This is a genomic window from Streptomyces sp. NPDC049627 (assembly GCF_044465645.1).
Lineage (GTDB): Bacteria > Actinomycetota > Actinomycetes > Streptomycetales > Streptomycetaceae > Streptomyces.
Window position 1 is genome coordinate 500,737 of sequence record NZ_JBITLW010000002.1, and the last position, 57,075, is coordinate 557,811.

General features: G+C 70.9%; 49 protein-coding genes and 1 pseudogene (1 of these 50 only partly in view). 21 read left to right on the top strand and 29 right to left on the bottom strand.

The genetic code is table 11. The features are described from left to right. Positions 1–141: 141 nt before the first annotated feature. Positions 142–1,128: an ABC transporter permease gene (locus ACIBU0_RS07275; RefSeq protein ID WP_398812951.1), complete on the bottom strand. Its 987-nt coding sequence runs from the start codon at positions 1,126–1,128 to the stop codon at positions 142–144. After that, positions 1,125–2,165: a substrate-binding domain-containing protein gene (locus tag ACIBU0_RS07280; RefSeq protein ID WP_398812954.1), complete on the bottom strand. Its 1,041-nt coding sequence runs from the start codon at positions 2,163–2,165 to the stop codon at positions 1,125–1,127. Before ACIBU0_RS07280 ends, ACIBU0_RS07275 begins: the two co-directional genes overlap by 4 nt. Before the next feature lie 110 nt (positions 2,166–2,275). On the opposite strand from ACIBU0_RS07280, the gene ACIBU0_RS07285 reads away from it, so the two are divergent. Both ACIBU0_RS07285 and ACIBU0_RS07290 read left to right on the top strand, forming a co-directional pair. Next, positions 2,276–3,043 (top strand): ATP-binding cassette domain-containing protein, encoded by a 768-nt coding sequence (locus ACIBU0_RS07285; RefSeq protein ID WP_398812957.1) that lies wholly within the window; start codon positions 2,276–2,278, stop codon positions 3,041–3,043. Between the two features lie 53 nt (positions 3,044–3,096). Beyond that, the gene (locus tag ACIBU0_RS07290; protein ID WP_398812960.1) at positions 3,097–4,368 is read left to right on the top strand and encodes a PP2C family protein-serine/threonine phosphatase; all 1,272 of its coding nucleotides are present in this window, start codon (positions 3,097–3,099) and stop codon (positions 4,366–4,368) included. A gap of 210 nt (positions 4,369–4,578) precedes the next feature. Here the strand turns inward: ACIBU0_RS07290 and ACIBU0_RS07295 are convergent, their stop codons facing one another. The 11 genes from ACIBU0_RS07295 to ACIBU0_RS07345 all read right to left on the bottom strand — a co-directional run bounded on the left by ACIBU0_RS07295 (position 4,579) and on the right by ACIBU0_RS07345 (position 12,026). Then, the gene (locus ACIBU0_RS07295; protein ID WP_398812963.1) at positions 4,579–4,962 is read right to left on the bottom strand and encodes a hypothetical protein; all 384 of its coding nucleotides are present in this window, start codon (positions 4,960–4,962) and stop codon (positions 4,579–4,581) included. A 55-nt stretch (positions 4,963–5,017) separates the two neighbouring features. Next, the gene (locus ACIBU0_RS07300) at positions 5,018–5,305 is read right to left on the bottom strand and encodes an SCO5918 family protein (protein WP_398812966.1); all 288 of its coding nucleotides are present in this window, start codon (positions 5,303–5,305) and stop codon (positions 5,018–5,020) included. Positions 5,306–5,363: 58 nt separating this feature from the next. Then, positions 5,364–5,771, bottom strand: a complete 408-nt coding sequence (locus ACIBU0_RS07305; RefSeq protein WP_398812968.1) for a CBS domain-containing protein — start codon at positions 5,769–5,771, stop codon at positions 5,364–5,366. Positions 5,772–5,861: 90 nt separating this feature from the next. Next, a complete protein-coding gene (locus tag ACIBU0_RS07310) occupies positions 5,862–7,397 on the bottom strand; it encodes a DEAD/DEAH box helicase (RefSeq protein ID WP_398812971.1) in 1,536 nt (511 codons plus the stop codon). Between the two features lie 236 nt (positions 7,398–7,633). Beyond that, the gene (locus ACIBU0_RS07315) at positions 7,634–7,837 is read right to left on the bottom strand and encodes a cold-shock protein (RefSeq protein ID WP_007383480.1); all 204 of its coding nucleotides are present in this window, start codon (positions 7,835–7,837) and stop codon (positions 7,634–7,636) included. A gap of 231 nt (positions 7,838–8,068) precedes the next feature. Further along, entirely contained in the window at positions 8,069–8,407 is a 339-nt protein-coding gene (locus tag ACIBU0_RS07320) for a MerR family transcriptional regulator (RefSeq protein ID WP_398812975.1), read from the bottom strand. Positions 8,408–8,584: 177 nt separating this feature from the next. After that, positions 8,585–8,755 (bottom strand): hypothetical protein, encoded by a 171-nt coding sequence (locus tag ACIBU0_RS07325; protein WP_398814037.1) that lies wholly within the window; start codon positions 8,753–8,755, stop codon positions 8,585–8,587. Between the two features lie 21 nt (positions 8,756–8,776). After that, entirely contained in the window at positions 8,777–9,133 is a 357-nt protein-coding gene (locus ACIBU0_RS07330; RefSeq protein WP_398812977.1) for a PRC-barrel domain-containing protein, read from the bottom strand. Continuing rightward, a complete protein-coding gene (locus tag ACIBU0_RS07335; RefSeq protein WP_398812980.1) occupies positions 9,130–9,639 on the bottom strand; it encodes a DUF5994 family protein in 510 nt (169 codons plus the stop codon). Before ACIBU0_RS07335 ends, ACIBU0_RS07330 begins: the two co-directional genes overlap by 4 nt. A 155-nt stretch (positions 9,640–9,794) precedes the next feature. Beyond that, positions 9,795–10,568: a polysaccharide deacetylase family protein gene (locus ACIBU0_RS07340; protein WP_398812983.1), complete on the bottom strand. Its 774-nt coding sequence runs from the start codon at positions 10,566–10,568 to the stop codon at positions 9,795–9,797. A gap of 138 nt (positions 10,569–10,706) precedes the next feature. Further along, positions 10,707–12,026, bottom strand: coding sequence for a helix-turn-helix domain-containing protein (locus ACIBU0_RS07345; RefSeq protein ID WP_398812986.1), 1,320 nt, complete (start codon positions 12,024–12,026; stop codon positions 10,707–10,709). A 221-nt stretch (positions 12,027–12,247) separates the two neighbouring features. On the opposite strand from ACIBU0_RS07345, the gene ACIBU0_RS07350 reads away from it, so the two are divergent. Next, positions 12,248–12,994 carry a DUF4232 domain-containing protein gene (locus tag ACIBU0_RS07350; RefSeq protein WP_398812989.1) on the top strand — a complete coding sequence of 249 codons (747 nt, stop codon included), beginning with the start codon at positions 12,248–12,250 and terminating at the stop codon, positions 12,992–12,994. 28 nt (positions 12,995–13,022) lie between these two features. Here ACIBU0_RS07350 and ACIBU0_RS07355 read toward each other — a convergent pair whose 3' ends face one another. Beyond that, the gene (locus tag ACIBU0_RS07355; protein ID WP_398812992.1) at positions 13,023–14,222 is read right to left on the bottom strand and encodes an Ig-like domain-containing protein; all 1,200 of its coding nucleotides are present in this window, start codon (positions 14,220–14,222) and stop codon (positions 13,023–13,025) included. 206 nt (positions 14,223–14,428) lie between these two features. Between ACIBU0_RS07355 and ACIBU0_RS07360 the strand changes: the two genes are divergently transcribed. The 5 genes from ACIBU0_RS07360 to ACIBU0_RS07380 are packed head-to-tail and all read left to right on the top strand — an operon-like array spanning position 14,429 to position 20,038. After that, positions 14,429–15,616 carry a lipid II:glycine glycyltransferase FemX gene (locus ACIBU0_RS07360; RefSeq protein WP_398812994.1) on the top strand — a complete coding sequence of 396 codons (1,188 nt, stop codon included), beginning with the start codon at positions 14,429–14,431 and terminating at the stop codon, positions 15,614–15,616. Further along, complete coding sequence (gene murJ / locus ACIBU0_RS07365; RefSeq protein WP_398812997.1) at positions 15,613–17,235, top strand: murein biosynthesis integral membrane protein MurJ; 1,623 nt, start codon at positions 15,613–15,615, stop codon at positions 17,233–17,235. Before ACIBU0_RS07360 ends, murJ begins: the two co-directional genes overlap by 4 nt. A gap of 33 nt (positions 17,236–17,268) precedes the next feature. Beyond that, positions 17,269–17,952, top strand: coding sequence for a response regulator (locus tag ACIBU0_RS07370; RefSeq protein WP_398813000.1), 684 nt, complete (start codon positions 17,269–17,271; stop codon positions 17,950–17,952). Continuing rightward, positions 17,949–19,451: an ATP-binding protein gene (locus ACIBU0_RS07375; protein WP_398813003.1), complete on the top strand. Its 1,503-nt coding sequence runs from the start codon at positions 17,949–17,951 to the stop codon at positions 19,449–19,451. The genes ACIBU0_RS07370 and ACIBU0_RS07375 overlap by 4 nt, the downstream gene beginning before the upstream one ends. Then, a complete protein-coding gene (locus tag ACIBU0_RS07380) occupies positions 19,448–20,038 on the top strand; it encodes a hypothetical protein (protein WP_398813005.1) in 591 nt (196 codons plus the stop codon). The genes ACIBU0_RS07375 and ACIBU0_RS07380 overlap by 4 nt, the downstream gene beginning before the upstream one ends. 30 nt (positions 20,039–20,068) lie before the next feature. Here ACIBU0_RS07380 and ACIBU0_RS07385 read toward each other — a convergent pair whose 3' ends face one another. The 3 genes from ACIBU0_RS07385 to ACIBU0_RS07395 form a co-directional block, all read right to left on the bottom strand. Next, on the bottom strand, positions 20,069–23,227 hold the full coding sequence (locus ACIBU0_RS07385; protein ID WP_398813008.1) for an FG-GAP-like repeat-containing protein: 3,159 nt from the start codon (positions 23,225–23,227) through the stop codon (positions 20,069–20,071). 207 nt (positions 23,228–23,434) lie between these two features. Then, entirely contained in the window at positions 23,435–25,234 is a 1,800-nt protein-coding gene (locus ACIBU0_RS07390; RefSeq protein ID WP_398813011.1) for an endo alpha-1,4 polygalactosaminidase, read from the bottom strand. Between the two features lie 171 nt (positions 25,235–25,405). Beyond that, positions 25,406–28,057 (bottom strand): RICIN domain-containing protein, encoded by a 2,652-nt coding sequence (locus tag ACIBU0_RS07395; RefSeq protein WP_398813014.1) that lies wholly within the window; start codon positions 28,055–28,057, stop codon positions 25,406–25,408. Between the two features lie 237 nt (positions 28,058–28,294). Here ACIBU0_RS07395 and ACIBU0_RS07400 point away from each other — a divergent pair, with 237 nt between their 5' ends. Then, positions 28,295–29,449, top strand: coding sequence for a hypothetical protein (locus ACIBU0_RS07400; RefSeq protein ID WP_398813989.1), 1,155 nt, complete (start codon positions 28,295–28,297; stop codon positions 29,447–29,449). 153 nt (positions 29,450–29,602) lie between these two features. Further along, a complete protein-coding gene (locus ACIBU0_RS07405) occupies positions 29,603–31,024 on the top strand; it encodes a non-reducing end alpha-L-arabinofuranosidase family hydrolase (RefSeq protein WP_398813017.1) in 1,422 nt (473 codons plus the stop codon). 71 nt (positions 31,025–31,095) lie between these two features. Here the strand turns inward: ACIBU0_RS07405 and ACIBU0_RS07410 are convergent, their stop codons facing one another. The 3 genes and pseudogenes from ACIBU0_RS07410 to ACIBU0_RS07420 form a co-directional block, all read right to left on the bottom strand. Next, entirely contained in the window at positions 31,096–31,986 is an 891-nt protein-coding gene (locus ACIBU0_RS07410; protein ID WP_398813020.1) for an ester cyclase, read from the bottom strand. 502 nt (positions 31,987–32,488) lie between these two features. Then, positions 32,489–32,935 (bottom strand): annotated as a pseudogene (locus ACIBU0_RS07415) (sensor histidine kinase); the annotation flags it as partial. Between the two features lie 205 nt (positions 32,936–33,140). Then, positions 33,141–35,531, bottom strand: a complete 2,391-nt coding sequence (locus ACIBU0_RS07420) for a non-reducing end alpha-L-arabinofuranosidase family hydrolase (protein WP_398813991.1) — start codon at positions 35,529–35,531, stop codon at positions 33,141–33,143. A gap of 204 nt (positions 35,532–35,735) precedes the next feature. Here ACIBU0_RS07420 and ACIBU0_RS07425 point away from each other — a divergent pair, with 204 nt between their 5' ends. The 6 genes from ACIBU0_RS07425 (at position 35,736) to ACIBU0_RS07450 (ending at position 42,984) form a co-directional block, all read left to right on the top strand. Then, positions 35,736–37,130, top strand: a complete 1,395-nt coding sequence (locus ACIBU0_RS07425) for a M1 family metallopeptidase (protein WP_398813023.1) — start codon at positions 35,736–35,738, stop codon at positions 37,128–37,130. A 446-nt stretch (positions 37,131–37,576) separates the two neighbouring features. After that, complete coding sequence (locus ACIBU0_RS07430) at positions 37,577–38,707, top strand: GDSL-type esterase/lipase family protein (protein ID WP_398813994.1); 1,131 nt, start codon at positions 37,577–37,579, stop codon at positions 38,705–38,707. 255 nt (positions 38,708–38,962) lie between these two features. Further along, the gene (locus ACIBU0_RS07435) at positions 38,963–39,448 is read left to right on the top strand and encodes a hypothetical protein (RefSeq protein ID WP_398813026.1); all 486 of its coding nucleotides are present in this window, start codon (positions 38,963–38,965) and stop codon (positions 39,446–39,448) included. Positions 39,449–39,516: 68 nt separating this feature from the next. Continuing rightward, positions 39,517–39,846, top strand: a complete 330-nt coding sequence (locus ACIBU0_RS07440) for a hypothetical protein (protein WP_398813028.1) — start codon at positions 39,517–39,519, stop codon at positions 39,844–39,846. A 290-nt stretch (positions 39,847–40,136) separates the two neighbouring features. Further along, on the top strand, positions 40,137–41,648 hold the full coding sequence (locus tag ACIBU0_RS07445) for an SDR family oxidoreductase (protein ID WP_398813031.1): 1,512 nt from the start codon (positions 40,137–40,139) through the stop codon (positions 41,646–41,648). A 16-nt stretch (positions 41,649–41,664) separates the two neighbouring features. Further along, positions 41,665–42,984: a cryptochrome/photolyase family protein gene (locus ACIBU0_RS07450; protein WP_398813034.1), complete on the top strand. Its 1,320-nt coding sequence runs from the start codon at positions 41,665–41,667 to the stop codon at positions 42,982–42,984. Positions 42,985–43,051: 67 nt separating this feature from the next. On the opposite strand, the gene ACIBU0_RS07455 is transcribed toward ACIBU0_RS07450, so the two are convergent. Then, on the bottom strand, positions 43,052–44,533 hold the full coding sequence (locus tag ACIBU0_RS07455) for an alginate lyase family protein (RefSeq protein WP_398813037.1): 1,482 nt from the start codon (positions 44,531–44,533) through the stop codon (positions 43,052–43,054). Positions 44,534–44,807: 274 nt separating this feature from the next. Between ACIBU0_RS07455 and ACIBU0_RS07460 the strand changes: the two genes are divergently transcribed. Further along, entirely contained in the window at positions 44,808–46,103 is a 1,296-nt protein-coding gene (locus ACIBU0_RS07460; RefSeq protein ID WP_398813997.1) for a phosphatase PAP2 family protein, read from the top strand. A 39-nt stretch (positions 46,104–46,142) separates the two neighbouring features. Here the strand turns inward: ACIBU0_RS07460 and ACIBU0_RS07465 are convergent, their stop codons facing one another. Both ACIBU0_RS07465 and ACIBU0_RS07470 read right to left on the bottom strand, forming a co-directional pair. Next, positions 46,143–47,276 carry an LCP family protein gene (locus tag ACIBU0_RS07465; protein WP_398813040.1) on the bottom strand — a complete coding sequence of 378 codons (1,134 nt, stop codon included), beginning with the start codon at positions 47,274–47,276 and terminating at the stop codon, positions 46,143–46,145. Continuing rightward, positions 47,273–49,375 carry a bifunctional polysaccharide deacetylase/glycosyltransferase family 2 protein gene (locus tag ACIBU0_RS07470; protein ID WP_398813043.1) on the bottom strand — a complete coding sequence of 701 codons (2,103 nt, stop codon included), beginning with the start codon at positions 49,373–49,375 and terminating at the stop codon, positions 47,273–47,275. The genes ACIBU0_RS07465 and ACIBU0_RS07470 overlap by 4 nt, the downstream gene beginning before the upstream one ends. A gap of 569 nt (positions 49,376–49,944) precedes the next feature. Here ACIBU0_RS07470 and ACIBU0_RS07475 point away from each other — a divergent pair. Continuing rightward, entirely contained in the window at positions 49,945–51,276 is a 1,332-nt protein-coding gene (locus tag ACIBU0_RS07475; RefSeq protein ID WP_398813046.1) for a ferric reductase-like transmembrane domain-containing protein, read from the top strand. Between the two features lie 43 nt (positions 51,277–51,319). After that, positions 51,320–51,922, top strand: a complete 603-nt coding sequence (locus ACIBU0_RS07480; RefSeq protein WP_398813048.1) for an FMN-binding protein — start codon at positions 51,320–51,322, stop codon at positions 51,920–51,922. A gap of 48 nt (positions 51,923–51,970) precedes the next feature. On the opposite strand, the gene ACIBU0_RS07485 is transcribed toward ACIBU0_RS07480, so the two are convergent. Further along, positions 51,971–52,249 carry an SHOCT domain-containing protein gene (locus tag ACIBU0_RS07485; protein WP_398813051.1) on the bottom strand — a complete coding sequence of 93 codons (279 nt, stop codon included), beginning with the start codon at positions 52,247–52,249 and terminating at the stop codon, positions 51,971–51,973. 41 nt (positions 52,250–52,290) lie between these two features. Continuing rightward, positions 52,291–52,734, bottom strand: a complete 444-nt coding sequence (locus tag ACIBU0_RS07490) for a DUF6325 family protein (protein WP_398813053.1) — start codon at positions 52,732–52,734, stop codon at positions 52,291–52,293. A 291-nt stretch (positions 52,735–53,025) separates the two neighbouring features. Between ACIBU0_RS07490 and ACIBU0_RS07495 the strand changes: the two genes are divergently transcribed. Beyond that, entirely contained in the window at positions 53,026–54,447 is a 1,422-nt protein-coding gene (locus ACIBU0_RS07495; RefSeq protein ID WP_398813056.1) for a DUF2252 domain-containing protein, read from the top strand. 170 nt (positions 54,448–54,617) lie between these two features. Further along, positions 54,618–55,031, top strand: a complete 414-nt coding sequence (locus ACIBU0_RS07500) for a hypothetical protein (protein WP_398813059.1) — start codon at positions 54,618–54,620, stop codon at positions 55,029–55,031. 51 nt (positions 55,032–55,082) lie between these two features. On the opposite strand, the gene ACIBU0_RS07505 is transcribed toward ACIBU0_RS07500, so the two are convergent. The 4 genes from ACIBU0_RS07505 to ACIBU0_RS07520 all read right to left on the bottom strand — a co-directional run. Continuing rightward, on the bottom strand, positions 55,083–55,406 hold the full coding sequence (locus ACIBU0_RS07505; RefSeq protein ID WP_398813062.1) for a hypothetical protein: 324 nt from the start codon (positions 55,404–55,406) through the stop codon (positions 55,083–55,085). A 149-nt stretch (positions 55,407–55,555) separates the two neighbouring features. Further along, on the bottom strand, positions 55,556–56,539 hold the full coding sequence (locus ACIBU0_RS07510; RefSeq protein WP_398813065.1) for a DUF1648 domain-containing protein: 984 nt from the start codon (positions 56,537–56,539) through the stop codon (positions 55,556–55,558). Further along, positions 56,536–56,883, bottom strand: a complete 348-nt coding sequence (locus tag ACIBU0_RS07515; RefSeq protein ID WP_398813068.1) for a GntR family transcriptional regulator — start codon at positions 56,881–56,883, stop codon at positions 56,536–56,538. Before ACIBU0_RS07515 ends, ACIBU0_RS07510 begins: the two co-directional genes overlap by 4 nt. A 28-nt stretch (positions 56,884–56,911) precedes the next feature. Beyond that, positions 56,912–57,075 carry the 3' portion of an FAD-dependent monooxygenase gene (locus tag ACIBU0_RS07520; RefSeq protein ID WP_398813071.1) on the bottom strand. 1,078 nt of this gene lie beyond the right edge of the window, so only the last 164 of its 1,242 coding nucleotides appear in the window; the start codon falls outside the window, past its right edge — the gene reads right to left on this strand; its stop codon occupies positions 56,912–56,914.

A 57,075-nucleotide genomic window follows, 5' to 3' on the forward strand; every position in this document is an offset into this window, starting at 1 on the left:
AGTAGTGCGGGTCGGCCGAGGGGGCGGATCAGCCTGTATGCGCGTATGCGGCGCACCTTGCGCTCCGCGGTCACCGCCGGCTGTGTCCCGCCCCGGGGCTCCTGGCCCACCCTTGACTGCCCGCAGTGCCAGTAGGACGGATCAGCGCGTGTTCCCTCTGCGTAGGACCTTGTCGACGCCGACCGCGACGACGACGAGGGTTCCGGTCGCGACGTCCTGGTAGAGGCTGTCGATGCCTGCCTGGGTGAGGCCGGAGCGGAGTACGTTGACGATGAGCGCTCCGATCAGCGTTCCGACGACGCTTCCCCGGCCGCCGAAGAGGCTGGTCCCGCCGATGACGACGGCGGTGATGCTCTCCAGGTTGGCCGTCTGGTAGGCGTTGGGGTCGGCGTTGGGGATGCGTCCGAGGGCCTGCCATGCGGCGATGCCGTAGAGCAGACCGGCGGTGACGTAGACCGACAGGACCGTGCGCCGGACGTTGATGCCGGTCAGGCGGGCGGATTCGGGGGCGTTGCCGACGGCGTAGATGTGCCGGCCCCAGCTCGTCCGGGTGAGGACGTACCAGAAGAACGCGTACAGGCCCAGGAGCAGGAACGTCCCCCAGGTGACGAGCACGCCGCCGAGATGGATGCCGTGCCCCCAGAAGTCGAGCAGATCGCTGGTGACGGGATAGCTGCGGGAATCGGAGTAGAGCCTGGCCGTGGCGTAGACGACGCTCAGCGCGCCCAGGGTGACGATGAAGGACGGCAGGCCGAGCCGGGCCACGAGCAGGCCGTTGACCGTTCCGAGGAGGACCGCCACGACCACGCCGAGCAGCAGCGCCGTCGCCGGACTGCCCCCCTCGAAGACCAGTTTGGCCATGACGATCGTGCCGAGGACCGCGATGGCCCCGTTCGCCAGGTCGATGCCCGCGGTGAGGATGATCAGCGACTGACCGAGCGCCAGGGTGCCGATGACGATGGTCTGCTGGAGCACCAGGGAGAGGTTCTCCGGCGTCATGAACGTGTCCGTCGTGAGCCAGAAGACCAGTACGGCGACGGCCAGGGCGGCCAGCGGACCGGCCGTCGGCGCCCGTAGGGCGTACCGCAGCGCTTCCCGCAGCTGGGTGCCCGGCTCCCTCTCGGTCATCCCCAGCACTGCTGGAGTCCCCAGGCCGTGTCGTGGGACGCCAATCCCCGCACCGGCTGGTCGGTGATGAGTTCCGTGCCCGTGTCGGTGAAGCCGGACGGCTTCTTGCCGCTCTTGGTGAACTCGACGACCGCGGCCACACCCCGGTCGGCCATCCGGACCGGGAACTGCATGACGGTGGCCGCGTACTCGCCGTCTCTCACGGCCCGTACGCCGTTGCAGCCGCCGTCGATGGTGCCGATGGTCACCTGCCGGGTGAGGCCGCGGGCGGCGATGGCCGCGGAGGCGCCGTCGGCCACCGGTTCGTTGATGGTGTAGACCGAGTTCACGTCGGCCGTGCGCTGCAGCAGGTTCTCCGTGGCGGTCTGGGCCAGATTGCGGTCGCCGTTGGTGTTGGCCCGCCCGCGGATCGCCGGTGAGCCGTCGTCGATCCCGAAGCCCTTGAGGAATCCGTCGTGGCGCTGCCGGCTGACCGAGGAGCCCTCCGTGCCGTCCAGCATGAGCAGCCGCGGCGCCCGGTCGGCGAGCACGGCCCTGACGTAGGCGCCCTGGAGGCGTCCGGCCTTGAAGTTGTCGGTCGCGTACGTGGCGTCCACGGCGTCCTCCGGGTCCGTGGCGCTGTCCAGCGCGATCACCAGGATGCCCTGGCGCCGGGCCTCCGCGATGGCGCCGAGGACCCCGGTGGTGTTCGACGGCGTGATCAGGATTCCCTGGACGTCGCGGGCGATGAGGCTCTCCATCGCGGCGACCTGGCCCTCGTTGTCGCCGTCGAACTTGCCGGCCAGTGCGATCAGCTCGGCGCCGTTCTTCTTCGCGGCGTCCGCGGCCGCCTTGCGCATGGTCACGAAGAACGGATTGGTCTCGGTCTTGGTCACCAGACCGATCGTGACCTTCCCCGTCCCGCCGCCCTCCCCGGAGTCCTGGTTCCCGCCGCAGGCCGCGGCGCCGAGCAGCAACGTGCCCACCAGGAGGAACGTGGGCCCGCGCCGGGGGCGCCGTGGCCGGCCTCGCCTGCGGACGATGTGGTGGAGTGCCATCGGTGACACCTCTTCCGGCCGGATCCAGCATCTGGGAGGCCTCGGATCGACACATGCGCCTAGATTGTTAATACATATCGTATTTGCCCCACTCTGGCGGAGAAGGTGAGATGCGCGTGGCCGGTCCGCCTCTGCTCTCACTGCGCGGGGTCTCCAAGCGGTTCGGCGCCGTCCAGGCCCTCAAGGACGTCGACCTGGAGCTGCACGCGGGCGAGGTGGTCGCCCTGCTCGGTGACAACGGCGCCGGCAAGTCCACCCTCATCAAGGTCATCGCGGGGGTCGACCCCGCCGACGAGGGCGTCATCGAGTGGGAGGGCCAGGTCGTCCATGTCAGGACCCCCCGGATCGCCCAGCGCCTGGGCATCGCGACCGTGTACCAGAACCTGGCGCTGTGCGACAACCTCGATGTCGCCGAGAACCTGTTCCTGGGGCAGGAGCGGCGGCGCTCCGGTGTGCGGGGCCGCCTGTTCCGGTTGATGGACAGCGGGGGCATGCGGGGCGAGGCCCGGCGGCAGCTCGACGCGCTGGGCGTCCGGGTCCCCGACGTACGGGCCCCGGTCGCTTCGCTGTCCGCGGGCCAGCGGCAGACGGTGGCGATCTCCCGCGCACTCCTCGGCCGGCCGAAGGCCCTGCTCCTCGACGAGCCCACCGCGGCGCTGGGGGTCCCGCAGACCGGCCATGTCCTCGACCTCGTCGACGAGCTCCGCGAGCGGGGGATGGGGGTGATCCTCATCAGTCACAACCTGGGGGACGTCAAGGCCGTGGCGGACGAGGCGGCGGTCCTGCGGCTGGGCCGTAACAACGGCTTCTTCCATGTGCCGACCACACCGCAGGACAGGATCTTCTCCGCCATCGTCGGCGCCACGGGCCACGACTGACCCGTACATTGAGAGGTGGGAGTCCCAGGGTCCCGGGACGGCGGGCAGCAGCCATGCAGACATCACCCACGCATCCCTCGGCAACCGCGTCGCGGCGGATCGACTACGCGGCACTGTTCGCCGCCACACCGAGCCCGTATCTCGTCCTCGGCCCGGATCTGGTGATCGTCGACGTCAACGACGCCTATCTGCGGGCGACTCGGCGCACCAGGGACGACCTGGTCGGGACGTACATCTTCGACGCCTTCCCCGACAACCCGGCGGACCCCGACGCGGACGGGGTGAGCAACCTCAGCGCCTCTCTGCACCGGGTCCTGGCCACCCGGGAACGCGACACGATGGCGTTGCAGAAGTACGACATCCCCGTCGTGGACCGGCCAGGGGTGTTCGAGGAGCGCTGGTGGTCCCCGATCAACACCCCGGTCCTCGCCCCCGACGGGACGGTCGCCTGGGTCATCCACCGGGTGGAGGACGTGACGGAGTTCGTCCACGCGCGCCGTACCGGCCGGGCCGACGGCGAAACGGCCGAACTGGAGGCCCTCGAGGCGGAGCTGTACGCGCGCGCCCAGGAGTTGCAGCGCCTCAACGAGGAACTGCGCCGGGCCCACGCCCGCGAGCGCCAGGTCGCGGTCACCCTGCAGGAAGCGATGCTCACCTCCCCGGACCTGGTCCGCCACCACCCCGACATCGCGGTGCGCTATCTGCCCGCCGTGGGTTCGCTCAACGTGTGCGGCGACTGGTACGACGTGATCGACCTGCCCGACGGCTCGTTCGCCGTCTCGGTCGGCGACGTCGTCGGCCATGGCCTGGAGGCCGCTGCCATCATGGGCATGCTCCGCAGCGCGCTGAGCGCGGCGACCCGTACCGTCGAGGGACCCGCCCATGCCCTGGAGGTGTTGTGCCGGTACGCGCTCTGCGTGGACGGAGCGCTCACCACCACCGCGGTCCATGCGGTGATCCATACGGTCGAACGTGCGATCGTCTACAGCAGTGCCGGCCACCCGCCCCCGGTCCTGCTGCACGCCGACGGCACCTGTGACCTCCTCGACCAGGCCACCGACCCGCCGCTCGGCGCGCACGCCGAACACGTCTCACGGGCCGAGGCGCAGGTCCCCTACTCCGTCGGCGACACCCTCGTGCTGTACAGCGACGGGCTCATCGAACGCCGGGGCGAGGACATCGACGCGGGCCTGCACCGCCTGTGCGACGCGGTCTGCGGCTCCGCCCACCTCAGTCCCGAGCACCTCACGGACGCACTCCTCGCCCGCTTCGGCGTCAGCGGCGGCGCGCGCGACGACATCGCGCTGATCGCCGTGCGCCTTTAGAGAAGCCACCCTGGTTGTCGCCGGGCAGACCTTGCGGCGGCGACAACCGGGCGGCGGGCCGGCCCTCGTGCGGCTTGTGACTCACTGCCGAATCGCTTGCCGGACGGGGGCGCGGTTCGTGTGTACGGCCCGCTGATAGTCCGGGTGCCACATCCTTCGGCGTTCCACACGGCAAACCCCGCATCACCTGCAGGCCGACGTGCCGGGGCCTCACTGGTCCGAGTAGCCGATGTCCCCGATGGTCCACGCGCTCACGTCTTCCAGTGCGACGCGGTACATGCCTCCCGTCTCGGGGATGCCGAAGCTTCCCTGGAGGATCCGGGCGACGTGGAAGTGGAGGTGCGTGGGCGGCCCGTCACCGTGCTCAGGCCGACCGTTGCCGCTGTCCCTGTCCGGGATGAACGCGGCGGCGAACCGTCCCAGGTGCTCGGAGTCCCGCAGGACTTCGGCCACGCGTTCCTTCCACAGGGCTTCCGGGGCGAGCCGTCCCGTGAGGACGGCTCCCGGAATCACCACGGTCAGGGACATCCGGCTGCTGTGCTGCGACTCCACCATCGCGGCGATCGTGACGAGCAGGTCGTCAGGGCGCTTCATGCCTCAGGAGCCTAGCCCGACGACGGGCGTCGGCGCGCGCAGGAGCCGAACTGTTTCACCAGCCCAGCATGCCCCCGTCGGGGCGCGCCTCCATGGGCGGCGCGACCGCAGGGGCGTTGTGGCAGGTGAAGCCGAGCAGGGTCAGGGCCCGGCGCATCTCGCCCGCGGTGAAGTCGCGGCGGTCCTGCTTGGTGATCACTTCCCCGACCTGCATCACGGAGTAGACGCGGCGGCCGATGGTGACGGCCAAGCCGGTGACGGGTTCGGGCTTGATGCCGCTCATCGACTGCTCGACCTCGCTCTTGACCAGGTCGAAGGGGAAACGGGCGATGACACAACGCATGGATGCCTCCACAGAGTTGGGGGAGAAACACCGTCAGGGGCAGACCGCGCGGCAGCGGTCAGTGGGTGAGCGCGAGGACGCCCAGGGCGTATCCGTGCTCGTCGATCACGGGGGACACGTCCAGCGCCCGGATCCGCATGGCGGCTTCGGCCTCCCCGAGTTCGGCCACGGACGCGGTGAACGGTCCGCGGTCGAAGGGGATGTCCCGAAGCCGTGTCCGGTCGCCGTACCACGAGCCGCCGCGGTGCGCGGAGAGCTTGGCCAGGGTGACCAGTCCCGCGCACCGTCCGTCCTCGTCCTCAAGGAGCAGGTGCGGCACGCGGGCGCCGATGAGCACGGACAGAGCTACGTCGACGGTCATGTGGTCGTCCACCTGGGGCCCGGGGGCGTCCATGGCGTCACGGGCGGTCAGACCGGTGCCGTCGGTGCTCCCGGCCTGCCGCGAGCGGGGCGGAATCGGCGTCAAGGGCTTCTCCTCTACGTCGGGTCGGCAGGACGAGCCGAGTTGGAGCGGGGTCGGCAGCCCGCCGGGGTGCCGGGCCGGGGGGGGCTGGGGCTACGGGTTGTTCCTCGGGGCGGAGTGCCGGGTCCGGGCGGCGGCTCCTCCGGCTCCCCCACGCTCGGCGGCCCGTCCGGTCCCGCCGCGACCGGCCGCCCGTCCCTTCCGGCCCCGGCCTGTGCTTCGTCCCTTGTGGCCGCGCTCGGCGGATCCCGTGCCGGCGCCCTGTTCGGTGGGCGACGGGGCGATGGTGACGGGCACACCGGACGGGGTCCGGGCGCCGGTGATGCGGTGCAGTTCGGCCTCGCCGGGGCGGACCCGGACCGTACGCGCGGTGATGCCGGCGTCCGCCATCAGACGGTCCATCGCGCGACGCTGGTGCGGCAGGACGAGGGTGACGACGGTGCCGGACCCGCCTGCCCGGGCGGTACGGCCGCCGCGATGCAGGTAGTCCTTGTGGTCGCCGGGAGGGTCGACGTTCACGACGAGGCCGAGGTCGTCGACGTGGATGCCGCGGGCGGCGACGTTGGTGGCCACCAGGACCGTGACGTGGCCGTCCTTGAACCGGGCGAGCGTCCGGTTGCGCTGCGGCTGGGACTTGCCGCCGTGCAGGGCCGAGGCGCGCACGCCGACGGACAGCAGGTGCTTGGCCAGCCGGTCGGCCGCGTGCTTGGTGTCCAGGAACATGATCACGCGCCCGTCCCGGGCGGCGATCTCGGTGGCCGTGGTGTGCTTGTCGTCGTCGTGGACGTGCAGCAGATGGTGCTCCATGGTGCTGACGGCGCCCGCGGACGGGTCGACCGAGTGCACCACGGGGTCGTGGAGGTAGCGCCGTACCAGGAGGTCGATGTTGCGGTCCAGGGTGGCCGAGAACAGCAACCGCTGGCCGCCGGGAGCGACTTGGTCGAGCAGCGCGGTGACCTGCGGCATGAAGCCCATGTCGGCCATCTGGTCGGCTTCGTCCAGGACCGTGACGGCGACGCGGTCCAGCCGGCAGTCGCCCCGTTCGATGAGGTCCTTGAGGCGGCCGGGCGTCGCCACGACGACCTCGGCGCCGCCGCGCAGCGCACTCGCCTGGCGGCCGATGGCCATGCCGCCCACCACCGTGGCGAGCCGCAGACGCAGGGCGCGGGCGTAGGGGGCGAGCGCGTCGGTGACCTGCTGGGCCAGTTCCCGGGTGGGTACGAGGACGAGGGCGAGGGGCTGTCGGGGCTGGGCCCGCTGTCCGTCCAGCCGGGCCAGTACGGGCAGGCCGAAGGCGAGCGTCTTGCCGGAGCCGGTGCGCCCGCGGCCCAGGACGTCCCGTCCGGCGAGCGCGTTCGGCAGCGTGGCCGCCTGGATCGGGAACGGCACGGTCACGCCCTCGGTGCCGAGCGCGGCCAGTAGAGGCGCGGGCATGTCCAGTTCGGTGAACGTCGCGACCGCCGGCAGGGGCTCGGTGAGGGTGACCGGCAGGGTGAACTCCTGGGGGCGTGCGGTGACGCGTGCCCGTCGGCCACTGTTTCGCCCGGTGCCCGTACGAGGGCTCTGCCGGCCCTTCTCCTGGGCGCGGAGGCGGCCGGTGCCACGGCCGGTACTACGGGTGCGGTTCATGGAGGAACCTTCCTCGATGCGGCGTATCGAGGAATTCCAGCCGGCAGCGGGAGCCGCACGAGGATTCGCAAGAATGAGCCGGGGGAAATGCTGAAACCGGCCCGCTCGGCCTGAAGCCGGGGCCGTCAACAACGCGGAAAACCCCGGAAAACACGGGGGTCCGGGAGAGTAACGAGCTGGGGCCCGCACCCCAAGAGTGCGGGCCCCAGTCACATGGTTCGTGTGACGCGTCGGCGTCAGGCAGGAACGATGTTCTCGGCCTGCGGGCCCTTCTGGCCCTGCGTGACGTCGAAGGTAACCTTCTGGCCTTCCTGAAGCTCGCGGAAGCCGCTGGTGGCGATGTTCGAGTAGTGGGCGAACACGTCAGCGCCGCCGCCGTCCTGCTCGATGAAGCCGAAGCCCTTTTCCGCGTTGAACCACTTCACGGTGCCAGATGCCATATTGAATCTCCCTTGGGGGGCAATGCCGGACTCCGCACTTTACGGATCCGAGTCGCCGCTGTGATCACCCCTCCGGAAAGATCCGGAAAGCTCTGCAAAGAATCAAGTCTCTGGTAACCAAAACTGCAACTGCTATCACGCTAACACAGGTCGGGTGGAAGCCCCCACGGATTTTCGGTGTCGTTCAGGAATTCTTATCCCGTGGCGGTCTTTATTTCTGTAGCGGCGGAACTAGGTATCCGTGCCGCGCCCGTCCAGCTTCCGGCGCAACTCCCGGTTCCGGCGGAGGGCGTCGTCGAGCTGGTCCTCGAGAGAGACGATGCGGCACGCGGCCTCGATGGGGGTGCCCTGGTCGACGAGTTCCCGGGCGCGGGCCGCGATGCGCAACTGGCGGCGGGAGTACCGGCGGTGGCCGCCTTCCGAGCGCAGGGGAGCGATCAGCTCGGCCTCGCCGACGGCCCGGAGGAAGGCCGGCGTGGTGCCGAGGACGTCGGCGGCCCGCCCCATGGTGTAGGCGGGGTAGTCGTCGTCGTCGAGATTCCCGGCGACAGGGGCGTTATCAGCGGGCATAGCACCTTCGTTTCGGGGGCGCGGCCGGGGCCCGGGCGTGCGCGGCACCCGTGCTCCGCGGGATTCGGCCCCATCTGCCTGGTGCCACAACCCTAACTCCGGCGGGCGCGAAGATGTGGTCTCGCCGTGACAGATTTTCTCCTGCCCCACGGGTCGGAGAGTGAACGGCGTGAACGGTCAGCGCACGGGACGCCGGGGAACGCGCCGGGACGCCACTGCGGCGAAGGCCACATCGGCCACGAAGAGCACGACACCGATGGCCAGCAGATAGCCCAGGCCGTCCGCCGCCGCGCCGATGATCCCCAGGACGACGGCCACCAGCAGGAGCAGCAGAAAGGTCACCAGCAACCCGACCACCTCCCGGCGGGGTCAGCGGCGCGCGAGTTGGCGTTCGCCGTGTGCACCCGGCTGGTACGCCATGTCGTAGTAGCGGAAGACCGTCTCCTCCTGCTCGGCGGGCAGCACGTCGTCGGTGCCGATGGAGGGCGCCTTCCGCACCGTCGCCTTGGCATGGGAGACCTGGACGTACCCGGGCCCGAGGACCACCTCGTCGAGCGGGACGAAGACCAGTCGCTGGCGGGTGGGCAGCCCCGTACGGACCGTGGCCATGGCCGGTTCGTCGGTGGCCGTGTCCACGTAGACGGCTTCGAGTGTGCCGATCTTCCGGCCCCTGGGATCGACCACGGAGTGTTCGCGCCACTCCCGGACATCGGCCGCGCGGATCATGCCTGCTCCCTGTCTCCACTGCCGTAGGGGGAGGAGAGGGGCTCGGCACCGGTGTCGACGAGAATCCGCCCGGCCCCTTTGACGTTGTCGGCACGCACCGCCTGGGCCATCGCCGCCCGCGCCGCGCCGGGCGGCGTGTCCGGCGGCACGACGAGCAGCGAGAAGAGGTCCAGATCTCCCCGGGTGACCAGGACGGTGTCGTCGCCGACGGACGATGCGTCGATGTGCACCACTTGGCCGTCGACGACCAGACGCGTCGGCAGTCCGTCCCAGGCGGCGGAGTCCAGGCCGGCCCGTGCGATCGGCCCGAGGTGTTCGGCCAGCGCGCTGATCAGCCCGGGCAGCTCGGCGGCGACATCGCGGGAGCGTGGCCACCACGCGCCGTCCAGCAATCCCCGGCGGTCGTGCGTCGTCTCCATGCGCAGGAGCGCCGTCCCGGGCCGTACGGATGCGTGCACGCCGTCCGGGAGGAGTCCCGCCGTGGGCGGGGGATCGGTACCGGGCACTGTGCTCACCTGCCTGTGCGCGTCCGGCAGCGGCTCGTGAAAGTGGGCCGACAGCTCATGAAGGCGGGCCGACGGAGAGGCCGGGAGAAGAGCTCCCGGTCTTCCTCGTTCCACGCTACTCCTGCGGGGGCTGTCGGCCGTGGCCGTCCGCTGCCTCAGCGCACCGGGAAGCCGAAGGAGTACCCCTGCTCCTTGAGCGAGGGCAGGATCCGGCGCAGGGCCTCGACGGTCTGGGAGCGGTCGCCGCCCGCGTCGTGGAAGAGCAGCGTCGGCCCGCCCGGCAGCTCGCGCTGGACCGTGGCGACGATGGCGTCCGTGCCCGGCCGCTCGAAGTCCTTGGTGTCCACGTTCCAGCCCAGCGGCCGCATGCCCCGGGAGGCGGCGAGTGTGCGGCTGTAGGGGGTGAAGGCCCCGCCGGGCGCCCGGTAGTACATCGGCCGTACGCCTCCGGACGCCTCGGTGATCATGCGTTCGGCGTCGAGTATCTGCTGCGACTGGTAGGCCTGGGACTTCCTGTCCATGGTGGTGTCGTGCGACACGGAGTGGTCGCACAGCCGGTGCCCGGCCGCGACGACCTTCTTCACGAGGTCCGGGTAGGCCTGTGCCTGGGTGCCCACCATGCAGAACGTGGCCTTCACCCCGTACTCCCGCAGCACGTCGAGCACTTGGGGGGTCCACTGCGGGTCGGGGCCGTCGTCGATGGTGATGTTGACGCCGCGCGCCCCCTTGTCCGAGGCGTGCGCGATGGTCACCGCGACCGGCTTGACGGCACCGCCCGGCCTGGCCGACGCGGTGGCCTTCGGCGCCGGGCCGCCCGCGGCACCGGCCTGCGCCGTCCACAACGAGGCACCGGCGGCGAGCACCGTCACCCCGAGCGCCGCCCCGACCAGCTTGCCGTACCAGCCCCGCCCGCCGCCGTGCCGTGCCATGTCCGCCCCGCTTTCGCCCAGTTCCTCACCGATCCCCGGTCGCCGTGCGACCACCTGGCAGGACGAGGGACGGCGGCCGGGGGATCCGTCCGTTACCGATCACGGACAATTTCGGGGAGGTTCGGGGACAACGGGCGTTCAGCCGGGGATGTCGGGGGTGTACTCGTCGCGCCCCCACTCGGAGGAGCCGAGCGGATGGGTGTACGCGGGCCGTCCCACGTTCCCGCTCGTCCGGAAGGGCTGGCCGTTGTTGTCGACGCGTACGGTGCCGTGGCGGTCGCCGCTGGACCAGTCCAGCTCCAGGTACCAGCTCACGTTGTGCGCCCGCGCGTCGGCGAAGATGTAGAAGGCCTCGGGATCGGACTCGCTCACCTTGTACTTGAACTCGCGCTGACCGCCCTTGGGGGAGAGGGCGGGCCGCCCGGCATCGAGGTCGACCTCGTATGCCGACGTCTCCACGTCGCCACCGCACCCGACACCCATCTGGAAGTCGTTCCAGGCGAGCGGCGCGCTCTTCTCCACCACCCGCACATGCAGGTCCTCCAGGACGACGGTGGCCTTCCCGGTGCCCTGCACGGTCAGCGCGAGCATCTGCTGCCCGGCGGCGACCCCGCCGAGCGCGGTGACCCACCCGCGTGCGTCCGGCTCACTCGGCGGCGGAGGCACCTGCTCGGGCTGCCGGTCGATCAGGTAGTGCTGGCTGCACGGGGTTTCCCACTTGTACGCATTGACGGCGACGGTGGGCGCGGTGGCCCCGTTCCCGGAACCGCCGCCCCGGTCTGTCCCGGCCCAGCCGCCCCGGGAGGCGGAGGCGGAAGCCGAGGGCGTGCCGCTGCGCGAGGCCGACGGCGAGGCCGAGCCGCCCTTGGCGCCGGGCGACTTCGAGGCGCCCGGGCCTGCGCCGACGGAAGCGGCGGATCCGCCGGACGGCGAGGCGGCCCCCATGGACTGCCGCTCGCCCCGGTCGTCGTCCCCGTCACCGGGCAACAGGTTCACCACGAGCGCGGCCGACACGAGGACGGCGGCCAGGGCCGCCCCGGCGACAACGGCGGTACGGCGCCGCGCCACGGGAGCCAACGCCGAGGGCCGCCGCTCACCCGCGGGCCCCGCCTCGGCCGCCGCTGCTCCGGCCCCGGACGCCTCTGCGCCGGACTCCGTCGCCGTCCGCGCCGGCGGTTCCTCCTCCGCGGGGGCCCCGCCCCCGCCGGCCTTCTGCCTCCGCCGGGCATCCGCGAGCACCCACCGCCGATGCAGTTCCACCAGTTCCTCGGGCGTCGCCTTGCACACCCGCGCGAATCGTTCCACGGGCGCGTAGTCCGTCGGTACGGCGTCCCCGTTGACGTACCGGTGAAGCGTGGACGCACTCGTGTGCAGCCGCTTCCCGAGCACGCCGTAACTGAGTCCGGACCGCTCCTTCAACCGGCCCAACAGCTCCGAGAACTCGTCCCCCGCCACCATTCCTCCCTCTGCCCACGTCCCGGACCCCCGTTCCAGGGGGAGGTCATTCCCCCAGGTCAGAGCTGTCGCAAGCGTTCCAGCGTCCCGGATACCGCGGCAGTCGTGGCGGACGGGACGGAGCACCGCGCAAGCTTCGGCCATCCAAGCACGCCGCTCCCGGCACGCCGCTTCCGGCACCCGGTCGGGCGGCCTCAACACCCGTACCGCACAAGGGGGATCACATGTCCGCACGCACCCACCGCACCCGCATGCTCGTCGCCGCCGCGCTCACGGCCGCCACGTTGACGTTGACGGCGTGCAACAGTGGAGAGGGCGTCCAGGACGAGGGGGCGTCGGCGGGAACGGCGTCCACGCCGTCGCCGGGGGCCTCCACCACGCCCTCGTCCAAGGCGAGCGGGGGAACCTCCGCCGGGACGGGGCAGACCGACTCGGCGGGGCTGACTTCAGAAGGCTCGACCGGCGGTGGGGCCGGTTCGAGCGGCACGTCGGGGTCGTCGGGTTCCTCGGGTTCCTCGGGCTCGTCGGGTTCCACGGGCGCCGGGGACACGGAGCCCACCAGGGCCGCCTGCTCCCCGGCCTTCACCCGGACGACCGCCACGGAGGTCTCCCGCCCGCTGAACCACCTTCTGCTCACCGTCACCAACACCGGCTCGAAGAACTGCAACCTCACCGGCTATCCGGCGGTCCGGTTCGGTGCGGCCCAGTCCGTGCCGCCGGCCTTCGAGGACTCCAAGCCGCAGGCGGTGGTCACGCTGGCCCCCGGCGAGTCGGGCTATGCGGGCGTCCTTCTCTCGGCCGCCGACGGCGGTGGCTCGGGCGGCTACACGGCCAAGTCCCTCACGGTCTACTTCGACAAGAGCGCGAGCGCCGGCGCCCACCCGTCACTCCCCGCGGACGGTGTGCACGTCGACGACTCGATCCGCGTCTCGTACTGGCAGGCGAGCATGGCCGACGCCCTGGCCTGGTGACACACCGGCTGCCTGCCCGGACCGTTTGTCAGCGCAGCGCGCTCTTGCGCTGCCATTCGGTCCAGGAGAGGTTCCACGCACCGAAGCCGTTCCCGGGCGCGACCAGGCCCTTGGTGTCCTTGCCGGTGATCTCGAACGGGTCGCCCGGCCGCACCTGCCGGTAGAACCAGGCCGCGTCGGCGTCGCTCATACCTATGCACCCGGAACTGTGGTTGGCGTTGCCGAAGTAGCGGGCGTTCCACGGGGCGGCGTGTGCGTACATGCCCGACCAGGTCAGCCGCATCGAGTAGTCGACCATCTTGTCGTAGGCGTCGCGGAGCCCCACCGTCTCGGAGTTCATGTTGATCGTGCCCTCCTTGGCCATGAGCACCGCGGTTCCGCGCCAGGAGCGCTTGTCACCGCCGGGCGTGCCGCCGGAGACCGGGATCCGGCGCACGGTCGCGCCGTCGCGTACGAGCGTGAGCCGGTGGCTGTCGAGGTCGACCTTGACGATCTGCCGGGCGCCGATGGTGAAGGTGGTCGTGTAGTCGCGCACGAACCAGCCGCCGCCCGTGCCCGAGTCGGTGCCGTTCAGCTCGGCGTTCAGCGTGACCTTGGTGCCGGGCTTCCAGTACGTCCTGGGCCGCCAGTCCACCCGGTCCAGGCCCGACCAGTCGCGTATCCAGCCCCAGGAGCCCTCGGTGCCGTTCGAGGTGGTGATCTTGAGCTGCTTCTCGACCTCGGCCTTGTTCCTGACCGGATGGTCGAAGACCAGCGAGATCGGCTGGGCGACGCCGACGGTGGCGCCGGTGCCCGGCCGCCAGTCGACCTTGTTGACCTTGTCGGCCGGAGCCGTGGTGAAAGCGGTTCTGGTGCTCTTGGCGGTGCCGCCCTCGGTGCGGGTCTTCGCCGTCACCGCGTACGACGCTCCGGGTACGGACTTGCGGTCGGAGACCCACGACCGGCCGTCGACGGCGACCTTCCCGGCGAGCTTGTGGCCCTCGCCGTCGGTGACGGTCACCGAGGTGAGCCTGCCGCCGTCGGCCCTGACCCGCACGAGCTCGCCCGCCCGGATCCGTTCTCCCTCGGGTGTGACGGTGACCGTGACGGGGCGGTCGGCGGTTTTCGGCTTCTCCCCGGAGTCCGGGGCGCTGGGGGAGCCGCCCGGCGAACAGGCGGCGAGCGGAGCCAGCAGGACCGCCACGACAGCGGCGGCCCGGGCAGGGGCGAGGACACGACGGCGCGACAACACAGCCTCCGGGAAGGGCGACAAGGTGGTGGATGTCGTGACTGTAGAGCCGGAAAAGCCGAGGTCAGCCGCCATCGGGCTACGTGACGGCGACTGGTGCGCAACGGTCATGGTCCGGTCACATTCGCCGGACGGAGCGGTCATGGACCGCTGTGAGCCTCCTCTGTGTCCCCGCGACAGACCGGGGAGAAGGAGAGGCTCAGACTGTGTCAGCGCTGCTCGTGCCGCCCAGCCGCGTGTGTCACGCGGGGAACCGCGGCTTCGCCCTGCGCACCATCACCGCGGAGACCTACCGCGCCTTCCTCGCGTCCCCCGACGGCGCCGCGCTCGGTGCCGGTTTCCTGCAGTGCCCGTCCTGGGCCGATGTCAAGGAGGGCTGGCGCGCCCGACTGCTCGGCTGGGGACCGGATCCGCAGGCGGGCGCGCTGACGGGTGTGGCCCTGGTGCTGCTGCGGCAACTCCCCGGCACCCGCAAGTACTTCGCCTACCTTCCCGAAGGGCCCGTCGCCGACTGGCGCGACCCCGACGTCGACGCCTGGCTCACCCCGCTGCTCGAACACCTGCGCCGCGCGGGCGCCTTCGCCGTGCGCATCGGCCCGTCGCCCGCCTACCGGCGCTGGAACGCCGCCCTGCTCAAGCCGCTCACCGGCCCGGGCCGGCGCCTGGGTGACGTCCTCGCCAGTGAGGTCGATCCGCTCGGCACCGCCGTCGCCGAGCGGCTGCGGGCCCGGGGCTGGCGCCGCTGCGGGGATGACAAGGACGGGGATGCCCAACCGCGCCACGTCTTCCACGTGCCGCTCGCCGGACGCAGCACACAGGACCTGTGGGCCGGGCTCAACCAGGAGTGGCGCCGCAACGTCCGCCGCGCCCAGAAGGAGGGCGTGGAGGTGGTCGTGGGCAGCGCGGCCGAACTCCCCGAGTTCTACCGGCTGCTGGGCATCACCGAGCGGCGCGACGGCTTCCGGCTCGGCCGCTCGCTGGCCTACTACGAGCGTCAGTACGCGGCGCTCAACGCCGAGGAACCGGGCCGGATGAAGCTGTACCTCGCCCGTCACCGGGGCGAGATCCTGGCCGCCCACACGATGATCACGGTGGGCCGCCGGGCCTGGTACCAGACCGGCGCCTCGGCCGACCACCGCCGCGAGGTCCGGCCCTCCAACGCCCTGCAGTGGCGGATGCTGCTGGACGCCCACGCCCTCGGCGCCGACGTCTACGACATGCGCGGGGTACCCTCCACTCTCGATCCCGGCGAACGTGCGTACGGACTGCTGCGGTGGAAGCTCGGCACCGGCGGACACGTCGTCGAGACGTTGGGGGAATGGGAGAGACCTTTGGGCGGCAGCGCCAACCACACGCTCCACCGCGCCTTCCAGGCGTACCTGAACCGCCGATGACGCCCACCGCGCTGAAGACACCGACCGGCACGAAGGGGGCCTCCGCGGCCCGCGGCAGCGCTGTCATGGCCGCCGGGTCCCTCGTCGGGCGGGCCACCGGCTTCGCCCGCTCCGCCGTGGTCGCGGCAGCGATCGGCACCATCGGGCCGGTCGCCGACGGCTACGCGGTCGGCAACGCCCTGCCCACCATCGTCTACATGCTGCTCCTCGGCGGCGCGCTGAACGCCGTCTTCGTGCCCGAGCTGGTCAAGGCCGCCAAGGAGCACGAGGACGGGGGCGCCGCGTACACCGACCGGCTGGTCACCGTCTGCGTCGTCGCCCTGCTGGCGATGACCGCGACCGCGGTGTGGGCGGCGCCCGCGATCATCGACGTGTACACCGACTACACCGGCGGGCAGGCGGCCATGACCATCGCCTTCGCCCGCTACTGCCTGCCCCAGATCTTCTTCCTCGGCCTGTTCACGCTGCTCGGCCAAGTGCTCAACGCGCGGGGCCGCTTCGGCGCGATGATGTGGGCGCCGGTCCTCAACAACCTCGTCGTCATGGCCGTGTTCGGCCTGTACCTCGCGCTGGCCACGGGCGGCGGGGACACGCTCACCGCGACCGGGACCGCCGTCCTCGGCTGGGGCACCACCGCCGGTATCGCCGCCCAGGCACTCGCCCTCGTCCCCGCGCTGCGCGCGGCCCGCTTCCGCTGGCGACCCCGCTTCGACTGGCGCGGCAGCGGACTGACCCGCCCCCTGCGCTCGGCCGGCTGGCTGGTGCTGCTGGTCCTGGCCAACCAGGCCGCCTACTGGGTCACCACCCGGCTCGCCACGGCCGCGGGCGGCGACGGCGGCCCCGGATTCGGCGCGTACAACAACGCCTACGCCCTGTGGGTCGTACCGCACGGCATCATCACGGTCTCCGTGGTGACCGCGTTGCTGCCCCGGATGAGCGCGGCCGCCGCCGACGGGGACACCACCGCCGTACGGCGCGACGTCTCCCACGCCCTGCGCGTCAGCGCCTCCGCCGTCGTACCCGCCGCGTGTGTCCTGTTCGCCCTCGCCCAGCCGGTGATGGCCCTCGTCTTCGGGTACGGCAGGACCAGCGCCGCCGACACGGCCGCCATGGCCGGGATCCTGATGGCCTTCGCGCCGGGACTCGTCGCCCTGTCGGGCCAGTACGTCCTGTCCCGCACCTTCTACGCGCTCTCCGACACCCGTACGCCGTTCCTGCTCAACCTGGCGATCGTCGCCCTCAACGCGGGACTGTCCCTGGCCGCCGCCCACCTGCTGCCGGCCCGCTGGGCCGTGACGGGCATGGCGGCGGCGTACTCGCTGGCGCTGTGCGTGGGCTGGGCGCTGACCGGCCGGGTGCTGAGCCGCCGGCTCGCCGTCGCCCGCCCCCTGCGCTCCTCCGCCGCCGGCGCGCATGCGCGGCTGCTGCTCGCCGCCGTGCCCGCCACCGCGCTGGGCCACTTCGCGGCCCTGGGAACCGCACCGGCGGGGGCGGTGGTCTCCACGGGTGCCGGAGCGAGTGCCGTCGTCCTCACCTTCGCCCTGCTCGCCCGTCCGCTGCGGCTCGCCGAACTCGACGCGCTGCTGCGCGGCGTACGCCGGCGATGGACCCGGACCTGACCGACCCGACCGTCACCGAGGGAGAAACTGACGATGCCCCGCGTGCTCCTCATCGAGGACGACCCCTCCGTACGCGAGGGGGTCGAACTCGGTCTGCGCCGCCGCGGCCACGAGGTACGGGCGGCCGCGACCGGCGAGGCCGGCCTCGCGGCGCTGTCCGAGTTCCGCCCCGATCTGCTGCTGCTGGACCTGATGCTGCCCGGCATGAACGGCGTACAGGTCTGCCGGCAGGTCCGCGAGCGCAGCCAGCTGCCGATCATCATGCTCACCGCGCGCGGCGACGACTTCGACGTGGTCATCGGCCTGGAGGCCGGTGCCGACGACTACATCGTCAAGCCCGCCCGCACCGAGGTGATCGAGGCCCGCATCCGTGCCGTACTGCGCCGCCTGGACGACGGCGGCACGGGCCGCCCGGCCGTCGAGTTCTACGGCGAACTCGCCATCGACCGGGTCGGACTGACCGTCACCAAAGCCGGCCGGCCGCTCGCGCTCGCCCCCTCGGAGCTCAAGCTCCTGCTGCACCTGTCCGCCGCCCCCGAGCAGGTCTTCAGCAGGCAGCAACTGCTGGAGCACGTCTGGGAGCACAGCTACCACGCGGACGCCCGGCTGGTCGACGCCTGCGTGGCACGGCTGCGCGGCAAGATCGAGGACGAGCCCGGCAGCCCCCGCTACGTCCAGACACTGCGGGGCTTCGGCTACCGCTTCGGGCCGCTGTGATCACCGGACCGGACACCGGAACCGGCTCCGGCCCCGTCCTCGGCCGGTCGCGGGTCAGGGCGTTCGGGCTGCGTACACGGCTGTTGCTCGCCTTCCTGCTGGTCGCCGCCGTCAGCGCCGGCACGACCGCCGCGCTGACCTACCGTGAGGCCCGCACCGCGCTGCTGGAGACCGCCCAGGACACGGCGGTCACGTCGTTCCGTGACCAGGTCCAGCAGCTGGCCTTCGCCCTGCCCGTGCAGGAGGAGGGGCTGGAGGAAGTCCTGCGGGACATCGCCCGCAGGGGCAAGCCGCACCCCTGGGTGGTGTTCGCCGAGTACGGTTCGATCCGCGTCTCCTCGGGCGAGAACCCCGTCTCCACCGTCATCACACCCGAACTGCGCCGCGCCGCACGGGCCGACCCCCACGGCAGCTTCGAACGGGTCGTCAAGGACGGCGTTCCCTATCTCACCATCGCCATGCCCACCGTCTTCAAGGCGAGCCCGGGCAGAGTGCTGCCCACCGGACTCGTCCTGTACGCCGTCATGCGGATGACCGACGAGCAGGTCAACGTCGACGCCCTCCTCACGGCCGCCCGGGACGGCGCCCTGCCCGGCCTCGCGATCGCGCTGATCCCCGGCCTGATCGCCGCGCGCAGCGTGCTGCGTCCGGTGCGGGAACTGCGCCGGGCGGCCCAGAGCATGGGCAGCGGCAGACTCGACACCCGGATCCCGGTGCGCGGCAGCGACGAACTGGCGGACCTGGCGCACACCTTCAACGAGTCCGCGGCCGAACTCGAGCGCTCGGTAAGGGAACTGCGCGAGGCCGAGGCCCGCGCCCGCCGGTTCGCCTCCGACGTCTCGCACGAACTGCGCACCCCCCTCGCCGGAATGCTCGCCGTCACCGAGGTCCTCGACGAGGACGCGGACCGCCTGGACGCCGACACCGCCCGGGCGGTCCGGCTGGTCAGCGCCGAGACCGGAAAGCTCGCCGTGCTCGTCGAGGACCTGATGGAGATCTCCCGCTTCGACGCCCGCGCGGCCGAGCTGAACACCGACGAGGTCGACGTCGCCGAGGCCATCCGCAAGACCCTCCACAACCGGCACTGGACCGACGACCGGGTCCGCGCCGAGCTCCCCGACGGCATCCGCGCCCGCCTCGACCCGCGCCGCTTCGACCTGGTGATCGCCAACCTCGTGGGCAACGCCCTGCGGCACGGCGGCGCGCCCGTCACGGTCCGGCTGCGCACCGAGGCACGCTCCGACGGCCCGCCCGCGCTGATCACCGAGGTCACGGACAGCGGCCCCGGCATCCGCCCCGAAGCCCTCCCGCACATCTTCGACCGCTTCTACAAGGCCGACGCGGCCCGCACCCGGTCGGCGGGCAGCGGCCTCGGCCTGGCGATCACGCTGGAGAACGTGAAGCTGCACGGCGGAACGGTCCGCGCGGGGAACCTGCCCGGCGGCGGTGCCGTCTTCACCGTCGAGATACCGCTGAACGCTCAGGAGGCCGGCGGATGAGGCGTGCGCGGACGCGCCGTCGTCGAGCGGCGGCCGCCACCGCCGCGGCGGCCGTGCTGCCGCTCGCCGGCTGCGGCATCCAGGAGACCGACGTCATCGAGGCGGGCGGTCCCGCCTCCGTCCAGGCCTTCGTCGACCGCGACCACGACATGCTGCTCTTCTTCCGCAGCCCCGACGGAGGGGTGAGCCCGGTGATCCGGACGACCCGGCCCTCGGCCGGGTTCGGCGACGAATACACCGTGGGCTCCGGCGCCCCCAACGCCGACGGCCCGGACGGACCGGTGCCGACCGAGAAGGTCGTCATGGCACTGCTCAACGGTCCGGGGAAGGAGGACCGCGCCGCCGGCCTCAGCACCGCCCTCCCCGCCGCCCGCCCCGGCGCGACCGTCGAGGTCGAGTCCTCCCCCGACGGCAGCGTCACGACCCGCCTGCCCCTCGCCCTGGAAGGCCTGGACAGCACCGCTGTGCGCCAGCTGACCTGCACGATCGCCTACAGCCGGGACGCCGACGGCCAGGTCGTCGTGGAGCTGACCGGCCAGGACGGGACATCGAGGTCCGGCACCTGCGGACTCGGCAGAAGCGGCTGAAGAGCTGACCTGCGGTTGCCGGCACAGGCCCTAGAACAGGCCCTTGTAGCCCTGCCACCCCGTGGTGATCTGCGTGCGTGAGGTGAAGGAGCCGTTCCCCTTGCCGTCGTTGCGGTAGAGGTCCCCGGCGGTGTCGCGGACGACCAGGTCGGGCTTGCCGTCACCGGTGATGTCGCCGACGCCCACCATCGCGTCGTACGTCCTGCCCCAGGACGTGAAGACGGTGACCCGGTCCTTGAACTGGCCCGCGCCCGTGCCGTCGTAGCGGAAGAGGGTGCCGTCGGTGCGGCGGGCGAGCAGGTCGCCGAAGCCGTCGCCGTTCAGGTCGCCGGCGCCGGTGATGTGGGTGTACCCGGTCCAGGCCGAACGGATCTTCACCCGGCTCTTGAAGCCGCCGGCGCCGTTGTCGGCGTACAGGTAGATGTCGCCCGTGGAGGCCTGCCGTGCGATCAGGTCCGTACGGCCGTCGCCGTTCAGGTCGCCGGGCGCGGTCAGCACGTTGTACTGCTGCCAGCCGGTGCCCAGCGCCGTGTAGCTGCCGCTGGGGCTGTAGCCGCCGCCCGCGCACTTGCCCGGGTAGCGGCGCAGGGCGCCGTCGGGCATGCGGACCAGGAGGTCGTTGCAGCGGTCCCGGGTGAGGTCCCCGAAGGGCACGGCGTAGGTGCCGGCGGGCCAGCCGGAGCCGGACGCCTTGGTGCCGAAGGCGCCCTTGCCGTCGCCGTAGTGGGTGGTGAGGTAGCCGGAGGAACTGAGCGTCATCAGATCGCCCGCGCCGCCGTTGAGGTCGTGGTGGCCACGGGCGCCGCCGGTCAGCGTGATGCTTCCGGTGAGCTGCAGTGCCGCGCCCTGGCCGTCCCCGGGCGCCGCGCTCAGCGTCCAGGTGTACGTCCCGTCCGTCGCGTAGGCCGTGTCGGAGACCTTGCCGTCCCAGGCGGCGGTCAGCGCGGCGCCGCGGGCGGTGGCGTCGAGCGTCCGCACCGTGCGACCCGCCCTGTCCTTGATCACGACCTGCGCGCCGGGCGCGGCGGGCTTCGACAGCTGCCAGGAGCCGTCCCAGCGGGCGTCCGTCGTGGACTTCAGGTTCACCGCCGTGTCGGGATGCGACTCGATCTTGGCGAGCGGGGAGGTGGGCACGCCGGTGGACTCGGCACGCACCACGCCCGTGGCGGTGTCCAGCCAGGCGACCCCGCCGCCGAACCGGTCGGCCGCGATCCTCCCGGTGGCGCCGGGCAGGGCGCCCAGGTCACGGGTGTCACCGACGGTGCCGGTGTGGAAGTCGGTCAGCCGGACCGTGCCGGCGTCCTTGTCGAGGCTCAGCAGATACCCGTCGCCCAGTTCGCCGGTGGCGGGCAGCTCGGCCTTCTGCTGGGTCGTACGGTCGTAGAGCCCGGAGCCGGCCGAGCAGTCCCAGGCGACCCAGCGGCCCACGGCCTGCAGCCGGTTCGGCGTGCAGCCGAGGTCGACGGTGTCGGTGGTCGCCTGCGACTTGAGGTCGACCGCCTTGACGGTGCCGTCGGTGTCGCCCGCCGTCCACAGCGTGGTGCCCCAGACGGCGGCGGGCCCGCCCACCCGCTCCGAGACGATCTTCGGGCCGCCGCTCGCCGCCATGTCCGCCACGTACTGGTGGTCGTCGGCGTCGGTGCCCTGACCGAAGACGACATAGCGGCCGGAGGCCGAGAGCACCGTGCCGCCGTACGTCGTCGGGGTGCCGTCGGCGTTCTGCCGGGGCAGCGGCAGGGACAGCGAGTCCTGCGCCGACGACCGCACCTCCAGGTGGTTCTTCGAGGTGCTGTACGCGTAGAGGTCCACGTAGGCGAAACGGCCGTCGCCGGTGCCCACCGGGAGGGTGCCCGCGTACCGGCGCACCTCGCTCGGGTCGTCCGTCGCCGCGGGCTCCTGGAGCACCGAACGGTCGCCCGCGGTGGGGCTGTCGCCGAGGCCGAGGGTACGGCTGAAGACCGAGGGGAAGGAGTTGGTGTCCGTCTCGGTCGTCGCCAAACGGCCGCCGGACAGGGCGAGTTCGCGCAGCTTTCCGGCGCGCGCCGGCAGCTCGCGCAGCGTGCTGAGGGTGATCGTGCCGTCGGTGCCGACCGTGGCCTTGCGCACCGCCCAGTGACCCGCGTCCGCGCCGCCCGTGACGAGGACACCACCGTCGGGAGACGCGGCCATGGACAGGGCCGCGTGCGGCAGCAGGGTCTTGGCCTCACCGCCGCCGATGGGCAGCGCCCGCAACTCGCCGCCCCGGCGCAGCTGGTACTCGTCGCCCGGTCGCTGGGGCACATGGCCCGTGGTGGCGAGGACGTGGTCGCCGAGCAGCGCCACATTGGCCGGGTACTCGGTGCTGCCCGCGACGGCGACCGTCGTCTCGGCGGCGTCGAGGGCGTCCCGGCGGCGCAGGTGCACCTTGTCGTCGCCGTACTCGCTGTCGTACCAGCCGACGTGGGTGCCGGACAGGACGACCTGGATGTTGTTGCCGCCGAAGGCGTCGGAGAAGGCGACATCGGCCCGCCCGGTCTCCACGTCGACGAGCGTGAGGATCTGCGCGCCACCGGACGGGGTGCGCAGGGCGATGGTGTGCCCGTCGGCGCCGACCGCCCACGCGGACGCGGGCACCGCACCGGTCACCAGGGTGTCCGTGAACTCGCCGCCGTCCGGCTTGCGCAGCACGTGCAGGGCCTCGATGGCGCCGGTGTCCGTCGACGTGGCGGTCAGGACGGCGCCGCCCGTGGCACCGAGGTAGGCGTGCCCGTCGGGCAGCGTGAACGTCGTCGACGTCCCCGCCTTCATGTCCTTCAGCTCGACCGTGCGGCTCGCCTTGGTGTACAGGGCGACGACGTCCGAGGCCGAGCCGTCCACCCGCACACCGGAATCGGCGGGGTCGGAGCCGACCGCCTGCACGTCGCCGCTCTCCGGGACCCACCGGTAGCCGCTCATGGGCCCGAACCCCGTGCCGAACGCGTCCCCTTCCTGCTCCTCCCTGGTGAGGAAGCCCGAACTGCCCGCGTCGGGCACGCTGTTCTTCAGCGGTGCGAACCGATCGGGAGCCGGGATCGTCAGGGAAGCCGGCTCGGCCTGGGCCCCCTGCAGCAGAAACGGTGCGGCCCCGCCGGCCACCGCGAGTGCGACGGCGCCGGCGATGCCCGTACGTATGAGCGTGCGTTTGCGGTCGGGCGAGTGTCGTCCTGCCACGCATACCTCCAACAACTGGCTGGCGATGAGGAGGCAGCTCGACGCGGACGCACACGGACGCACCGGGACGCACGCAAGCGGTGCATTGACTGGCGCGATGCGGAGCAGGCCTCCAGAAAGCGCCGGAAGGTAACACGGCACGCGAGGAGGATTCGAATGCGTTCACGAATGCCTCGTCGACGGGCGAAACGGGACGGGGCGGTTGTGTCAGCAGGTCTCGCGGAGGTAGCCCCGCGTGCCCTCGGCCACGACGTCCTGGTCGCGTCGGACGATGCTCAGCGCACCGCCCCAGCGGGAGCACGCGTTCGACAGACCCTTCGCCGTGTATTCGACCACCAGCACCCTGTCGTCGAAGGCCTTGGCGAAATCGCCGCACTCGTTCCACTCGCCGCACTCCTCCACCACGGCGAAGTCCAGGCCTACGGCCGCCCGGTCGGGCGCGAGCTCCAGCGTGTTCTTCTGGGCGACGGCCAGGCCCTTCTCGTGGGCGTGCGCCGACAGCAGTTTCATGAACGCCTTGGCCTGATCGGCAGTGAGGAGGTCCGGGAAGCGGGTGAAGGAGTCGTAGTTGTCGGGCTCGACCGCCTGGAATCCCTTGGCCGCACACTCGTCGATCCAGCCGTTCACCTTGGCGGCGATGCGCTGCCGATGGGCGGCCGTGCGAATGTCCAGGACCGCCTCGTTCCACTCCCTGTCGTAGACGACGTCCCCCTTGGCGTCGCGCAGCAGCAGATCGGGGGCCCAGTCGCTCTCCGCGCCCTCCTGCGCCTGGAGGGCGTTGAAATTGCAGATGTTGTACGCACCCGGGGCAGGCGGGTCCTCGTGGCTGCGGCTGACCACCCGCACCCCGGTCGGCAGGGTGTACGCGCCGCCGATCTGGTAGTCCCACCGTGCGTGCTTCGGCGGTGTCGTCACCGCGGAGGCGGCTGCGGCGGCGGAGGCGACGGGCGCGGAAGGGGATGCGGAGGCGGGCGCGGAGGGCGACTGGGGACTGTCGTTCGTTTGCACTGCCGCGACGGCCAGCCCGGTGACGACGAGGGCCGCGGCGAGGCCGATGAGGATGCGCCGTCCTCGGCGTGGGACCGCCGGGACCGCCGGAACCGCCGGGACCGCCGGAACCGCCGGGACGGCCGGTTCCGCCGGAACGGCCGCTCGCGGCGTCACCGGGGCGACCGGGGCGACCGGAGTGACCGGGGTGGTGGAACCCGGCAGCGTCAGGACCATCCGGTGCAGATCGGCGAGTTCGGGCCGGTCGGCCGGGTCCTTGGCCAGGCAGCGTTCGGCGATGCTCCGGAGCGGTTCGGCCACGCCGTCCAGGAACGGAGCCTCGTACATCACCTGGTAGCCCGTCAGATAGGGGCTGCTTCCGTCGAACGGACGGTTGCCGGTGGCCGCGTACACCAGGACCGACCCCAGCGAGAACACGTCCGAGGCGGCGGTGACTTCGCGTGGCGAGGCGAACTGCTCGGGGGACATGAAGGGCGGGGTGCCGATCAACCGCCCCGTCACGGTGAGGGCTTCGTTGTCGACGGCGTGCGAGATGCCGAAGTCGATGACGCGGGGCCCGTCCTCGGCCATCAGGATGTTGCTCGGCTTCAGGTCACGGTGCACCACACCCACCCGGTGCATGTCCCGCAGCGCCTCGACGAGGCCCAGTGCGAGCGTGCGCAGGGCATGTCCGCCGAGCGGGCCGTCCTTGGCCACGACATCGGACAGGGTGCGGCCCGGCACGTACAGCGTCGCCATCCACGGCTGCTCGGCGTCCGGATCGGCGTCCACCACCGGGGCCGTGAACGCCCCGCTCACCTGGCGCGCCGCCGCGATCTCCTGCCGGAAGCGCGTGCGGAACTCGTCGTCCTGCGCGTACGGCGGGTGCACGACCTTGACCGCGACCTGCCGTCCCGAGGCCGAGTGACCCAGAAAGACGATGCCCATGCCGCCACTGCCGAGTCGGTCGGTCAGCGTGTAGCCGCCTATGGACTCCGCATCGCCGGGCTTCAGGGGCATCACCCGTCACCTTTTCCGTGTGCCGTGCCGTAGAAAGCCTTTTCAATGGGAGCAGACTAGTCGGGGGCCCTCCCGCAGTGGCGGCCTTCGCACGTGGCGCTGATCTCTCTTTGCCCCATGCCATGGCGGGGCCGCAGGCGCAACGGCCCGCGGCCCCGCTCGGTGGTGGGGTCAGGACGGGTCGCCGTACTGGAGGCCGCGCCCGTTGGTGCCGACGTAGACACGGCCGTAGGTGTCGGGGTCGCCGGTGATGACGCCGACGCCGCCGATGGCGCCCCACTGGTGTGCCTTGTCGTTGACGCGGAGCCAGGTGGCGCCCTTGTCGGTGGAGCGGAAGACTCCGGTGACGTCCTTGACGGTGCCGATCATGTACAGCGCCTGGTAGCCGGTGCCCGGCTTGGCCTTGCCGAAGCCGAGGGCGGAGGCGGACTGCACGGACCTCAGTGTGGTGAAGGTGCGGCCGCCGTCGGTGGAGTGCAGCAGCCCCTTGTCACCGCCGGCGATCCACAGGTCCCCGGCGACGCCGGGGACGGCCGCGAGCCGGCCGGAGGGCAGGTTGCCGGCCCGGGCGGTGAAGGTCGCGCCGCCGTCGGTGCTGGCGTAGAGCGTGCCGCCGGACAGGGAGTAGAAGGTCCTGGCCGAGGAGCGGTCGGCGACGACCACGGCGTCGGTGCCCAGGCCACCGACCCTCGACCAGCTCGCGCCGTTGTCGGTCGAGCGGTACGGGGCCTGCCCGGACTGGGTCCAGACGATGCCGGAGCCGTCCGCGGCGAGCGCGATGTGGCCGCTGTGGGCGCTGCCCACGGGCTCTGCCTTGAAGCCGTTCCAGGTGCTGCCGCCGTCGGTGGAGTAGGCGCCGTCCTGCGCGCCGCCCGTGCCGACGCGGACCATCATCGAGGGCTTGGACTGGGCGAAGTCGATGTCGGTGCTGTTGTTCATCATCGGGTTCTTCAGCCGCCCGGACGGCACCTTGGTCAGGGAGTCGTGCCGGAAACCGCCCTGGTCGCCCATGGCGGTGATGACGGCGGCGCCGCCGGGCGGGGCGATCGCGTCCATCAGCGCGGTCTCCTCAAGCCCCCGGGCGCCCATGCTCCAGTGGCTGGTGCCGCCGTTGTCGGAGGCGCCCGCGTCCTTGCTGCGCAGGATGCCGTTGCCGGTGCCGTACAGCACGTGCCCGGAGTTGAAGGGGTCGATGGCCAGGGCGGTCATCCAGTGCCCGGTGTGGGTGCCGACGTAAGGAGCGGCGGAGGCGCTGCGCACCGACCTGTCGGCCAGTGCCTTCCAGGTCGTGCCGCCGTCGGTGGTGCGGTAGAGCTCGTCCTGGGGCCACCAGCGGCCGAGGGTGGTGACCATCACCGTGGACGGCTTGCGCGGGTCGACGGCCAGCCCGGAGAACCCGTAACTGCCCTGGGACGGGGAGACGTTCTTCCACGCCCCGCTGCCTGGCGTGTACTTCCACACCGAGCCCCCCGTCACCCCGTTGGGCCCGAGGTTGTCGGTGTACGTCAGGTACAGCGAGCCGTCACCGGAGAGCACGCCGTGCTGCGGCAGCTGGCCGGTGGGCTGGCCGGGGACGGCCTGCCAGGTGCTGCCGCCGTCGGTGGAGCGGTACAGGGAGGTGGACCTGTCGTTGACACCGACGTAGACCGTCCTGCTGCCGGCCGGGCCGTACGTCACGAAGGAGATGCCAGCGCCGCTGCCCGCCCCGTCCTTGACGGGGAACGAGGAGACCTGGCGCCATGTCACGCCGTAGTCGGTGCTGCGCCACAGGCCGTTCTTGCGGCTGCCCAGCAGCAGGTTGCGGTGGTCCGCGGGGTCGATCACGAGCCGTTCGCCGGCTCCGCGGCCGTCCTCGTTGCCGCCCACCTTGAACGGCAGGTCGGTGCGCTTGAAGGTCCGGCCCTGGTCCGTCGAGCGCAGGATCGCGCCGTTGCCGCCCCAGTCGTTGGTGTAGGTGCCCGCCATGAGGTAGAGCCGCTTGGGGTCGACGGGGTCGGTGGCCACCGAGTCGATGCCGAGCAGGTTCCAGTCCTTCTCGCCGATCCAGTCGGTCAGCGGGATCCACTGCTCGGCCCCGGCGTCCCAGCGGTAGGCGCCGCCCATGTCGGTGCGCGCGTACAGCAGACCCTTCTCGCGCGGGTTGAACACCAGCCCGGTGACGTAACCGCCGCCCACCACCTGGGCGTTCTTCCACCTGTACGGTCCGGCCGCGGCCGTGGTCTGCGCCGTGCCGGCTCCGGACGCGGGGGTCTCGGCCGTCTTCACCAGCTTCCACTGCTGGTTGGTGCCGCCCTTCTTCGGATACTGGATGACTGCCGCGCGGTCGGCCGTGGAGCCCCCGGAAACGTCCAGGACCTGACCGCTCCTGCGGGAGGTGAAGGTGACGGCGCCGGTACCGCTCACCTCGTCGATCCGCCACTCCTGGGAGGGGGAGGAACTGTCGGTCTGCTGCTCGGCGGCGGCACCCTGAGCGGTCGAGTTGCCCGCTATGCCCAGCACCTTGCCGCTGTTGCGGTTCACCAGCTCGTAGTAGCCGTCCCCGGTGGGCTTCAGCTTCCACTGCTGGTTGGCGGTGTTCTGGTCGGTGTATTGCTGGATACGGGTGCCGTCGGCGGTGGAGAAGCTGCTGACGTCCAGCACCTTGCCGCTGCGCGCGGAAACCAGCCGGTAGTAGGCAGTGCCGTCGACTGTCGCGGCCTGTGAGTCCTCCTGCGCGTAGAGGAGGTACGGCACGAGGACGGCGGGCACGCCGAGCACCAGACCGGTGGCGGTCCAGCGACGGCGGTGCCGACCGCGGCGCCCGCCGTTCGTGGGGGAGTTCATGAAGGGTGTTCTCCTTGCAGGCCGTTCACCTGAGAAATGCGGATCCGTACGCCGCAACCGGCCGGATCCGCTCCCTTGTCGCCACAGGCCCCGCACAGGGTTGCCTCGAGCCGTGAACTTTTTTCCAGAACCTGCCGAGCCTTCCGGCCATCTGAAAGAGGGGCGCATGACTTGTGGGAATCGTGCGAAGCGACCAGAACCAAAAGGGGAGAAAGCGTGTCGGCCATCAGCCAGCGGATGCACCTGGTGCTGCTCGCCGCCTGGACAGTCCTGTGGTTCGCCGTCGTCCAGCCGCACGGGGGCTTCTCCTGGCACTACCTGCGTACGGGCGGGGAGCTGCTCTACGCGGGCCCGGGCAGGGCGGACGGCGGTCTGAACCTGTACGCCCACCACCCGGAACTGCAGATGGGGCCCGTCAGTTTCCTGACGGCGGGCCTGTTCAACCCCTTCCCCGAGTCCGTGGGGCAGTTCCTGGCCGCCGGCGTGATGTCCCTGCTCGGTCTGATCATCCTGGTGATGGCCGGACGCAGCGCCGCCTGGCACTTCCTGGGCACCGGCACCAATCACCAGCGGCTGCGGCAGCGGGTGCTGATAGCGGGCCTGGCCTTCATCCCGATGTGGATCGAGGTCTCCGTCCGTTTCGGCCACCTCGACGACGTCCTGGCACTCTTCTTCACGGCCCTGGCCGTCCATGCCCTCACCCGCGGCAACGCCGCTGCGACGGGCATCTTCCTGGCCCTGGCCATGGACTCCAAACCGACCGCGCTGGCCTTCCTGCCGTTACTGCTGGCACTGCCGAGAAGTCAGTGGCTGCGCGCGGGGCTGTGGTGCGCGGGTCTGGTCGCGCTCGCCTGGCTGCCGTTCCTCCTCAGTGCCCCGCAGTCGTTCGCCGCGGCCGAGTTCACCATCCCCAACCAGCCCGCTTCCGCCCTGCGCTGGCTCGGCGTCGACGACCCGCAGACCCCTCCCTGGGACCGGCCCGCACAGGCCGCGGTGGGGCTGGCGCTGGGTTGCCTCGCGGTTTGGAGAGGGCGTTGGCCGGCCGTCGTCCTGCTCGGCGCCAACGCGCGGATCGCCCTGGACCCCAGCGTCTACACGTACTACACCGCCTCCGTCCTGCTGGGCACCCTGCTGTGGGATGTGATCGGCCAGCGGCGCCTGGTGCCGTGGTGGAGCTGGATCGGACTGATCACCCTGTACGGCACGGTCTTCGTCGTTCCTCATGACGCGTCCCGCGGCCTGATCCGCCTGGGCTTCGTCGCCGTATCGACGGCGTATGTCCTGTTCTATCCGGTACGCGACCGGCGGCGCCGACGCTCTGCGTCCCGCGGCACGCAGGAGAGCGCAAGCCCTGCGAATGTTCCGGGTCGCGAATCATGTGAGAAGTATTGACGCCGCTCGCCGGTTCTCTCATCATCCAGTTTGCTCGATACTCCGACCCGTATTCGACATATCGAACGAACATCAGGGCCGCACCGCACCGGTAGTCGCACAGCCTCCGACGGGGCCCACCAGCACCACCTACTCAAAGATGATGAGGTCCCCATGGGCAGACGTAGTTTCAGCCGCAGACGGATGTCCGCGGTGTTTGCTGCGGCGGTTGCGGTCCTGGTCTCCTTGGCGGCGATGCTCGTCGCCGTCCCGGCTCAGGCGGCCACCACCGGCACCTTGAAGGGGGTCGGTTCCGGCCGGTGTCTCGATGTGTCGGGCGCCAGCCAGACCGAGGGCACGAACGTGCAGATCTGGGACTGCAACGGCGGCTCCAACCAGCAGTGGACCCTGACGGACAGCAGCCAGCTGACCGTGTACGGCAACAAGTGCCTGGATGTTCCGAACCACGCCACCACGGCCGGTACCCGGCCGGTGATCTGGTCCTGCAACGGCGGTACGAACCAGCAGTGGCGGGTGAACTCCGACGGCACGGTCGTCGCCGTGGAGTCCGGGCTGTGCCTGGACGTCTCGGGCGGTGCCACGGCCAACGGCACGGCGGTGCAGCTCTGGAACTGCAACGGCGGCAGCAACCAGAAGTGGACCGGCCTGTCCGGGACGTCCAACTCGTGTGGTCTTCCGTCGACGTACCGGTGGAGCTCGACCGGCCCGCTGGCGCAGCCGGCCAACGGGGCGCTCGCGCTGAAGGACTTCACCACCACGACGGTCAACGGCAAGCACGTGGTCTACGCGACGTACTCCGACGGCAACTGGCACTCGATGGGCTTCAGCCCCTTCACGAACTGGTCGGACATGGCGACGGCCACCCAGACCCCGATGAGCCAGTCCGCCGTGGCGCCCAAGCTGTTCTACTTCGCGCCCAAGAACATCTGGGTGCTGGCCTCGAACGGGTGGGGTACCCAGTGGCCCTTCGTCTACCGCACGTCGAGCGACCCCACCAACCCCAACAGCTGGTCCGCGCCGCAGCCGCTGTTCACCGGCAGCCTCCCCGTCGGCGGCCCGATCGACCCGACCCTGATCGCCGACGGCCAGAACATGTACCTGTTCTTCGCCAATGACAAGGGCGGCATCTTCAGGTCGAAGATGGCGATCGGGAACTTCCCGAGCAGCTTCGGCTCGTCGTACCAGACGGTCATGACCGACACGGAGAAGAACCTGTTCGAGGCGCCGGAGGTCTACAAGGTCCAGGGCCAGAACCAGTACCTCATGATCGTCGAGGCTCGGGGTGTGAACGAGGACCGCTTCTTCCGCTCGTTCACGGCCTCCAGCCTGGACGGTGAGTGGACCCCGCAGGCCGCCACCGAGTCCAACCCCTTCGCGGGCAAGGCCAACAGCGGCGCCACCTGGACCAACAGCATCAGCCACGGTGACCTGGTCCGCAACAACCCCGACCAGACCATGACCATCGACCCCTGCAACCTGCAGTTCCTCTACCAGGGCCTGGACCCCAACACACCGCAGGGCACCCCCTACGAGCGGCTGCCGTACCGGCCGGGCCTGCTCACCCTGCAGCGCTGACCGCCTGATCCACGGCACCCATCGCAACGAGGAACCCCAGCCGCACGTCGGCTGGGGTTCTTTTGGGTCGGCTACCGCCCGTCGGCGGCGACGTCCCAGTGCTCGATGATCTTTCCGTCGACCACGCGGAAGAGGTCCGCGACGACGTAGTCGGAGCTGAAGACCCACACCAGGTCCCCGTCGGCGAGGGTGTTGCCGAACCGGGTCCCGCCGCCTGCGGTACTGCTGGGCGAGGGGGAGCTCTGCGGGTTCTGCTGGAAGAACCGCTTCAGCGGAGCCGTTCCGTTCGGGGCGATCGGGTTGTGCTGGTAGTACCGGGGATCCCAGCTCTTGTCGATCACGCTCGCGTCACCGTCGGAGAGCTTGCGGTACGCGTCGACCGCGAACGTGCGGTTCTTCTCCTCCTGTTCCTCGGACAGGGCCGGGGCCCCGTTCGGGTACCGGTACACGTCGCTGAACAGCGAGTTCCCGCTGGCCGTCTTCGCCGGCACGGTCTGCGTGATGCCCCAGTGCTCGACCAGCTTGCCGCCGCTGACCCGGAACAGGTCGGCCTTGGCCTGGCCGGTCGCCTCGTTCGCCGGGGTGGCCGACGCGTGCCAGTGCACGGCCACCAGGTCACCGTCGGCGGCCACGTGCTTGACGGTCGCCACCGCACCGGGGATCTTCGCCTTGACGTCCTTGAACTGCTTGATCTGCCCGTTGGCTCCGCCGGGGACCGACTTGTCGTGCTGCATGTAGTCGGTCGCGACGAGTTCCTTCACCACGTCGGTCCTGTCCTTGTTGAACGCCTCCGAGTACAGGCGCACAACGAGCTCCTTGTTCCGCTCCTCGGAGGCCGACGCCGAGCGGGCCGCGGCGGACGTCGTCGACGAGGCGGCCGGGTCGTTGCCGGACGCGCTGCTGCAGGCGGTCGCGAAGCAGGCCACGGCAGCGAGCCAGGGCAGGGTCTTGCGGTATCTCACTCGAGTCTCCTGTGTACGGTCCTGCTTGGGGAGTTCCACCAGGGGCGGTAGGACAGGGCCCCTCCCGCACGGCCATCCCATCCCGACCCCCGCAGACATCCACTCCGCCGACCAGTGGGACCACCCCCGCCGACCGGCAGGACGCGGATCATCCGGAAGGTGCAGCTCGTATCCACCGGGACGGCCACGGTCCCTTCTGCCGGCCGTTGAAGCGGTCGTTCGGTCGACGCCGCCTCCGAGCGGCAGCCGCACGGCCCGCGCGCCGCGCCGTCGGCGCCGGATCCCGGCCGGTGCCACGGGTGCGGTGGGCGTACGCGGCGGACGCCCTCGTCGCCGTACGGCTGAGACCGGACTGCGGCCCGGGATGGGCGGTCGTCCTTCCCGGGCGGCCGTCCTCCTCGTCGCCCAGGCCACGGTCTCCGCCATCCGATACCTGGCAACCCGCGTGCCGGTCGATCGGGGACGATCGGGCGCGCCGGCCGCTCGACCCGCCTGCGGCGGATCAGTACGTCGGCAGTCGCAGCTCCGTCTCCGCGCCCCCCTCCGGGCGGTTGCGGAAGGTCAGGCGGGCGCCGAGGAGGCGGGCCTGGCCGGTCGCGATGGTCAGGCCGAGGCCGGTGCCGCCGGTCCGGGAGCCCGTGCGGAAGCGCTGGGGGCCGGAGGTGTGCAGCACGGCGAGCAGATCGGCCGGGAAACCGGGGCCGTGGTCGCGGACCCGGACCACGGGGCCGTCGACCTCCACCTCCACGGGTGGGGCGCCGTGCCGCAGGGCGTTGGCGGCCAGGTTGGTCAGGATCCGTTCGACACGGCGCGGGTCGGTGGCCACGACCGTGTCCGTCACGACCGTGACGCGCACGCCGTCGAGCCCGGCGACCGCACGCCGGGTCATCGCGCTCACCTCACGCTCCTCGGTCTCCACCGCCGCCACCTGGGAGTCCAGCCGGGCCACGGCGCAGGGCACGAGTCGGCGAAGCCGCATCCCCTGCTCCTTCCGCTCAGTGCCTTGACCGCAAGTCTGACCTGCGCTTGTAACAAATGCCCATCGATGCTTCATCGGCATCGATACGTCATCGCCGCACAGCCACCGCACAGCTGTGCATCCACGCAAAGGCCCGGCGGAACAGGTTCCGCCGGGCCTTCGTCTCTTGGTCGGGTCAGCGCTGCAGGGTGAGCAGGCCCGGCCGGTACGGCAGCTTCACGTAGTCGGTGCCGTTCGAGCGGGGGTCCCTGCCCTGGTAGAGGAACTGCAGGTTGCAGGGGTCGATGGTCATGGTCTGGTCGGGGTTGTTGCGGACCAGGTCACCGTGGCTGATGTCGTCGGTCCAAGTGGCGCCGCTGTTGGCCTTGCCCGCGAAGGGGTTGGACTCGGTGGCGGCCTGCGGGGTCCACGGACCGTTCAGGCTGGAGGCCGTGAACGAGCGGAAGTAGCGTCCGCCCGCACCCATGGCCTCGACGATCATGAGGTACTGGTTCCGGCCCTGGACCTTGTAGACCTCCGGCGCCTCGAACAGCTTCTCCTTCGTGTCGCTCATGACCGTGGTGTACGAGGAGCCGAAGCTGCTCGGGAAGTTCCCGATCGGCATGGTCGACTTGTAGATCTTGCCGTTGTCATTGGCGAAGAACAGGTACATGTTCTGGCCGTCGGCGATCAGGGTCGGGTCGATCGGGCCGCCGACGGGGAGGCGGCCGGTGAACAGCTCCTTGGGCGCGGACCAGCCGCCCGGGTTGGTGGGGTCGCTGGACGTGCGGTAGGTGAAGGGCCAGGGGGTACCCCACCCGTTCGTGACCAGCACCCAGATGTTCTTGGGCGCGAAGTAGAACAGCTTGGGCGCCACCGCGGACCCGCTGATCCCGGTCTGGGGGGCCGTCGCCATGTCCGACCAGTTGGTGAAGGGACGGAACGTCATCGCGCCCCACGACGATCCATTGGAGGTGGTCGCGTAGACCAGGTGCTTGCCGTTGTACGTCGTGGTGGTGAAGTCCTTCAGTGCGAGCCACCCGTTCCCCGGCTGCGCCAGCGGACCCGTCGACTTCCACCGGTACGTCGAAGGAAGAGCACAGGTGTCGCTCTTCGGCGCCGCGGCGAGCTTGAGGTTCCAGTGCTGGTTGGCGCCGCCGCGCGAGTCCCAGATCTGGACGGGAGTGCCGTTGGCGGTCCGACCGCCGGGGAGCTCCAGCGCCCGGCCGCTGGCGACGTTGGTCAGCGTGTAGGTGCCGTCGCTGTTCCGGCGGGCCTTCCAGTGCTGGTGAGCGCCGCCGTTGGCGTCCCAGACCGTCATCCGCGTCCCGTTGCGCGTCTGGTTGGCCGGCTCGTCCAGTACCCGGCCGCTGGCGACGTTGGTCAGCGTGTAGGAGCCGTCGCTGTTCCGGCCGGCCCGCCACTGCTGGTTGGCCGCGCCGCTGGCGTCCCACACCTGGAGCGGGGTGCCGTTGGCGTTCTGTCCCGCGGGCTGGTCGAGAACGCGTCCGGCGGCGGCGTTGGAGAGCGTGTAGACGGTGCCGGAGGTGATGCCCCCGGCCTGCGTGCCGCTGCCGCCGCTGCTGCTGCTGTTGCCGCCCAGGGCGGCGAGCACCGCGTTGTAGGCGGGCTTCTTGTTGCCGCTGTTGTCGAACAGCAGCGGGTTCTCACCGGTGCGCCAGGAGTCGCTGTCGCGGATGCCCCACACGGTGATGCCCGTGCAGCGCGCGACGTTCACGCAGGCCTTGACGGCGTTGGAGTAGGCGGTGGGGGACGCCTGCGCGATGTCGAGCTCGGTGATCTGGACGTCCACGCCGAGCGCGGCGAAGTTGGACAGCGTGGTCTGGAAGGAGGCCGGCGGCCCGTCGACGCCGAAGTGGCTCTGGAAGCCGACGCAGTCGATGGGCACACCGCGGGACTTGAAGTCCTTGACCATCCTGTAGACGCCCTGGGTCTTGGCGTCCGACCAGTTCTCGATGTTGTAGTCGTTGTAACAGAGCTTGGCCGAGGGGTCGACGTTCCGGGCGGTGCGGAACGCCTCCTCGATGAAGCCGTTGCCCAGCACGTTCTGGAACACGGAGCTGCGGTGCTGACCACTGCCGCCGTCGGCGAAGGCCTCGTTGACCACGTCCCAGGCGTAGATCTTGCCCTTGTAGTGGGTCATCTCCTGGGTGATGTGGTTCTTCATCACACTGCGCAGCGTGTTCGCGTCCCTGATGGAGCTGACCCAGGCGGGCAACTGGGAGTGCCAGACCAGGGTGTGGCCGCGCAGCCGCTGGCCGTGCGCCGAGGCGTGGCTGACGATCCGGTCGGCGGGCCCGAAGTTGAAGTTGCCGCGGGAGGGCTCGATGGTGTCCCACTTCATCTCGTTCTCCGGGGTGATCATCTTGAATTCCCGGTCGAGAAGGGTGGAGTACGTCGAGTCGCCGAGCTTGCCCGCGGCCACTGCGGTGCCGAAGTAGCGGCCACCGGCGGCCGCCGCGTCGGCGGCCACGGTCGGCGTGCCGGCGTCCGGTGTGAGTGCGGCCTTGGCGACCAGCGGTACGGCAGCCCCCGCGGTGGCGAGAACCACGGCTGCGGCGAGCAGGCGGCGGGTCGCCGGACGGCGACGATGGGAGGGGTTCTGATCAGGGTTCTGATCGGGGTTGTGATCTCGCAACGGCTTGTCCTTATGGGGCAGCGGGGCTTGGTTTTCGGTCCCGTTTTGCCTGCCAGTTGCCGCCGCGCAGACAAAGGTTGCCGTGAGAGAAAAGACGCCGATTGTCATACCGGTGTGGCAGGATCCGCTGCCATGTCGTCGTTACGCACACCCGCGTGGTGGTCCAGGGCCGGTCGTCGTCTGCTCGTTGTCCCGCTCGCCTTCCTCATGGCGGCGGGCGCCACCGGTGCCGGTGCCGTCACCGAACCGGCGTCCAAGGCCAAGGCCGCGACGCCCGACCGGCTTCGTTACGACGTGTCCCTGCGCGGCGACGCCGACGGCTCCCACTGGACGGGCCGGCAGCGGGTGTCGTTCCGCAATGCCTCCGACCGGCCCCTGCGCGAGGTGTACGTACGTCTGTGGGGCAACGGTGACGACAAGTGCGGCACGCCGGGCAAGCCGTCCCCGGTCAAGGTGTCCGAGGTGCACGGGGGCACCGCGGGCCGCCTCACCGTGAACTGCACCGCGCTGCGCATCGCCCTGCCGAAGCCGCTCGCGCGCGGCGAGCGGACGGCCGTCTCCTTCGACGTGTCCATCACCGTGCCCGGGCGCAACGACCGCTTCGGCCGCGAGGGCGCGTTCCGCTTCCTGGGCAATGCGCTGCCGGTGCTCGCCGTGCACGATGCGAAGGGTTGGCACCTCGATCCCTATGTGTCGGTCGGTGAGAGCTTCTACGCCCTGGCGAGCGACTTCCGTGTGCGCATCGACCACCCGTCGGCTCTCAAGGTCCCGGCCACGGGCCGCACTTGGACCCGCCCCGGCAAGCCCGGGCGCACGGTCACGCACAGCGTCGCGCACCGGGTGCGGGACTTCGCGTGGGCAGCGGGTCCGTTCCGTACGGCGACGGAGACCTCGCCCGGTGGTGTGCGCGTGAAGTCGTACTGGGCGCCGAACACGCCCGCGGCGGGCGTACGCCTCAACCGCAAGGACGGCGTCGCCGCCGTCGACCGGTTCGGCAAGGAGTTCGGCCGCTATCCCTACGGCGAGATCGACCTCGTGATGACCAAGGACTTCGGCGGCGGAATGGAATACCCCGGCCTGGTCGTCCTCGGCACCACCGAGGAGGGCAGCGCCGTCGTCCACGAGGTGGCCCACCAGTGGTGGTACGGCATCGTGGGCAACGACCAATACGGCGCACCCTGGCTGGACGAGAGCTTCGCCCAGTACGCCAACGCACGCTTCTACGGCTGGGACACACGCGACTGCTGGTCGGACGACGACTGGCCGAGCGAGCACACCGCGCTCACCAACTCGATGGCCTACTGGAGCAGCCACCCGGGCACGTACCACCTCATCTACACGGCCGGCCCCTGCGCCCTGGCCCGCCTGGAGCGCACCATCGGAGCCGACACGATGGCACGGCTCCTCAAGCGGTACGCCCACGACCACTGGTACGGCGTCTCCACCACCGCGGACTTCAAGCGGGCCGCGCAGTCCGTGACGGACAAGGACCTGGGCCCCTTCTGGAGGCAGCACCGCATCCGGTGAAGCCGCTTGCCCCGGGGGCGAATTAACCTCCGGGCCCCGCATTCTGTTATCAGTGTTAGTCGACCCGCCGAACAATAAGTCACTCAACGAATGGCTACCAGCGAGTCCGGTGAGCAATTCCCGGCCGCTGGAGGCCTTTTGATGGTTACACGTGTCGTGATGACCGCAACTTCGTCGGCTTGCTATATCCAAGTCCGGCACCGCGTTGCTAGATTGACGCCAATTCCTCCGAGATGAAGCGGACAGACCGCCGCTGACGGAGGTCAATCCCCCAATGCCTTTACCAAGGCTTTCTTCTGATGCCCGGAAACCGCTCAGCCTGAGTCAGCTGCTTCCGTCACGTCTCACGCCATGCCTTCCGGCATCCAAGCCCCCCAACCCCTGGAAAGCGCACGTAAGTGATGAGATCCCTTCAGCGTTTCGGGCCCGTGCTGGCCCTCTCCGCCATGACGACCGTGCTGGTCACGCCCGGACTGGCCGCCGCGGACGAGGCCGGCAACGGCACGGACGCCACGTACTACATCTCGCTCGGTGACTCCCTGGCCAGCGGTTACCAGCCGGACGTCGACAAGGACACCGACGTCGCCTACACCGACCAGCTCTACACGCAGCTCAAGCAGCGCACCCCCGGACTGAAGCACATACGCCTCGGCTGCACCGCCGAGACCACCGAGTCGCTGATCAAGGGCGGCAAGTGCGACTACCCGCAGGCCAAGTCCCAACTGGACGCCGCTCTGAAGGCCATGGCCCAGCACCAGGGCAAGGTCGCCTATGTGACCCTCAGCGTGGGCGCGAACGACATTCTCCTCAACTGCGTCAGCCCGGCGGGCACCCTCGACGGGGCGTGCCTGAACGGCAAGAGCCAGACCATGGCCAAGAACCTCGCCCAGATCGCGGGCGCGCTGCGCAAGGCGGGCACGGGCGACACGCAGTTCGTGGGCTCGACCTACCACAACCCGTTCCTGGGTGCCTGGGTGCAGGGCGCCGCGGGGCAGCAGGCCGCCAAGGAGTCGGCAACTCTGGTCGGGGCCGCCAACGCCGGGATCGCCCAGGTGTACAAGTCCACCGGCTTCAAGGTGGCGGACGTGGCCGGCGCCTTCTCGTCGGACGACTTCACCACCCAGGTGAACGTGCCCGGCGCGGGCGAGGTGCCGGCGAACGTGGCCAAGATCTGCCGGCTGACCTGGGCGTGCACCAAGAAGGACCCGCACCCCAACGCCGACGGCCACAAGGTGATCGCAGGCGCCTTCGCGGCGCAACTCGCCCAGGACGAGGCGCCCGGTGGGGGCACGTCCCCGTCCCCCAGCGATCCGGCCACGCCCGGTGCGGGCGGGTCCCCGACCCCCGGTGAGACGGCCCCGTCCGGTGCGGACGACTCCCCGACCCCCAGCGATTCCGCCACGTCCGGGCCCGGCACGGACACGGGGGCGAACAACCCGACCACGAACGGCGATCTCGCCGAGACCGGCGCGTCGAGCAGTACGCCCGTCCTCGCGGGTGCGGGTCTCGCGGTCGTGGCGGTCGGCACCGCCGCGGTCTACTTCGCGCGCAGACGCCGTACCGGCGAGGAGAGCTGACGGCCAGTCAGTAGTTGGCACACAAAGCGGCAGGCCGCTCGCGAACGTCGCGGGCGGCCTGCTCGGTGGAAGCCGTCGCTCGCCAGGAGGCGGTCCTTGCCCTGGACGGCGCGGCTGCGTTCCCGCCCTGATAAGTGTCAGGACCGTGGTTCGGTCCCCCATGGTTGCCTTGCAGCGGCGCCGCCGGGATTCGCCGCGCGGTGCCCACAGCTTGAGCTGTACTCGCTGTTCGTCGCCCAAGGGGAAGGCATCGTCATGACCAGACGTGCAATTGCCAAAGCAGCCTGCACTGCCGTCGCCGGCGTACTGCTGGCAGGCGGAGTCACCGTCGCCGTGCCGGGTACGGCACTGGCGGCCCGGTCTGACTGCGAGCGCGGAGTCAACGGGTTCCGCGACATCTCCGACAGTCTGGTCGGTGTCCCCGCCGGCCCGGACGACAAAGTGCTGCACCCCTCCGACCCGCAAGGCCTCGTCGGGCGCATCAGTCTGCGAGCTGCCAGGATCGACGGTCAGGTCCACGGATTCGCCGCGCTCGCGGTCCCGCGTGCAGGAGACGAGGTCTGGATGGACTGGACGCTGAACGGCAGGGACGTCCACGTCCAGTGCGGACCCTTCAAGGCAAGCCGCGACGGCAATCCGCTGACCAGCGCCGCGAAAGTGACGGACAACAGCCCGAACTACCGGTTCCGCGCCTGCGGCGGCGGGGGCGGCCAGCCGGTGCAGTGCACGGACTGGTGGTAGCCGGACCGGCAGACCAGCCTGTCGCACGGCGTGCCGCCCGGACGGCCGGGCACTCTGACAGATGTCGGATGATCCGCAGTAAGAAGATGTTCGCCGCAGGTCTGGCCACCACCGTCTCGGCGGTGGCCCTGTCCGTCGGCGCCATGGCCGCCCCGGCGTCGGCCGCGGGCTCGGTCGACTGCAGCGGCTCGGTCCACGGCATCGACGGCCGGGGTATCGCCACCTGCTCGAACAACAGCGACCGCACCATCCGGTTCCGCGCCGAGGTCGTCTGCGGCCTGGCCCCCGACGTCTCCGGCGACTGGGTGACCGTGAACCCGGGCCAGGTGGGCCAGTCCTCCGCCACCTGTGCCTGGTACAGCTCGGGTGTCGGAAGCGTCGGCTGGACCGTCGAGTAGTACCCGGTCGAACGGGGGAAGGGGCGGCGGCCGGATGCTCTGCGACGCGATCGCGTGGAAATACCGCACCGGCTCGCACATCACCACCCTCCGGCCGGGAACGGCCAGGTTGCGGTGCTCGTCCTCGGCCCCAAGCATGGGTTCCGGGAACAGCCACAGAGCACCTCGGAAGGCACCATCCGGCCATCCGGCCGCCACCGGGAGGACATGAGAGCCATGCCGTTTCCAGCGCCCGGGTCCGCCGGCCGTCGCCGGACAAGGCGCCGTCGACAGGCAGGGGTGCGACCGGCATGACCGACGACGACCGGCCGCTGCGCTGTCTGGTCACCGGGGCCACCGGTTACCTGGGCGGCAGGCTGGTGCCGGAGCTGCTGGCCGCCGGGCATTCCGTGCGCTGCCTGGCCCGCTCGCCCGGCAAGCTGCGGGACCATCCGTGGGCCGGCCGGGCGGAGGCCGTGCGCGGGGACGTGACGGACGAGCGGTCCGTCCGCGCGGCCATGAAGGGCATGGACGTCGCGTATTACCTGGTGCACGCGCTGGGCACCGGTCGGGGCTTCGAGGAGACCGACCGGCGCGCGGCCAGGATCTTCGGTGAGCAGGCGCGTGCCGCCGGAATCCGTCGGATCGTCTACCTCGGCGGTCTGAGCCCTTCCGGAGTACCCGAGCACGCACTCTCACCCCACCTGCGGTCCCGCGCCGAAGTGGGCCGCATCCTCCTGGCCTCGGGCGTGCCGACCGCGGTCCTGCGGGCCGCGGTGATCATCGGGTCGGGTTCGGCCTCGTTCGAGATGCTGCGGTATCTGACCGAGCGGCTGCCCGTGATGGTGACCCCGAGCTGGGTGCGCACCCGCATCCAGCCCATCGCCGTCCGCGACGTACTGCGCTTCCTCGTGGGATGCGCGCGGCTGCCGTACGACGTGAACCGCGCCTTCGACATCGGCGGACCGGACATCGTCACGTACGAGGAGATGATGCGGCGGTACGCCGTCGTCGCCGGGCTGCCCAAACGCGTCATCGTGCCCGTTCCGCTGCTCACCCCCCGGCTGTCCAGTCTCTGGGTCGGTCTGGTCACCCCGGTGCCGGGCGCCCTCGCGCGCCCGCTGGTCGAGTCGCTGAAGCACGAGGTGGTCTGCGCCGAGCGGGACATCGTCCGCCACGTGCCGGACCCGCCGGAGGGACCGGTCGACCTCGACCGGGCGATCCGGCTGGCTCTGCGGCGCGTGCAGGACGCGGACGTCGCCACCAGGTGGTCCTCGGCCTCGACTCCCCGTGCCCCCAGCGACCCACTGCCCACCGACCCCGACTGGGCGGGCGGGAGCCTCTACACGGATCACCGCGAGCGCACGGTCGCGGCCTCGCCGCAGGCGCTGTGGCGGGTGGTGGAGGCGATCGGCGGCGAGAACGGCTGGTACTCCTCGCCGCTGGCCTGGTCCCTGCGGGGGTGGCTGGACACCCTGGTGGGCGGTGTCGGTCTGCGCCGGGGCCGCCGGGACGCGACCCGGCTGCGGGTCGGCGACAGCCTGGACTTCTGGCGGGTGGAGGAGATCGAGCCGGGCCGGCTGCTCCGGTTGCGCGCGGAGATGCGGCTGCCGGGCCTGGCCTGGCTGGAGATGGCCGTCGACCGGGACCCACAGGGGCGCACGGTCTACCGGCAGCGGGCCCTGTTCCATCCGCACGGCCTGGCCGGGCACGCCTACTGGTGGGGCGTGGCACCCTTCCACGCCGCGGTCTTCGGCGGCATGGCCCGCACCATCGCCGCCGCGGCCGAATCGGCCGTCCCCGAACCGGCCCGTACGCACTGAGGGGACTGGAGGAACCGTGCGCGTCTCGGTCGCCCTGTTCACCGCCGACCTGCGAGTGCACGACAACCCGGTCCTCCAGGCCGCCTTGAAGGACGCGGAACGTGTGGTCCCGCTCTTCGTCGTCGACAGCGGCATCCGCCGCACCGGCTTCGCCGTACCCAACCGCGCGGCTTTCCTCGCCGACAGCCTGGCCGATCTCGACAGGGCCCTGCGGGCCCGGGGCGGCCGCCTGGTGGTGCGCGTCGGCGACGTGGCCGAGGAGACCTGCCGGGTGGCGGCTCAGACCGGGGCCGCCGTGGTGCACATCGCGGGCGGGGTGAGCCGCTACGCGGCACGGCGGGAGGACCGGCTGCGCGCGGAGCTGGCCGTCGGCCGACGCGAACTACGCGTCCACGACGCCTCGTTGACGGTCGTACCGCCGGGGGCACTGACCCCGGTGGGCAAGGACCACTTCGCCGTCTTCACCCCGTACTTCCGCCGCTGGGAGAGCTTCTCCGTGCGCGGCGTCCTGCCGGCACCGGACGCCGTACGGCTACCGGACGACGTAGGCTCGGCCGGCCTTCCCCGTGCACAGTCGCTCGCGTCGGGCTCCGCGTCGCCGGGCCTGCCCGCCGGCGGGGAAGCCGAGGCCCGCCGCAGGCTGCGGTCATGGCTGGCGGGCCCGCTGTCCGCATACGACGACCGGCACGACGACCTGGCCGCCGACGCGACCTCCCGGCTCTCCCCGTACCTGCACTTCGGCTGCCTCTCACCCACCGAACTGGTGCACCGGGCCCGCGCCCAGGACGATCCCGGTGCGCGTGCCTTCGTCCGCCAGCTCGCCTGGCGGGACTTCCACCACCAGGTCCTGGCGGCCCGCCCGGACGCGGCCGACCACGACTACCGGACCCGGCACGACCGCTGGCGCCACGCCCCGAAGGAGTTCGCAGCCTGGCAGGACGGCCGCACGGGCTACCCCGTCGTCGACGCCGCACTGCGACAGCTTCGCCACGAGGGCTGGATGCCGGGCCGGGCCCGCCTGCTCGCGGCAAGCTTCCTCACCAAGACGCTGTACATGGACTGGCGGGCGGGAGCCCGTCACTTCCTGGACCTCCTTGTCGACGGCGATGTGGCGAACAACCAGCTCAACTGGCAATGGGTGGCCGGGACCGGCACGGACACCCGCCCGAACCGGCTCCTCAACCCACTCGTCCAGGCGCGCCGGTACGACCCCCGCGGGGAGTACGTACGCCGGTGGCTCCCCGAGCTCCGCGGTGCGGGCCTGGACCACCCCGCCCCGATCGTGGATCTCGCCGAGGCCGCCGCCCGTTTCAGGGAGCGGCGGAGCGCCGACTGACGCCCTTGCGAGGCGCTCCACCGGTGCGTACGGATCGGCACCGCGCTGCCGGGCAAGCGCCCCGTGGCTACGACGCCCCGTGGCGCCCCCGGTCGCGGCGGCGCAGCAGGAGCAGGCCCCCGGCGACGGCGGTGACGCCCGCGGCGGCCGTCCACCCGACGACCTCGCCGGAGCCCGTCGCGGCGAGATCGCCCCCCGCGCTGGGGGAGGCGGAAGCGGAGGCCGATGAGGTGGCCGCCGTTCGGGGCCGCGGGTCGGAGGCGGCGCCCGAGGCCGCGGCGGAAGCGGCGGGCTTCGGTGAGGCCCCGGCGTCCGTCGCCTTGTCCCGCGTGAACGCCAGTGTCCCGAAGCCGAGCTGGTCGAACCCGCCGCTGTTGGGCCCGTAGTCCCCGCCACCGCCCTCGGGCGCGGCCTTCGCGGCGATCTGCGTGAGGTACGTGGAGGACATCCCGCGCCGCTTGGTGTAGTGGTTGGCGATCATTGCCCAGACCGGCCGCACCTGCGTCGGGCTGGTGGGGGCGACGTTGGTGGGGCGCTGGATCCCCGGCCGACGGTCCACACGCTCGTAGGGCGTGTACGGCACGTTTCCGCCCAGGCTCCACTTGGCCACGTACTGAGCACCCTTGAAGAAGCGGTTGTCGTCGTAGCCGTACAGGTCGATGCCCTGGTTCCAGGCCATCTCGCAGAACGTGCCCATCAGGCCGACGCCCATCAGCGAGTGCCCCTGGTCGCGCCCGGCCTCCATCCACTCGGCGAGCCCGTCGTCGTGCACGACCGGGATGGCGTGCTTGATCGAGCCCATGCCGGCACCGTGCTTGAAGTACTCGACGGCCCGCTCGACCTTGTCCTGGTCGTCGCAGAAGATGCCCGTGGCCAGCGCGCAGGCCATGTTGCACAGGTCCCAGTTGGGCCAGTAGTGGGGGGCGGCGGTGCCGTTGTTGTGGTTGACGAGGAAATCCTCACTCACCGAGTAGAAGACGTCGAGCAGCATCTTCTGGAATCTCTCGAGCTGGAAGTCCTTGTGGTCGCGGACGAGTTCGGCCGCGTTGGCGGCCTGGTAGCCGTATATCCCGGCGGCCAGGAACCGGTCGGCGCTGCCGCTGACTTTCGTCAGCTTCGCCGACCAGGCGTTGAGGATCGCGACGGCGGTGTCGGCGTGGGCGCCGTCGCCACCGACGTGGTAGCGCAGGGCGTTCTGGTACGCGGCGTGGATGTCGTTGTAGAGGATCCCGTAGTTCTGCGGCCACGTGCTGGGCGGACGCACCTCCCAGCCCCGATACACGATGGTCTGCGGACGGGGCGTCCAGTCGCTCTGCGAGTGCCGGTTGGCGGTCAGCTTCGCGTACCCGGCGGTGTAGGGGGAGACGCCGGCCTTCACCTTGGCGGCCATACGGGAGAGGTCGGCGCCGGTGTGGAGGAGGCCGGGGTGGACGAGGGTCCCGCCCGCGGCCACCGAGGGGGTGGCGACGGTGGCGAGACCGACGGCTCCGGCCGCGGCGCCCGTGGCCTTGAGGATGGTGCGGCGGCTGATCTGTCGTGTCACATCCATGCCGAGGAGACGGGCGGGGGCGACGCCGATAACAAAAAACTGGGGGGCGCCGTGGTGAGTGCGGCGGCGAGTTCTGGTCTGCGCTCGTGATCAGTCCCCCTCCGGGAGCCCGCTCCGGGGCCTCCCGGAGAACCGCTCCGCTAGCATGTTCGAGCTTGCGATGGCTACCCCAATCGCATTTCATCCACCCAATCATTCGAATAAATCGGCCGGACGATTGATATCGACATCTAGAGGCACAACTTCGTTGGTCGCGTGGAGTCATTGGCGCGCGATGCTGTGGGTCGCGGCGGGTGTGGTGGCTCTTGGATTCCTCGTCGCGCTGGAGATCGTTGCGCGCCGCTACGGTCAGCCGGGGCCGATCACCGACCAGGTGGAGGCCCTGGTCTTCGCCCCGAAACCGGGACCGCTGTACGGCGGTCTGGCGTTGATGATGGTGGTGCTCCCCTGGCGGCAGCGGTTCATCGCGGCTGGTGCCGCGATCGGTATCGACCTCGTCCTCCTGCCGGCGCGGTGGGCGGTCGGCGCCAGGATGAGCGACGGCCATTCCTTCGGCACCGGCGCGTTGTGGGTGATGTTGGGCTGTGCGGTCGTCGCTGTCACGCGCCGCACCGGCCGAGACCGCGTCCTGCTGCTGAAGGGCGTCGGGCTGGGCCTGCTGCTGGTGGCCGGCCGCAAGACCGGCGATACCTGGCTGCTCATCACGTCCAAGACCCGCCCGGCGGTGCTCGACCCGTACGTGGCAACCGCCGATCAGGCGCTGGGCAACCCGTCATGGCTGGTCGGCCGGATGGTCGACGCCACCAGCCCGATCAGCTCCCACCTTCTCCACTTGGTCTACGGTCAGCTCGCGGTGGCGGCGGTTGTCGTCGCGCTCTACCAACTGCGCAACGTGGCGGCCGAGCGCCGCTTCCCGAGCCATCACCTCGTACGCACCTTCCTGGTGATCGGCCTGCTCGGGCCGGGCATCTACATGATCTTCCCGGTGGTCGGACCGGTCTTCGCCTACGGCCCGGGCGCCTCCGGCACCGGCGGCGTGCACTGGGCGATGGCCGACCTGTGGCCGGACGTGCCGCCGCCGATCAACACCCCGCAGCCGATGCCGTACGACACGATCACCCCCCGCAACTGCATGCCCAGCCTGCACACGGCATGGGCCACCGCGATCTTCATCCATTCCCGCAAGGGTCCGCGCGTTCTGCGGTTCGCGGGCACGTTCTGGCTGATCGCCACGCTCGCCGCGACGCTGGGATTCGGCTACCACTACGGCGTGGATCTCGTCGCCGGCGTGGTGTTCGCGCTCACCATCGAGGCAGCGCTGCGCTCGCTCGACCGCGGCTGGGACCGGTCAGGAATCCAGCTGGTCGTCTACGGCGCCACGGTCTTCGCCGCGCTCCTGGTGTCGTACCGCTATCTGCCGATGGAGATGGCAAGACATCCGGTGGTGTTCGGGCCGCTTCTCATCCTGGCGATGACCTCCGTGGTCTATGGATACGGTCGGACCGCCAAGCTACGGGAACCGACGGTCACCCCAACGCGGCAACCGGAACCGCAACCTGAACCACTTTGACGCCGGGAGGAGTCCGTACACAGGGCCGGGGTCGGACGGTCAGCTCTTCTGCTCGGTGGTCACCGGCCGGTCGTTGCGCAGTGCGGTGAAGAGCCGCTTCGCCTTCGCCGCGTCCCACTTCACGGCGCTGCCCTTCGGCGTGCTGATGCCGGGGCCGGTCACGGGGACGTTGAGCTGCCTGCCGTTCCCGGACGAGACGCTCCGCATCGCCTGGAACAGCGAGAGGAGGGTGCGCAGTTCCATGTCCTTGTCCACCACGAGGGTGTCCAGCGCCGCGCCCAGTGCCGGATATGCCCGGAACGGATTGAGCGCGGTGCCGGGTGTGGCCGCCTTGTGGGCGAGCGCGGCGAGAAACTTCCGCTGGTTCCTGCTGCGCCCCAGGTCGCCCTGGGCCTCCTGGTGCCGCTGGCGGACGAACGCGAGTGCCTGGGCGCCGTCCAGGGTGTGGCAGCCCTTGGTCAGGTCGAGGCCCGACCTCTTGTCCCTGATGTCGCGGTCCACGCACATGTCCACGCCGCCGACGGCGTTCACGACACCGACGAAGCCGCCGAAGCCGATCTCGGCGTAGTGGTCGACGCGCAGGCCCGTGTTGAGCTCGACGGTCCGCACGAGCAGCGGGGCCCCGCCCAGGGCGTAGGCCGCGTTCAGCTTGTTCTTCGCCGGGCGGTACCGCTTTCCGGTGCCGGGGTCGAGGTAAGCCGGGAGGGTCACCCACGAGTCGCGGGGCAGGCTCACCACCGTGGTGCCGTGGGCGCCCGTGTGCAGCAGCATCATCGAGTCGGTACGAGCGCCGCCGCCTCCGCCGGCGTGCAGATCCTTCCTGTCCCGTTCGGACAGGCCGTCGCGGCTGTCGGAGCCCACGATGAGATACGTGGTTCCCTTGCCCTGCGGCGGACGGCCGCCGGTCTCGCCGAGGTCGACCGCCCGGTCGAGCTCGAAGTCGGCCCAGGCGTACGTACCGCCGCCGGTGAGGAGCAGCGCGCCGAGCAGCACCGCCAGCAGGCGGGCGGTACGGCGGCGCCGGCTGGGGCGTACCCAAGGGGGCCGCGTGCTGCGGGGGTGACCACCGCCGGGCCGGTCCTCGTACGGCTGTGTCCTGATCTGTTCCGTGGGTGCGACGACCTGGCCCGTGATCACTCGGTGCGCCCGCGTTTCCTCGCTCCAGTCACTCATCTCGACGACAACTCCCGTGCGGCGACCGGCTGTCTCAGCTGCTCCGTGGCGGCCGTTCCCGCGCGCTGCATGCGCTGCCACTTCAGCCGCGTGCCGCCCAGGAGGGCGAACACGGACTGGATGACGACCAGATACATCAGCTGCCGGTAGACGAAGAGCTGGAACGGCAGCGACCACAGGGCCCGCAGCTTCTCCCTGTCGAGCCGCAACGCGTAACCGGCACACAGCAGTTGGACGACGAGGAAGGCGAGCCACACGCCCAGCGACTGCACGGGGTCGGTGAAGAGCAGCCCGTACAGCGCGAACAGGTCGACGACCGGGGCCATCAGCGGCAGGACCACCTGGAAGAGGGCCAGGTAGGTCAGGCCGCGGCGCGCGAAGCGTCCGGCGGTGCCCACTTCCAGGACGGCTCCGCGGTGCTTCCACATGGCCTGGAGCGTGCCGTAGCACCAGCGGTAGCGCTGCCGCCACAACTGGCGCAGTGAGGTGGGCACTTCGGTCCAGGCGATGGCCGACTCCTCGTAGACCACCCGCCAGCCCGCCCGCCACAGGGCCATCGTGAGGTCGGTGTCCTCGGCGAGGGTGTCCTCGCTGACCCCGCCGACGCCCATCAGCGCGTCCCTGCGGAAGGCGCCGATGGCTCCCGGAACCGTCGGCATGCACTCCAGCACCTCGAACATCCGCCGGTCGAGGTTGAAGCCGAAGACGTACTCCAGGTGCTGCCATCTGCCGAGGAGCCCGCGCCGATTGCCCACCTTCGTGTTGCCGCTGACGGCGCCGACGGCCGGGTGCGCGAGCGGCTGGACGAGCCGGTACAGGGCGTCGGATTCGAAGACGGTGTCGGCGTCGACCATCACGACGATGTCGTACGAGGCGTGCGCCAGACCGGTGTTGAGCGCGGCCGCCTTGCCCGAATTGGGCTGCCGGATCACCCGCACCCGGGGATCGTCGATCCAGGTCGCGAGGTCCGCCGTCCGATCCGTCGACCCGTCGTCGATCACGATGACCTCGAGGTACGGATGCGTGGACGCGAGCAGTGAGCGGATGGTGGACTCGATGCCGGCCTCTTCGTTGTACGCCGGTACGAGCACCGTCACGGGGGCGTTGACCTCCCGCAGCCTGGGCGCGCCGGGGCGGTGGCGGGTCAGGCGCCGGACATGGGCGCGGGCGAACACGGTCAGCATCACGAGCCGCAGCACACCCAGCACACCCAGCGCGAGCAGCACCCAGATCATGGCGTTCGTGAACGCGTGACCGGCGGTCGTGGTCCAGATCAGCGCCTTGCCGAGCCAGCGTTCGGGGGTGGACACCGCGGTGTCCGCCGCGGGCGTGCCGAGCGCGTCCGTGACGGTGGTGAACCGGTCGGCGTGCGGGTTGCCGAGCAGGTCCTTCGTCTCCTCGTAGGCCAGGTCCGTCTGGCTGAACTGGCGGACCGTGCCGTACGTCGGATCGCGGTCGGGCCGGTCCGCGGCGACCAGCACATAGCCGTCCGCGGCGGCGCGGCGGGCCGCCGTCCACTCGGCGCCGCACAGGGTGTCCACCTGGGTGGTCAGCGGCATCCGCAGCAGGTCGGTGCGGATGCCCGCCGAACCGGCGAGGGTGTTCTGGGTGAGCGTCAGCTCCATCGCGGTGCGCACGCGCGACGAGGAACCGAGGTCGGCACCGGTGTACGTGTTCGAGCCGATCTCGTGGCCCTCGTCGAGGATCCGCCGTACCAGCTCCGGATGGCGGGCCGCCTGCGCGCCGAACAGGAAGAAGGTCGCGTGCGCGTGGTGCCTGCGCAGCAGGTCGAGCAGTCGCGGGGTCCAGTAGGGGTCGGGGCCGCCGTCGTAGGTGAGGGCGACGGTACGCGCGGGCACGGACGAGGACCTGATGTCGTCGTCTCCGCTGATGCGGCGCAGGACCGGACCGCTGTCGCCCACGGCCTCGGGCGCGGGCCTGGTGCAGGGGAGCCGCGACTTGGCGGCGTCCACCTCATGGATGGTCCAGCCCTCGAAGAGCAGGGCGGCGAGGACGAGGGACAGGGTGAGGGCCAGCAGTCGCCAATGGCGGCGGGGTTCGCGGGACCGGGCGTGCCGACGTCGGACCGAGCGGCTCACACCACGCTCCCTGGGGTGACGTTAATCACAGCTGAATCGGGGGTGGTTCGGCGGGATCCGGCGGTGCCCGTGGATGCTCCGGGTGCGGTTCGTGCGGGCGGGTCGAGCTCGCGCCCGACATCGCGTGAGCCGGTGGGAGGCGTCGATCCGACGGCGCCGACAGCGGCGAGCTCGGGGGTGATCCACGTGCTCTTCACAGGGGTGGCGAGGGTGTCGACACCCGATGAAGGCGCGTGCGTTATCTGCTGAATTGTCTTCCGGCCGAGCTGTCGCATGGGCGGCGAGTGTAGTCACGGGCGATGCCGCGGGTGTGTCCGAAACGGGCGGTCGGCCATCTCGCCCCGGAGGGTGTGACACTCGGCCCTGCCGGTGCGCTGGGCTAGGTGGATGGGGGGAAGTGGGCCCTCACGGGCCTTCCGGGGAGGTGTGTCTCCCGAAGGCCTCACCCCGCCTTCATCGACGGTTTTCGGCCACTGGGCCGGTGTACGGTGACCGGCACCGAAATCCGCAGAGGGAAGCACGGCCTTGTGACGACGATCCAGCACAGCCGGGCGGGAAGACGCCAGGCCATGCGTCGGATCCGGCCCCGGCGCTCACCCGCGGCGCCCCTGCTGGTGCTCGCCTGGGCCGGCGCCGCTGCCGTGCTGTGGCTGTGGTGGCACCACACCCCCGTCGTCGCCGCGACCACCGCCGACCGGCTGGTGCACGCGGGCCGGATCACCGGACTGCTCGCCGGCTATGTGATCGCCCTGGTGATCGCCCAGATGGCGCGCATCCCGGCCCTGGAACGCCGGGTCGGTTCCGACCGCGTGGTGCGGTGGCACGCGAGAACCGGCCGCTACGCGCTGACCCTGACCCTCGCCCACGTCGTGCTGATCCTGTCCGGCTACGCGCTGCAGGCGGACACCGGCATCGTGGCCCAGGCGGTCTCCGTCCTCACCGACTACCCGAGGATGATCGAAGCGGCCGCCGGTACGGTGCTGCTGCTCCTCGTCGGGCTGGTGTCAGCCGGTGCCGTACGGCGCCGTATGCGCTACGAGCTCTGGTACTACCTGCATCTGCTCACCTACGCCGCGGTCTACCTCGCCTTCTGGCACCAGCTCGCCACGGGCAGTGAGTTCGTCGGCGACGCCGCTGCCCGCGCGGCCTGGTACGTCCTGTACCTCGCGGTCGGTGCCCTGCTGCTGTGGTACCGCCTGCTCACCCCGATGCGGCTCAACCTCCGGCACCGTATGCGGGTCGAGTCGGTCGTGCAGGAGACGCCGGGCGTGGTCTCCGTGCTGATCCGGGGCCGGCGGCTGCATCGGCTGGGAGCCGAGGCGGGACAGTTCTTCCGCTGGCGGTTCCTCACCAGGGGCCTGCGGTGGAGCGCCAACCCGTACTCACTGTCGGCGCCGCCGCGCCCCGACCTGCTGCGGATCACCGTCAAGGCCGTAGGCGGGCACAGCGCGGCGCTGGCCGGGCTGCGGCCGGGGACGCGGGTGTGGGCGGAAGGGCCGTACGGGGCGATGACCGCGGCCCGGCGCAGCCGCGGCAAAGTACTGCTGCTCGCCGGGGGAGCGGGCATCACCCCGCTTCGCGCCCTGTTCGAGACGCTGCCCGGCGCGCCCGGAGACCTGACAATGCTCTACCGCGCCCGCACCGCGGAGGAACTGGCGCTGCGCGACGAACTGGAGGCGATCGCGGACGAACGCGGGGCCCAGCTGCTGTACGCGGTCAACAGCCCCGACGGGCGGCGGCCCGCGATCACCGCGAAGATGCTGCGCAGGATCCTGCCGGACATCGCGCGTCACGACGTGTACCTGTGCGGGCCGCCGGGACTGGCCGAGGAGTCGTACGCCGCGCTCCGCGAGGCAGGCGTCCCGCACCGCCGCATCCACCACGAGTCGTTCGAGTTCTGAGGCGAGCCGTGACATCTGCCGCTGCTGTTGCGCTGGTGCTCCCGTGAGGAAGAAGCACCCGTTCCGCCACGCGCTGCTGGCCACGGTCGGTACCGTCTCCGGCATCGTGCTGCTGCTCGCGCTCAAGCCGACCACGGACCCGTCGCTGACGCAGGCCGAGCCCGCGGTCACGGCGAGCACCACCGCGACCGTGTCCCCGTCGCCGTCGGCCCACTCCCCGTCCGCGTCACCCTCGGCCTCGAAGACGCCCAAGAAGAAGCGCCGGCCCTCCCCCTCGACGAGCACACAGCCGCCGCGGACGACGTCGGCCGCCCCCACCAGAACCAGCAGCGCCCCCTCCGCACCGAAGACCACCGCCGCCGCACCCACCACCCGCACCGTCACCGGGTCCACGGTCGAGACGAAGTACGGCCCGGTCCAGGTACGGATCACCGTCACCGGCAGCAGGATCACCGAGGCAGCCGCCGTCCGGTATCCCGACGAGACGGCGCGGAGCAGGGACATCAACTCCAGGGCGGTCCCGACGCTGAACCAGGAGACGCTGCAGGCACAGAGCGCGGACATCGACACGGTGTCGGGCGCCACGTACACCAGCGCGGGCTACAGACAGTCGTTGCAGAGCGCCCTGGACCGGGCCGGCGTCTGAAACAGCACGCCCCACCCCGAATCGACACATGGATGCGAGGAGGCTCGATCACGCCTGCAGGAGCCTGCGCTTCTGCTCATCGAACTCGGCCTGGGTGAGCACACCCTGGTCCTTCAGCTCGCCCAACTGCTTCAGCTGCTCGATCTTGCTGGTCATGTCAGGGGCAGCCGGAGCCGCCGGAGCCGCCGGTGGCTCGGCATAGGACATCGACTGCGCCTCCTGGCGAGCCCATCGCCCCTGCTGGCGACGGCTCACACGGTTCGAAACAGCGGTCGCCGTGCCGGCGACGACGGCGGTGCGCGCGACCCCGCGGATAAGACCTGGCATGGCTGTTTCCCTTCTGCCCCGTAGCCGTCGGTTGCCGTACCTCAGGAGGTGGCCTCGGCCGCGTCGAGGCTGGCCAGGAGGGCGGGAACCGGGATTCGCCCGGAGGCGACCATCCTGGCCCCGCCGCGGCGCAGGGCGGCGGCGAAGGGCGCGGCCCACAGGTTCTCGTAGACGAGGATGCCGGCGGAGCTGCCGGGCTCCAGTGCGGTGGCTGCCTCCTCGATGTCGTCCTGACCCAGGAGTCCGGACGACGCGCCCTCGAAGACGGCCAGGTCGAATTTGCCGTCGCCGGTGAGATCGGTGATCTCCATGCCGCTCACGGAGCCGTCCTCGTCCTTCCTGACGAACATCAGGTCGAGGATCCGGATGACGCCGCGGTCCACGAGGTCGACCAGCAGCGGGAAGCCTTCGCCCGTCATCCGGTTGCCGGGGAACTCGACGACCAGATAGTCGATCGGGCCCACTTCTTCGAATTCGTCGCTCACGGCGTCACCTCTGGTGCCTGTGACTGTCATCCCCCTGGGCATCCCCTGTGCATCCCCCTGGGCAGCCTCCAGAACAATTGCATCACCGAAGGGTGCCGCTCGCACCCCGGTGGTGAGTGCCCTGATCCGGGGCTGCTGCCGCCCCTGACTCGGCTCGCTGGGAGCTTCCTCCGGGGATACGTTGAGTGAGCAGGCTTGTGAGCTGCCGTCCCACCGACACCGGCCTTCCGACACAGCGCATACGGAGCACGTTCCGAGAGCAATTCCCGGACGCTCTTTGGAGCCGCTGCCATGACAGACAAGAACCACCTTGACGGCCGCGAGTTGCGGCACCGCACCCCGCAGGAGCGGGCCGCGCTGGGCAAGGCGGCGCGGGCCGACGTGCCCCGCTCCGGTCACGCCGAGTTCGCGCCGGGGCCCAAGCGGCCGGACCCGCTGGAGATCATCGAGAAGCAGTCGGCGACGCGGCTGCCCGAGCTCGTGCCGATCCGCTACGGGAGGATGTCCGAGTCGCCGTTCCGGTTCTACCGGGGGGCCGCCGCCATCATGGCGTCGGACCTCGCGGAGACACCGAGAACGGGTTTCCGCACCCAACTGTGCGGCGACGCCCACATGCTGAACTTCCGGCTGCTGGCCTCGCCCGAGCGCCGCCTCATGTTCGACATCAACGACTTCGACGAGACGCTGCCGGGCCCCTGGGAGTGGGACGTCAAGCGCCTGGCCGCCAGCCTCGTGATCGCCGGCCGGTCGAACGGTTTCAGCACCAAGGAGCGGGCCGCGATCGTGCGGGCGACCGTGCGGTCCTATCGCGAGAGCATGCGCGCGTTCGCCGGATTCGGGAACCTGGCCGTCTGGTACGCCCAGTTCGACGAGAACTGGGTACGGGACCGGTTCGGGGCGGACCTGTCCGCGCGGGGCCGCGAACGCTGGGAGCAGGCGGTGGCCAAGGCGCGTTCGCACGACACCCTTCAGGTCTTCGGCAAACTCACCCACGTCATCGACGGCAAGCGCCGTATCGCCCCCGACCCACCGCTCATCACCCGCCTCGAGGACCTGCTGCCGGCCGATCGGCGCAGCCAACTGGAACAGCAGATCAACCGGCTGATCGAGCGTTACGGCAAGACCCTGCAGTCGGACCGGCGGTTCCTGCTGGAGCAGTACCGGGTGGCCGACATGGCGCGCAAGGTCGTCGGGGTCGGCAGCGTGGGCACCCGCTGCTGGATCGTGCTCCTGCTTGGGCGGGACGGCGAGGATCCGCTGTTCCTCCAGGCCAAGGAGGCCGACGAGTCGGTGCTGGCCCCCCACATCGGGGGCACCGCGTACCCGACGCAGGGCGAGCGGGTGGTCTCCGGGCAGCGGCTGATGCAGGCCACCAGCGACATCTTTCTGGGCTGGGAGCGGGTCGAGGGCTTCGACGGCCGGCGGCGGGACTTCTACGTACGGCAGCTGCGGGACTGGAAGGGCGTCGCCGTGGCCGAGGACATGGTGCCCCGGGGCATGCGTACGTTCGGCGCTCTGTGCGGCGCGACGCTGGCCCGCGCCCACGCCAGGTCCGGCGACCGCATCGCCATCGCCGCGTACCTGGGCGGCGGCGACGCCTTCGACCGGGCGCTGGTGACGTTCGCCGAGCGCTACGCCGACCAGAACGAGCGGGACCACCAGGCACTCGTCGACGCCATCAGCGCCGGAAAGCTGCCGGCGGAGGCTGCCTGAGGAGCGACGGCATTCCCGTGGTCGTCGAACGCCTGCTGCCGGGCCTGGGCGTGCCGCGTTCTGCCTCACGAACCTCACCCGTAACGGGTGATCCACCGTCCCCGTCCCGTCCCGCATGCTCGGAGGCGGAGTCTGCGTGTCGAGGCTCACCGGCGAAGGGAAAACTGACCATGACCACGACCACCAGCACCCGCCGGCGCTCGGAAACCGCCCAGGCGTGGGCCGGCGGACTGACGATGTTCGCCGCCGTCCTGCTGTTCATCGCCGGTGTCCTGGATTTCTTCCGGGGCATCATGGCCATCGCCGACGACGACGTCTACGTGTCCACCCCCAACTACCTCTTCAAGTTCGACCTGACCAGCTGGGGCTGGATCCAGCTTGTCCTCGGGGTGCTCGCCGTGGGCGTGAGCGTCGGCCTCTTCGCCCGCGCCACCTGGGCCCGGGTCGTCGGGGTCGGCATCGCGGCACTGCTGGTCATCGCCAACTTCCTGTCGATCCCGTACTACCCCGTCTGGTCGCTCACCCTGATCGCGCTGTACGCCTTCGTCATCTGGGCGCTGTGCGTCGTGCGGCAGGAACCTTGACGGAGGCCGCCGAAGCGGCCGCCCGCGGGTAGGTGGCCGCAGCAGTCGCCGTCAGGCTTCTTCCAGGGCCTCGCCGAACTCGCGCAGCATCCGGCCGTGATGGCTGTGCGCAAGCTGGTGTCCGACTCCCAGGACCAGCGCCACCGGCCATTCGATGAGCTCGAGAGCGGCCAGTACGCCAACGCCTGCGAGAAAGGCGAGCTGCTCGGGAGGGAGCAGTTCGACACGTGCGCCGAACACGTCGAGCGTCACACTGTGGCGGGCCACAGCGTGCTCAGCCGCCTCGCCGACCGACTTCGCCTGCGCATCCGGCGCGTCCTGCCGGAGGGGGTGCACCCCGGGCGGAGAAACAGTTGATGCGGTCATGGTCGCCATCCGATCCACCGTCGGCCACAGACCTGCCGACGATGCGTTTCTGGCGGTTTTTCCCTACATGTCAACCCTATCCAGTGCCCTCGGACGACGCACTCTTCGCCTGACCGGACGTCGACCCCCCATCGGCGGCGCGGGCCGGGACCGACTCCTCACCTCGGGGACTTTGCCCCCAAGGAGTTCAGAAGTGCGGCGCCCCGTTCGGCGTCGTCGACGCTCACGGCGAAGTCCTTGCCCTTGGCGCGGATGACGAGGCACTCGCCGCGGCGCAGCATCACGGTGGTGCCCAGCCCGCTCAGCCGGTACCCCCATCCCCCCACCTGCGCCGGTGTGCGCTGCTCGACGCGGGCCGATTCGATGTCCTGGACGGCCCAGCGCCGCGCCGGCCGGCCCAGCGGACCGAAGGACACCTTCAGTCCCTCCTCGCTGACCCGGGCCTGCACCGACGCGCAGCCGAGGAGCAGAACCGAGGCGAGCGCGAACGGCGTCATCGCGATCAGCGCCGGAACCGGACCGGTCAGACCCCCGACGGCGGCCACGCCGGCGGCCAGGGCCACCAGCCCCGTGACGGCGGAGGTCATCTGCAGCCACGGGTTCGATGTGCGGGAGAGCCATACCAGCCGCTGGCCTGCGGGGATGTCCATGGTCGGGCCGTCCGCCGCCCGGCCTTGCGGCGCGGGCCGCTGACGGGTCGCGAGCCAGGCGACCGCCCCTGCCGTGGCCGCCACCATGACGGACGCCACGACCCAGCCCGTCACCGGACCGGCCTCGCGCCAGTCGGACCGGTCCAGGTTCGCCCGGACGACCGACGCCTGCCCACCGACCAGGAGGACGCCCCCGGCCGCGAGAGTGACGCCCGCCCATCCGCGTATCGCTCCTGCGGACTCCGGGCCTGTGCGCCGCAACCCGAGCACCACTCCGATGGCCGGCACCGTCCAGATCAGGGCCGGGAAGAGCGCTGCCGCCCACAGCGGCATGGAACTGTCGGGCTTCCCCGCTGCGCCCCAGTGTGTGGCCAGCCTGTCCGGCAACCGTCCGCTCGCAGCGAGAGGTGTGCCCACCAGCAGCAGGACGCCGGTGCACCACCCGACAAGGCCCCACGTGGTTCCGCTGCCGCGGCCCGAGTGCTCGTTCACCGAATCCCCCTGATCATCTCGATGAGGTCGGTCTTGCTGTAACCGAGGCGTGCGGCGTCGGTCACCAGATCGCCCACGCGATCCAGCAGTACGGAGCGCTGGTCCGCCCCATCGGCCACCGTCACACCCCGCCCGCGCCGGAACTCCAGCACGCCCTCGTCGCGCAGCGTCCTGAGGCCGCGCAGAACGGTGTTCGCGTTGACGCCCAATGCCTGGGACAGGTCACGCGCGGGAGGCAGCCGGTCCCCTGGGCCGCACTCTCCCTCGGCGATGGCGCGCCGGATGGCGGCTGCCACCTGCTCGTGCAGGGGGCGACTGTCCGCGACATCCAGTCTCAGCAACATGGTGCTACTGATGATAGCACCATTCACTTTATGTGTGCCGAGCCGCACGCGATGCCGGTGAGCGTGAAAACGGTCGATCCGCCTGTTCGGGCAAGGTGAGGGCGGTGTGGGCCGGGCGCCCGGTTTCCGGTGGCAAGGAGGTGAGGCCGCGAAGCATGTCGTTGCGTTTTTCAAGGGCTTCCGCGGTGGTGG

Excerpts from the sequence above, each read along its gene's own strand:
- murJ (WP_398812997.1), top strand. The coding sequence starts at position 15,613 with ATGACGCCCACCGCGCTGAAGACACCGACCGGCACGAAGGGGGCCTCC.
- ACIBU0_RS07460 (WP_398813997.1), top strand. The coding sequence starts at position 44,808 with ATGCTGTGGGTCGCGGCGGGTGTGGTGGCTCTTGGATTCCTCGTCGCG.
- ACIBU0_RS07435 (WP_398813026.1), top strand. The coding sequence starts at position 38,963 with ATGACCAGACGTGCAATTGCCAAAGCAGCCTGCACTGCCGTCGCCGGC.
- ACIBU0_RS07400 (WP_398813989.1), top strand. The coding sequence starts at position 28,295 with ATGCACCTGGTGCTGCTCGCCGCCTGGACAGTCCTGTGGTTCGCCGTC.
- ACIBU0_RS07505 (WP_398813062.1), bottom strand. The coding sequence starts at position 55,406 with ATGGCGACCATGACCGCATCAACTGTTTCTCCGCCCGGGGTGCACCCC.
- ACIBU0_RS07440 (WP_398813028.1), top strand. The coding sequence starts at position 39,517 with ATGATCCGCAGTAAGAAGATGTTCGCCGCAGGTCTGGCCACCACCGTC.
- ACIBU0_RS07390 (WP_398813011.1), bottom strand. The coding sequence starts at position 25,234 with ATGCCCCTGAAGCCCGGCGATGCGGAGTCCATAGGCGGCTACACGCTG.
- ACIBU0_RS07445 (WP_398813031.1), top strand. The coding sequence starts at position 40,137 with ATGACCGACGACGACCGGCCGCTGCGCTGTCTGGTCACCGGGGCCACC.
- ACIBU0_RS07455 (WP_398813037.1), bottom strand. The coding sequence starts at position 44,533 with ATGGATGTGACACGACAGATCAGCCGCCGCACCATCCTCAAGGCCACG.
- ACIBU0_RS07290 (WP_398812960.1), top strand. The coding sequence starts at position 3,097 with ATGCAGACATCACCCACGCATCCCTCGGCAACCGCGTCGCGGCGGATC.
- ACIBU0_RS07500 (WP_398813059.1), top strand. The coding sequence starts at position 54,618 with ATGACCACGACCACCAGCACCCGCCGGCGCTCGGAAACCGCCCAGGCG.
- ACIBU0_RS07340 (WP_398812983.1), bottom strand. The coding sequence starts at position 10,568 with ATGGCACGGCACGGCGGCGGGCGGGGCTGGTACGGCAAGCTGGTCGGG.
- ACIBU0_RS07310 (WP_398812971.1), bottom strand. The coding sequence starts at position 7,397 with ATGAACCGCACCCGTAGTACCGGCCGTGGCACCGGCCGCCTCCGCGCC.
- ACIBU0_RS07475 (WP_398813046.1), top strand. The coding sequence starts at position 49,945 with ATGCGTCGGATCCGGCCCCGGCGCTCACCCGCGGCGCCCCTGCTGGTG.
- ACIBU0_RS07495 (WP_398813056.1), top strand. The coding sequence starts at position 53,026 with ATGACAGACAAGAACCACCTTGACGGCCGCGAGTTGCGGCACCGCACC.
- ACIBU0_RS07405 (WP_398813017.1), top strand. The coding sequence starts at position 29,603 with ATGGGCAGACGTAGTTTCAGCCGCAGACGGATGTCCGCGGTGTTTGCT.
- ACIBU0_RS07395 (WP_398813014.1), bottom strand. The coding sequence starts at position 28,057 with ATGAACTCCCCCACGAACGGCGGGCGCCGCGGTCGGCACCGCCGTCGC.
- ACIBU0_RS07465 (WP_398813040.1), bottom strand. The coding sequence starts at position 47,276 with ATGAGTGACTGGAGCGAGGAAACGCGGGCGCACCGAGTGATCACGGGC.
- ACIBU0_RS07350 (WP_398812989.1), top strand. The coding sequence starts at position 12,248 with ATGTCCGCACGCACCCACCGCACCCGCATGCTCGTCGCCGCCGCGCTC.
- ACIBU0_RS07370 (WP_398813000.1), top strand. The coding sequence starts at position 17,269 with ATGCCCCGCGTGCTCCTCATCGAGGACGACCCCTCCGTACGCGAGGGG.
- ACIBU0_RS07315 (WP_007383480.1), bottom strand. The coding sequence starts at position 7,837 with ATGGCATCTGGCACCGTGAAGTGGTTCAACGCGGAAAAGGGCTTCGGC.
- ACIBU0_RS07430 (WP_398813994.1), top strand. The coding sequence starts at position 37,577 with ATGACGACCGTGCTGGTCACGCCCGGACTGGCCGCCGCGGACGAGGCC.
- ACIBU0_RS07300 (WP_398812966.1), bottom strand. The coding sequence starts at position 5,305 with ATGCGTTGTGTCATCGCCCGTTTCCCCTTCGACCTGGTCAAGAGCGAG.
- ACIBU0_RS07345 (WP_398812986.1), bottom strand. The coding sequence starts at position 12,026 with ATGGTGGCGGGGGACGAGTTCTCGGAGCTGTTGGGCCGGTTGAAGGAG.
- ACIBU0_RS07320 (WP_398812975.1), bottom strand. The coding sequence starts at position 8,407 with ATGCCCGCTGATAACGCCCCTGTCGCCGGGAATCTCGACGACGACGAC.
- ACIBU0_RS07425 (WP_398813023.1), top strand. The coding sequence starts at position 35,736 with ATGTCGTCGTTACGCACACCCGCGTGGTGGTCCAGGGCCGGTCGTCGT.
- ACIBU0_RS07280 (WP_398812954.1), bottom strand. The coding sequence starts at position 2,165 with ATGGCACTCCACCACATCGTCCGCAGGCGAGGCCGGCCACGGCGCCCC.
- ACIBU0_RS07485 (WP_398813051.1), bottom strand. The coding sequence starts at position 52,249 with ATGCCAGGTCTTATCCGCGGGGTCGCGCGCACCGCCGTCGTCGCCGGC.
- ACIBU0_RS07285 (WP_398812957.1), top strand. The coding sequence starts at position 2,276 with ATGCGCGTGGCCGGTCCGCCTCTGCTCTCACTGCGCGGGGTCTCCAAG.
- ACIBU0_RS07275 (WP_398812951.1), bottom strand. The coding sequence starts at position 1,128 with ATGACCGAGAGGGAGCCGGGCACCCAGCTGCGGGAAGCGCTGCGGTAC.
- ACIBU0_RS07295 (WP_398812963.1), bottom strand. The coding sequence starts at position 4,962 with ATGAAGCGCCCTGACGACCTGCTCGTCACGATCGCCGCGATGGTGGAG.
- ACIBU0_RS07515 (WP_398813068.1), bottom strand. The coding sequence starts at position 56,883 with ATGTTGCTGAGACTGGATGTCGCGGACAGTCGCCCCCTGCACGAGCAG.
- ACIBU0_RS07330 (WP_398812977.1), bottom strand. The coding sequence starts at position 9,133 with ATGATCCGCGCGGCCGATGTCCGGGAGTGGCGCGAACACTCCGTGGTC.
- ACIBU0_RS07380 (WP_398813005.1), top strand. The coding sequence starts at position 19,448 with ATGAGGCGTGCGCGGACGCGCCGTCGTCGAGCGGCGGCCGCCACCGCC.